47 protein-coding genes and 2 pseudogenes are annotated in these 53,284 nt (G+C 69.8%); 29 read left to right on the top strand and 20 right to left on the bottom strand.

The features are described from left to right. Positions 1–778: 778 nt before the first annotated feature. From ACWCQ1_RS43510 to ACWCQ1_RS43500, 3 genes are all read right to left on the bottom strand, one after another. Entirely contained in the window at positions 779–1,954 is a 1,176-nt protein-coding gene (locus ACWCQ1_RS43510; RefSeq protein ID WP_451029044.1) for a glutathione-independent formaldehyde dehydrogenase, read from the bottom strand. Positions 1,955–2,260: 306 nt separating this feature from the next. Continuing rightward, positions 2,261–3,370, bottom strand: a complete 1,110-nt coding sequence (locus ACWCQ1_RS43505) for a hypothetical protein (RefSeq protein ID WP_451029043.1) — start codon at positions 3,368–3,370, stop codon at positions 2,261–2,263. A gap of 436 nt (positions 3,371–3,806) precedes the next feature. Continuing rightward, positions 3,807–4,784 carry an AraC-like ligand-binding domain-containing protein gene (locus tag ACWCQ1_RS43500; RefSeq protein WP_133042333.1) on the bottom strand — a complete coding sequence of 326 codons (978 nt, stop codon included), beginning with the start codon at positions 4,782–4,784 and terminating at the stop codon, positions 3,807–3,809. A gap of 239 nt (positions 4,785–5,023) precedes the next feature. Here ACWCQ1_RS43500 and ACWCQ1_RS43495 point away from each other — a divergent pair, with 239 nt between their 5' ends. Further along, positions 5,024–5,422 carry a peptidase inhibitor family I36 protein gene (locus ACWCQ1_RS43495; protein WP_451029042.1) on the top strand — a complete coding sequence of 133 codons (399 nt, stop codon included), beginning with the start codon at positions 5,024–5,026 and terminating at the stop codon, positions 5,420–5,422. A gap of 314 nt (positions 5,423–5,736) precedes the next feature. Here the strand turns inward: ACWCQ1_RS43495 and ACWCQ1_RS43490 are convergent, their stop codons facing one another. Both ACWCQ1_RS43490 and ACWCQ1_RS43485 read right to left on the bottom strand, forming a co-directional pair. Further along, entirely contained in the window at positions 5,737–7,152 is a 1,416-nt protein-coding gene (locus ACWCQ1_RS43490) for a HAMP domain-containing sensor histidine kinase (protein ID WP_451029041.1), read from the bottom strand. Continuing rightward, a complete protein-coding gene (locus ACWCQ1_RS43485) occupies positions 7,142–7,840 on the bottom strand; it encodes a response regulator transcription factor (protein ID WP_451029040.1) in 699 nt (232 codons plus the stop codon). Before ACWCQ1_RS43485 ends, ACWCQ1_RS43490 begins: the two co-directional genes overlap by 11 nt. Before the next feature lie 314 nt (positions 7,841–8,154). Between ACWCQ1_RS43485 and ACWCQ1_RS43480 the strand changes: the two genes are divergently transcribed. Then, entirely contained in the window at positions 8,155–8,922 is a 768-nt protein-coding gene (locus ACWCQ1_RS43480; RefSeq protein WP_451029039.1) for a hypothetical protein, read from the top strand. 281 nt (positions 8,923–9,203) lie between these two features. Here ACWCQ1_RS43480 and ACWCQ1_RS43475 read toward each other — a convergent pair whose 3' ends face one another. The 3 genes and pseudogenes from ACWCQ1_RS43475 to ACWCQ1_RS43465 all read right to left on the bottom strand — a co-directional run bounded on the left by ACWCQ1_RS43475 (position 9,204) and on the right by ACWCQ1_RS43465 (position 10,575). Beyond that, a complete protein-coding gene (locus ACWCQ1_RS43475; RefSeq protein ID WP_451029038.1) occupies positions 9,204–9,512 on the bottom strand; it encodes a DNA-binding protein in 309 nt (102 codons plus the stop codon). After that, positions 9,509–9,724 (bottom strand): annotated as a pseudogene (locus ACWCQ1_RS43470) (IS256 family transposase); the annotation flags it as partial. The pseudogene ACWCQ1_RS43470 and the gene ACWCQ1_RS43475, both read right to left, overlap by 4 nt. A 272-nt stretch (positions 9,725–9,996) precedes the next feature. Next, the gene (locus ACWCQ1_RS43465; protein ID WP_451029037.1) at positions 9,997–10,575 is read right to left on the bottom strand and encodes a TetR/AcrR family transcriptional regulator; all 579 of its coding nucleotides are present in this window, start codon (positions 10,573–10,575) and stop codon (positions 9,997–9,999) included. 91 nt (positions 10,576–10,666) lie between these two features. Between ACWCQ1_RS43465 and ACWCQ1_RS43460 the strand changes: the two genes are divergently transcribed. Further along, positions 10,667–11,497 carry an oxidoreductase gene (locus tag ACWCQ1_RS43460; protein WP_451029036.1) on the top strand — a complete coding sequence of 277 codons (831 nt, stop codon included), beginning with the start codon at positions 10,667–10,669 and terminating at the stop codon, positions 11,495–11,497. Between the two features lie 393 nt (positions 11,498–11,890). Here the strand turns inward: ACWCQ1_RS43460 and ACWCQ1_RS43455 are convergent, their stop codons facing one another. Continuing rightward, a complete protein-coding gene (locus tag ACWCQ1_RS43455) occupies positions 11,891–12,076 on the bottom strand; it encodes a hypothetical protein (RefSeq protein ID WP_358610091.1) in 186 nt (61 codons plus the stop codon). Positions 12,077–12,742: 666 nt separating this feature from the next. Between ACWCQ1_RS43455 and ACWCQ1_RS43450 the strand changes: the two genes are divergently transcribed. Then, on the top strand, positions 12,743–14,536 hold the full coding sequence (locus tag ACWCQ1_RS43450) for a hypothetical protein (RefSeq protein WP_451029035.1): 1,794 nt from the start codon (positions 12,743–12,745) through the stop codon (positions 14,534–14,536). A gap of 153 nt (positions 14,537–14,689) precedes the next feature. Next, positions 14,690–14,902, top strand: coding sequence for a hypothetical protein (locus ACWCQ1_RS43445; RefSeq protein WP_451029034.1), 213 nt, complete (start codon positions 14,690–14,692; stop codon positions 14,900–14,902). Between the two features lie 234 nt (positions 14,903–15,136). Here the strand turns inward: ACWCQ1_RS43445 and ACWCQ1_RS43440 are convergent, their stop codons facing one another. Continuing rightward, a complete protein-coding gene (locus tag ACWCQ1_RS43440; protein ID WP_133042341.1) occupies positions 15,137–15,898 on the bottom strand; it encodes a FadR/GntR family transcriptional regulator in 762 nt (253 codons plus the stop codon). Between the two features lie 304 nt (positions 15,899–16,202). Between ACWCQ1_RS43440 and ACWCQ1_RS43435 the strand changes: the two genes are divergently transcribed. The 10 genes from ACWCQ1_RS43435 (at position 16,203) to ACWCQ1_RS43390 (ending at position 26,048) form a co-directional block, all read left to right on the top strand. Then, positions 16,203–17,567 (top strand): ABC transporter substrate-binding protein, encoded by a 1,365-nt coding sequence (locus ACWCQ1_RS43435; protein ID WP_451029033.1) that lies wholly within the window; start codon positions 16,203–16,205, stop codon positions 17,565–17,567. Next, the gene (locus tag ACWCQ1_RS43430) at positions 17,564–18,478 is read left to right on the top strand and encodes a carbohydrate ABC transporter permease (RefSeq protein WP_133042343.1); all 915 of its coding nucleotides are present in this window, start codon (positions 17,564–17,566) and stop codon (positions 18,476–18,478) included. The genes ACWCQ1_RS43435 and ACWCQ1_RS43430 overlap by 4 nt, the downstream gene beginning before the upstream one ends. A 103-nt stretch (positions 18,479–18,581) precedes the next feature. Continuing rightward, entirely contained in the window at positions 18,582–19,436 is an 855-nt protein-coding gene (locus ACWCQ1_RS43425; RefSeq protein WP_451029032.1) for a carbohydrate ABC transporter permease, read from the top strand. 7 nt (positions 19,437–19,443) lie between these two features. Further along, positions 19,444–21,462, top strand: a complete 2,019-nt coding sequence (locus tag ACWCQ1_RS43420; RefSeq protein ID WP_451029031.1) for a hypothetical protein — start codon at positions 19,444–19,446, stop codon at positions 21,460–21,462. Further along, the gene (locus ACWCQ1_RS43415) at positions 21,459–21,806 is read left to right on the top strand and encodes an L-rhamnose mutarotase (protein ID WP_451029030.1); all 348 of its coding nucleotides are present in this window, start codon (positions 21,459–21,461) and stop codon (positions 21,804–21,806) included. The genes ACWCQ1_RS43420 and ACWCQ1_RS43415 overlap by 4 nt, the downstream gene beginning before the upstream one ends. Positions 21,807–21,843: 37 nt before the next feature. Beyond that, on the top strand, positions 21,844–22,749 hold the full coding sequence (locus ACWCQ1_RS43410) for an amidohydrolase family protein (protein ID WP_451029029.1): 906 nt from the start codon (positions 21,844–21,846) through the stop codon (positions 22,747–22,749). Between the two features lie 104 nt (positions 22,750–22,853). Continuing rightward, positions 22,854–23,906, top strand: coding sequence for a zinc-dependent alcohol dehydrogenase (locus ACWCQ1_RS43405; protein ID WP_451029028.1), 1,053 nt, complete (start codon positions 22,854–22,856; stop codon positions 23,904–23,906). After that, entirely contained in the window at positions 23,903–24,664 is a 762-nt protein-coding gene (locus ACWCQ1_RS43400) for an SDR family oxidoreductase (protein ID WP_451029027.1), read from the top strand. Before ACWCQ1_RS43405 ends, ACWCQ1_RS43400 begins: the two co-directional genes overlap by 4 nt. Next, positions 24,661–24,951 carry a hypothetical protein gene (locus ACWCQ1_RS43395; protein ID WP_451029026.1) on the top strand — a complete coding sequence of 97 codons (291 nt, stop codon included), beginning with the start codon at positions 24,661–24,663 and terminating at the stop codon, positions 24,949–24,951. Before ACWCQ1_RS43400 ends, ACWCQ1_RS43395 begins: the two co-directional genes overlap by 4 nt. Before the next feature lie 68 nt (positions 24,952–25,019). Continuing rightward, positions 25,020–26,048: an aldo/keto reductase gene (locus ACWCQ1_RS43390; RefSeq protein WP_451029025.1), complete on the top strand. Its 1,029-nt coding sequence runs from the start codon at positions 25,020–25,022 to the stop codon at positions 26,046–26,048. A 379-nt stretch (positions 26,049–26,427) separates the two neighbouring features. Here the strand turns inward: ACWCQ1_RS43390 and ACWCQ1_RS43385 are convergent, their stop codons facing one another. Then, a complete protein-coding gene (locus tag ACWCQ1_RS43385) occupies positions 26,428–26,574 on the bottom strand; it encodes a hypothetical protein (protein ID WP_165954769.1) in 147 nt (48 codons plus the stop codon). 61 nt (positions 26,575–26,635) lie between these two features. Here ACWCQ1_RS43385 and ACWCQ1_RS43380 point away from each other — a divergent pair, with 61 nt between their 5' ends. Further along, the gene (locus tag ACWCQ1_RS43380; protein ID WP_133042351.1) at positions 26,636–26,836 is read left to right on the top strand and encodes a hypothetical protein; all 201 of its coding nucleotides are present in this window, start codon (positions 26,636–26,638) and stop codon (positions 26,834–26,836) included. Between the two features lie 73 nt (positions 26,837–26,909). Here the strand turns inward: ACWCQ1_RS43380 and ACWCQ1_RS43375 are convergent, their stop codons facing one another. From ACWCQ1_RS43375 to ACWCQ1_RS43365, 3 genes are all read right to left on the bottom strand, one after another. Beyond that, positions 26,910–27,071 carry a hypothetical protein gene (locus tag ACWCQ1_RS43375; protein WP_358599688.1) on the bottom strand — a complete coding sequence of 54 codons (162 nt, stop codon included), beginning with the start codon at positions 27,069–27,071 and terminating at the stop codon, positions 26,910–26,912. Between the two features lie 328 nt (positions 27,072–27,399). Beyond that, the gene (locus tag ACWCQ1_RS43370; protein ID WP_451029024.1) at positions 27,400–28,518 is read right to left on the bottom strand and encodes a fatty acid desaturase family protein; all 1,119 of its coding nucleotides are present in this window, start codon (positions 28,516–28,518) and stop codon (positions 27,400–27,402) included. Positions 28,519–28,525: 7 nt separating this feature from the next. Continuing rightward, positions 28,526–29,581, bottom strand: a complete 1,056-nt coding sequence (locus tag ACWCQ1_RS43365) for a ferredoxin reductase (RefSeq protein WP_358599686.1) — start codon at positions 29,579–29,581, stop codon at positions 28,526–28,528. Between the two features lie 87 nt (positions 29,582–29,668). Between ACWCQ1_RS43365 and ACWCQ1_RS43360 the strand changes: the two genes are divergently transcribed. Then, complete coding sequence (locus tag ACWCQ1_RS43360; RefSeq protein WP_133042355.1) at positions 29,669–30,808, top strand: PucR family transcriptional regulator; 1,140 nt, start codon at positions 29,669–29,671, stop codon at positions 30,806–30,808. An 85-nt stretch (positions 30,809–30,893) separates the two neighbouring features. Here the strand turns inward: ACWCQ1_RS43360 and ACWCQ1_RS43355 are convergent, their stop codons facing one another. Next, positions 30,894–32,129, bottom strand: coding sequence for a Gfo/Idh/MocA family protein (locus ACWCQ1_RS43355; protein WP_358599683.1), 1,236 nt, complete (start codon positions 32,127–32,129; stop codon positions 30,894–30,896). 911 nt (positions 32,130–33,040) lie between these two features. Here ACWCQ1_RS43355 and ACWCQ1_RS43350 point away from each other — a divergent pair. The 6 genes from ACWCQ1_RS43350 (at position 33,041) to melA (ending at position 40,104) form a co-directional block, all read left to right on the top strand. Beyond that, a complete protein-coding gene (locus tag ACWCQ1_RS43350) occupies positions 33,041–33,856 on the top strand; it encodes an endo alpha-1,4 polygalactosaminidase (protein WP_451029023.1) in 816 nt (271 codons plus the stop codon). 773 nt (positions 33,857–34,629) lie between these two features. Continuing rightward, positions 34,630–35,958: an ABC transporter substrate-binding protein gene (locus tag ACWCQ1_RS43345; protein ID WP_451029022.1), complete on the top strand. Its 1,329-nt coding sequence runs from the start codon at positions 34,630–34,632 to the stop codon at positions 35,956–35,958. 11 nt (positions 35,959–35,969) lie between these two features. Further along, complete coding sequence (locus tag ACWCQ1_RS43340; RefSeq protein ID WP_358599675.1) at positions 35,970–36,908, top strand: carbohydrate ABC transporter permease; 939 nt, start codon at positions 35,970–35,972, stop codon at positions 36,906–36,908. After that, the gene (locus ACWCQ1_RS43335) at positions 36,905–37,798 is read left to right on the top strand and encodes a carbohydrate ABC transporter permease (protein WP_358599672.1); all 894 of its coding nucleotides are present in this window, start codon (positions 36,905–36,907) and stop codon (positions 37,796–37,798) included. The genes ACWCQ1_RS43340 and ACWCQ1_RS43335 overlap by 4 nt, the downstream gene beginning before the upstream one ends. A 42-nt stretch (positions 37,799–37,840) precedes the next feature. Then, positions 37,841–38,797, top strand: coding sequence for a carbohydrate kinase family protein (locus ACWCQ1_RS43330; RefSeq protein ID WP_358599669.1), 957 nt, complete (start codon positions 37,841–37,843; stop codon positions 38,795–38,797). Continuing rightward, positions 38,794–40,104, top strand: a complete 1,311-nt coding sequence (gene melA, locus ACWCQ1_RS43325; RefSeq protein ID WP_451029021.1) for an alpha-galactosidase — start codon at positions 38,794–38,796, stop codon at positions 40,102–40,104. Before ACWCQ1_RS43330 ends, melA begins: the two co-directional genes overlap by 4 nt. A 607-nt stretch (positions 40,105–40,711) precedes the next feature. On the opposite strand, the gene ACWCQ1_RS43320 is transcribed toward melA, so the two are convergent. After that, on the bottom strand, positions 40,712–41,122 hold the full coding sequence (locus ACWCQ1_RS43320) for a hypothetical protein (protein ID WP_358599663.1): 411 nt from the start codon (positions 41,120–41,122) through the stop codon (positions 40,712–40,714). A 398-nt stretch (positions 41,123–41,520) separates the two neighbouring features. Here ACWCQ1_RS43320 and ACWCQ1_RS43315 point away from each other — a divergent pair, with 398 nt between their 5' ends. From ACWCQ1_RS43315 to ACWCQ1_RS43305, 3 genes are read left to right on the top strand one after another with little or no spacing between them, the layout of a single operon-like run. Then, positions 41,521–43,683 (top strand): MMPL family transporter, encoded by a 2,163-nt coding sequence (locus ACWCQ1_RS43315; RefSeq protein WP_451029020.1) that lies wholly within the window; start codon positions 41,521–41,523, stop codon positions 43,681–43,683. A gap of 3 nt (positions 43,684–43,686) precedes the next feature. Next, positions 43,687–44,364 (top strand): response regulator transcription factor, encoded by a 678-nt coding sequence (locus ACWCQ1_RS43310; protein WP_133042365.1) that lies wholly within the window; start codon positions 43,687–43,689, stop codon positions 44,362–44,364. Further along, positions 44,361–45,743: a sensor histidine kinase gene (locus ACWCQ1_RS43305; RefSeq protein WP_358599656.1), complete on the top strand. Its 1,383-nt coding sequence runs from the start codon at positions 44,361–44,363 to the stop codon at positions 45,741–45,743. Before ACWCQ1_RS43310 ends, ACWCQ1_RS43305 begins: the two co-directional genes overlap by 4 nt. A gap of 164 nt (positions 45,744–45,907) precedes the next feature. Here ACWCQ1_RS43305 and ACWCQ1_RS43300 read toward each other — a convergent pair whose 3' ends face one another. Together ACWCQ1_RS43300 and ACWCQ1_RS43295 are read right to left on the bottom strand one after the other, a co-directional pair. After that, a complete protein-coding gene (locus ACWCQ1_RS43300) occupies positions 45,908–46,054 on the bottom strand; it encodes a hypothetical protein (RefSeq protein WP_358599653.1) in 147 nt (48 codons plus the stop codon). Beyond that, positions 46,051–48,045 carry a heavy metal translocating P-type ATPase gene (locus ACWCQ1_RS43295; protein WP_451029019.1) on the bottom strand — a complete coding sequence of 665 codons (1,995 nt, stop codon included), beginning with the start codon at positions 48,043–48,045 and terminating at the stop codon, positions 46,051–46,053. Before ACWCQ1_RS43295 ends, ACWCQ1_RS43300 begins: the two co-directional genes overlap by 4 nt. Before the next feature lie 110 nt (positions 48,046–48,155). Here ACWCQ1_RS43295 and ACWCQ1_RS43290 point away from each other — a divergent pair, with 110 nt between their 5' ends. Continuing rightward, positions 48,156–48,548 (top strand): ArsR/SmtB family transcription factor, encoded by a 393-nt coding sequence (locus tag ACWCQ1_RS43290; protein WP_358599647.1) that lies wholly within the window; start codon positions 48,156–48,158, stop codon positions 48,546–48,548. 326 nt (positions 48,549–48,874) lie between these two features. Here the strand turns inward: ACWCQ1_RS43290 and ACWCQ1_RS43285 are convergent, their stop codons facing one another. Both ACWCQ1_RS43285 and ACWCQ1_RS43280 read right to left on the bottom strand, forming a co-directional pair. Further along, on the bottom strand, positions 48,875–49,075 hold the full coding sequence (locus tag ACWCQ1_RS43285) for a hypothetical protein (protein ID WP_358599644.1): 201 nt from the start codon (positions 49,073–49,075) through the stop codon (positions 48,875–48,877). Positions 49,076–49,267: 192 nt separating this feature from the next. Next, positions 49,268–50,796, bottom strand: a pseudogene (locus ACWCQ1_RS43280) (glycosyltransferase family 39 protein). A gap of 128 nt (positions 50,797–50,924) precedes the next feature. Between ACWCQ1_RS43280 and ACWCQ1_RS43275 the strand changes: the two are divergent. Next, positions 50,925–51,605 carry a response regulator transcription factor gene (locus ACWCQ1_RS43275; protein ID WP_133042371.1) on the top strand — a complete coding sequence of 227 codons (681 nt, stop codon included), beginning with the start codon at positions 50,925–50,927 and terminating at the stop codon, positions 51,603–51,605. Continuing rightward, positions 51,592–53,088: a sensor histidine kinase gene (locus ACWCQ1_RS43270; protein ID WP_451029018.1), complete on the top strand. Its 1,497-nt coding sequence runs from the start codon at positions 51,592–51,594 to the stop codon at positions 53,086–53,088. The genes ACWCQ1_RS43275 and ACWCQ1_RS43270 overlap by 14 nt, the downstream gene beginning before the upstream one ends. Positions 53,089–53,284: the final 196 nt, after the last annotated feature.

Genomic DNA, 53,284 nt, shown 5'->3' with positions numbered 1-53,284 from the left:
TCCTCCCGCGCGTGCCGTCACCACTGCACCGCCGCATCCGTACCATCGCCAAAACCCTGGCACACGAGCTGCACTGGCTGCCGGACTGACGCACAACAGGTCACGCGAGACGGACGCCGAAGGCGGCGAGGCCGACCCGCACCGCCAGGGCCAGGGCCTGCGCCGACGGCGTGAGCGGCGGCGCCCGGAACTGCTCGAGCGACGGCCGCCCCCGGCGTCATCGAAGCGGCCTCGGCCACCGAGGCCGACTGCGACGGCATCGGCGTCATCGGTGTCTTCAAAGCCGTCGAGTCAGGAGCTTCCTTCAACTTCAACGGCCGCCGCGTCGAGCTGCAAAACGAGTCGGTCCTCGACCGCTACAGCCGCGCGGAGATCAAGTCCGGCCGCAAGGCCGGAGACCGGCTCTGGGTCGACCGCAGCTACCACAAGTTCCCCGACACCAAGGGCATCGTCAGCGACCAGAAGGCCAAGAGCGAGGGCTGGAAAATGTGCGGCCCCTACACCGGCACCCGCACCCAGTCCGTCTTCAACGCCGACTACGCCGCACGCGCCTGCGCCGAAATCGACGGCACCACCCTGTGCGGCAAGTGGTACGTGGACTAACGTCCCATGGGCCACCGCCCCTCCCCCACAGACGGTCGGCGGCCTCGCAGGTACGCCTGCTGAGGGCTCTTGCCAGTCCCGCTGCAAGAGCCCTGTCTGGCAGGTGAACGCCCGCCGAGCGGGGCGTTCACACGTGACCGCAACGCGGCCCGTAACGTCCTGTTCGAAGGTCACGTCACCGCTTGTGGCCGTTGCCCTGTCCGTCGGGATGCAGGACCACCTTGGTCCAGCCCTCGTCACGGGCGTCGAAGTGCTCGTAGGCGGTGGGGGCCTCGTCCAGGGTGAGCTCGTGGGAGACGACGAAGCTCGGCTTCGCCTTCCCGCCGGCGATCAGGTCTCGCAGCGCCCGGTTGTACTTTTTCACCGGCGCCTGCCCGGTCCCCATGCGCTGGCCCTTGAACCACATCATGCCGAAGTCGATCGGGACCTTGCCCTGGGCCTCCAGCTCACCCTGGGCCTCCTCGCCGCCGGGGTCCTGGGGCAGGAACACGCCCACGACGCCGATGTCGCCCGTGAACCTGACCGAGTCGATCAGGCCGTTGAGGGTGAGGCTGGCGTCCTCTTTGCCTTGGTGGTCATGTGCCTGGTAGCCGACGCATTCGCAGCCGTTGTCGGCGCCCAGACCGAGGGTGGCCTCCTTGACGACCTCCGCCGGGTTCTGCTCGGCGGTGTTGATCGCGATGGCCCCGATCTCCTCCGCCTTGCGCAGCCGGTCGGGCTGATGGTCGGCCACCCAGACGCGGCCGGCGCCCTTGAGGAGGGCGGAGTAGGCCGCCATCAGCCCGACGGGACCGGCCCCGAAGACGATGGTCTGGTCTCCCGGTTTGACGTGGGCCATCTCGGTGGCGTGATAGCCGGTGGGGAAGATGTCGGCGAGCATCACGTAGTCGGTCTGCCGCTCGGCGGCGTCCTCGCCCAGCCGCAGCGCGTTGAAGTCGCCGTAGGGCACGCGCAGCAGCTCTGCCTGGCCGCCCTGGTAGGGGCCCATGTCGGCGAATCCGTAGGCGGCTCCCGCGAGGGCCGGTTCCGGCTGCATGGTCAGACAGTAGTTGGTCAGGCCCCGCTCGCACTGCTTGCAGAAGCCGCAGGCGATGTTGAAGGGCAGGACCACGTACTCGCCGACCTGGACCTTTCGGACGGCCGAGCCGACCTCCACCACCTGGCCCAGGTTCTCGTGACCAAAGGTACGGCCGGACTCGAACGAGGTACGGCCCTCGTACATGTGCAGGTCCGAACCGCAGATGTTGGTGGAGGTGATCTTGACGATGATGTCGCAGGGATGCTCGATCTTCGCGTCCGGTACGTCCTTCACTGTGACCGTTCGCGGTCCTTCATATACCGCTGCTTTCATGATGACTTCCCTCAGTGCCGCGGCAGGACCGCCGCACGGCGATGATGGGACGCGCAAAGAGCCTGACTCTCGGAAGTGCTGGGACGGGGGCGTGGCTCCGGCACGTCTCTGCGGGCCGTTCACCCGGATCAGGCGGAACGGTGGTTTGGACCGCCGGCCCGCCAGGCCGAGCTTCGGCGCTCCGACGGCGTTTGGCGCGGGTCCCCATCGTCCGCCGACACGAAACAACCCTTTTTACGATCGATCAGCCGATTTCTTGTACCGGACGGCGACCGACCAAGGATGCCTCTCCGACTCTGGTCGCAGCTATTCACCGTCGTCCTCGAGCATCCGTCGACGCTCCTGTTCGCGCTTGGAATAGGCGGCTGCCCGGATCGCCTCGTCGCTCTCCAAGCCTGATCCCAGCGCGCCGCCCACCGTGGCGATCGAAGCGACGAACCAGGACAGCGTCCAGTATTCCGTGGCGTGCAGCGGGGTTCGTGCCATGGAGGCGAAGACGCGGTCGTTGAGGATGAAGAGCGCCCACACAATGTTGATGACCATCAAACCCGCGTAGCAGACGAGCACTCCGATACCGACGGTCACGACCGTGGACGCGTTGTAGAGAGCAGCCCTCTTCCTCGCATCCGGCGAGGTTTCTGCTGGTCGATGCCACAGGTGTGCGTCCACGATCAGCCAGCCGATCATGAGCGCGACGGACCCGACCATGGCGATCACCAGGCGCGGCGTACTCAGAGCCTCGGACAGGCTCCAGACGGTGGAGTTCACGGTGGCGACCGCTCCCGTGGCGAGCGCGGCCGCCAGGGCTTTCGACAGACCCGGCACCAACCGCCACGGCTGGTTGGCGCGGACCATCCCGCCGAGCACCCTCAGGTAACCGCGCGGCCCGCTGACGACATACCGGAGGTCAGCGGTCTCCTCCTCATCGACCGGGCCCGGGTGAATCGGCGCAAGACGACTGGTGAAACGTCCCAGCGACTGGAGAGGCTCTTCAACCCCGGCGGCTCGTGGAGTCACCAAGCGGAGAACGACCTCTTCGACCGCCTGCAGAGCCCTTCGCACAAAACGCAGGCCCCCCAGCGACGGAAGCGACAGCAGCGCCAAGCCGTGTTCGTGACTGATATCGACCACGAGCTTGTGCCCGTGTGAGTGCAGCGGAAGGTCAGTGAGGGCCACGACGATGTCCCAGCTTTCCGCCCGCCCGCGGTCCACGATCCGACGCGTCAACGTGGACAGGTCCTCGGTCCCCGCGGTGAAGGGCTCACTGACCACCTCCACGTCGAACCGCCGCCCCTGCCCAGACGTGCCGGCGAGCCGAGCGGGGAGCACCCGGGCCACATGCTGCGCGATCTGCGTCGGCGCGTCCGGATCCGCCAGGAGAGTCACGACCGTAACGCCCTGCGACGACTCCCGCATGACCGGACCCTCCTCGTTGGCTGCCCCGGCGCTCACCAGTGCCCAGAATCTCCCCGCCATAACGCCGCCGCCGGTAACGGTTGCCCAATCGCCGACGGAGGTCCATGTCCTGTCTCGTTCCTGAATTGCGCAGGCTCGAGATACTGAATCTCAGGCAGTAGCCGACGAGACGAGCGAGGTTTTCGTCTGAGCAGTCACGGCGTCGCCCATGACGTAAGACCGGAGCAGGCGCCGGTGGAGCAGATGGCTTGGGATGTGCGGACGCCGCGGTTGGCGTCCGGTGGGCCTGCCCGCAGTGGGACGCCGATGAATCGGCCGGTTGGCGTCGTGTACGTCGCGAACCGCGCGGTACGCCACCTTCCGGCTGGACGTCGGTTCGTCCGGCTGTCCCATCCCCGGTCGGGGAATTGAGCGACGGTGGATGCGCGGCAGCTTCTCACATCCCTCGGAATGTGGCGCGGTACTCGCTCGGGGTCATCCCCATGGCCGTTCGGAAGGCCCGGGTGAAGTCGGACGGCCTGGAGAATCCCCAATGCGCTCCGATGGTATGGATGGGTACAGACTGCCGGGCGGGATCGGCGAGTTCCCGACGGCACTGAGCGAGGCGTTGCTGACGGACGAAGGCGGAGACCGTTGTGCCGTGCTCCTGGAAGATGCGGTGCAGGTAGCGCGTCGAGATGAAGTGCGCGGCGGCGATGTGGGCGGGTTTCAGGTGGGGATCGTGCAGGTGCGCGTTGACGAAGTCGGTGATCTGCTCGAACAGTGCTCGCTGCCGGGACTCGGGCGGTAGTGCGCGCTGCATCCCGGCGTGGTGGGCGAGCAGCGCCGCCACCAGGTCGACCGCGGTGGCGCCGATCCGGGAGCTGTCGTGGAGAGACAGGTCGGAGTGTGTCTCGGCGAGTCCGGGCAGCATCTGGCTCAACAGTCGCCCGATTCCTACCCGGCCGGAGAAGACTCTGCCGCACTGCGGCGCCACGGCCTGCTCCCGCAGGGGCAGCCGGTGCCGGGGGAACTGAAGGACGAGGGCCCGGGAACCCTCCTGGCCGAACTGCGGTCGCACCACGGCATCGAAGGGCCGCGAACTGTCGTAGAACACGAGGTCGCCTGGTGTGATCAACGCGCAGCGCCCGGCCTGTTCGATGCCCTGCGATCCCGAAACGATCAATGCGAGCTGGTACAGCTCGGGATCGCTTCTGCGGATGAGACTCGGCGTACGCCGGGAGACGAGAGGCGTGTAGGACAGGTTCGAGAGCTGCACGGGCCCGAAGGCCATGGTCTGCATCCGCGCCCTGAACTCGCTTGGATCCGCGGAGCTGATGCGGGTCGGCATGAGGGCGGTCTCCGCGGTCATCCTCCAGGCGGCCATCCGCTCCCTGGGCGGCAGTTGGGCTGTATCCAACACGGTGGCAGGCATGTGGGCTCCCCCATAGGTCGTGCGGTCGCCCCGATCATCATCGGTCCGCACATCGCGCAAAAGTGCGTTACCCGCCAAGCCAAGTGCGCTCCGCGCTAACGACCGGACGGCTCCCGGTCAGCACGATGGACGCACGACGACCGACGCGTTCAGCAGCAAAACTCCGCCCGACCAGCGAGTACACGGACACGTCGGTTCCGCAACAGACGTCGAAGCACACATCGAAAAGGAGCGAGTCAATGCGCGCGATACGAACGGGGATACTGGCGGCCTCTGCGGCCGTCGCGGCGGTCGTCCCAGGCACGGCCACCGCAGCTTCGGCGGCGGCTCCCAAGGTGAGCTGCCCCAGCGGCTACGTCTGCTTCTACACGGGGTTCAACTACACGGGCTCCAAGTGCCAGTGGGATGTGCAGGACCCGGACTGGACATCGGGCACGTACGCGTGTTCCTGGGCGACCACGAGCAACGTGAAGTCGGTCTGGAACGCCGGCACCGACTCTTCGCTCACCGGCGTCGCGTACTACCTGAACAAGAACTACAGCAACCGCGTCGGCTGCACCCGCCAGGGACACGGCGGCAACCTGCAAGGCACGTACAAGGTCCTCTCGCACAAGTGGATCGACAGCTCCTGCGGCTGACCGAACCGGCTGCACCACGTAACCCGAGTCAGGCTCCCGGCACCGCGCCGGGAAGGGCGGCTTCAGGCTTCGGCCTGGGTCATCCCCCGGGGCTTCAGGGAAGCGTGGTCGCGCGGCCGTGATCTGCGGCCGAAGGCTTGTTGGCCGCCCCTTGAGGCGCCAGGCTCCGTTGGCAGGATCCCGTCGACCGGCGGCCTGGCTGATTTCTTCGCTGTCCCGCACCACGGGCGGCTTGTCGGCGATGCGCCGCCCGCCTCAGGCAACCGTCCGCTGCCGTGCGAGTTTCAGCCCTCACGGCAGCACCCTTCCGGCAGTCACGCCCGTCCACGGCTCAACGCGCCCGAGCCGGCCTGCGATGCGGGACGAGTTGGTACAGGCAGCCTTACGGTGACGAGCGCCCCGCCCGAGGGGAGGTTGGCCAGGCTCATCTGGCCGCCGTGGGCCGCGGCGATCAACCGGACGATGGAGATGCCGAGGCCGTCGGTGTCCGTGCCGGACGGGGTATCGGTCAGCAGCGCGGGCGGGAATCCCCGGCCCTGGTCCTGGACCTGGAGGACGACGGCGTCGTCGGTGCGCTCCGCGCTCATCGTGATGACTCCGGGGCCTGCGGGGCCGCAGTGGCGCAAGGCGTTGTCGAGGAGGTTGTGCAGGATCTGGCGCAGGCGTACCGGATCGAGATCGGCGGTGGTCTGCGCCGCCCCCGGAGTCCGTACGGTGATCGTTGCCGCGTCGGCCTCGGCGCGGGCGTAAAACGCCGCGGCGGCCTCGGTGAGCAGCCGCGGCAGCAACACCGGTTCGCGGTGCAGCGGAAGGCGGCCCTGCCGGGTGCGGGCCAGGACCAGGAGGTCCTCGGCGAGTCCGACGAGGCGATCGGTCTCGGCGACGGCGCAGCGCACGGCGGCCTCGAGTTCGTCGCGCCCGCGTGGCCGGGCCGTGGCGAGTTCGAGTTGCGCGCGCAGCAGTGCCAGCGGGGTGCGCAGTTCGTGTCCGGCGGTGTCGACAAAACGCTGCTCGCGTTCCAGCGCCTCCTGCAGGCGGGTGAGCATGGCGTTGAGGGTGCGCGCGAGACGGGCCAGTTCGTCCCCGGTCGGCGGGACGGTCAGCCGCCGGCCTGGCTCGGCCTCACAGATCGCGGCGGCCTCCCGGCGGATGCGCTCCACCGGCCGCAGGGCAGCACCCGCCAGCAGCCAGCCGGCGAAGGAGGACGCTGCGAGCGCGGCCGGACCGCCGACGAACAGCAGGAGCAGCAGCCGGTGCAAGGCCTCCGCGCGATCGCCGAGGGGCGCGCCCACGACCAGAACGCCGGAACGGGGGACCGTGCCCGGCAGACGGACGGGCACGGCGAGCAGGCGGGCCGGGTCATCGACGCCCGCGACGCGTCGGACGGAGAAGACCGGCCTGGTGACGGTCTGGGTGGCGGCGGGCGACAGCATCGGGGCCGCGGCGACGGCAGGGGTCGTCTCGACGACCTCCCCGCGCGGCAGGAGGATCTGAGCGAAGGACTCGTCAGGGTCGATGAGTCCGCGGCCCGCCTCCAGCGGCGCCCGCCCGCGCTCCGCCAGGGCACCGGCGGTGGCCGCGGCCCGCGCCCGCAGGTCGAGATCGACGGCGCGCATGAGTTCCCCGCCCATCCGGACGTACACAAAGGCGCCCAGCGCGGCCAGCACCACAGCCATCGCCGCGCAGAACGCGAGGGTCAGCCGCACCCTGACCGGCAGCCTAGCCAACATGATCCACACGGTCCTTGCCGTCGTCCGCCAGCCAGTAACCGGCGCCGCGGCAGGTGCGCAGGCACTGCCGCCCGAACGGCCGGTCGATCTTCTGCCGCAGGTAGCCCACGTACACCTCGACGACGTTGGAGTCCGCATCGAAAGTGAAGTCCCAGACGCGCTCGATGAGTTCGGCCTTCGACAGCACCTCGCCGGGCCGCCGCATCAGACACTCCAGGAGAGCGAACTCCTTGGCCGTCAAGGAAATCGGCGTCCCGCCCCGGGCCACCCGGCGGGCCGCCGGATCCAGCGTGAGGTCACCGACCGCCAGCACGGCGGGCCGCTCCCGCGCACCCCGGCGCATCAACGCCCTCAGCCGGGACAGCAGTTCGGCGAGCGCGAACGGCTTGACCAGGTAGTCATCCGCGCCCAGATCCAAGCCGCGCACCCGGTCCTCCACCGCATCCCGCGCGGTCAGCAGCAGCACCGGCGCCCACCGGCCCGCCGCCCGGACGGAGCGCAGCACGCCGAAACCGTCCGTCCCCGGCAGCATCACATCCAGCACGATCACGTCATAGTCGATCTCCCCGGCGTACCACAGGCCCTCCTCGCCGGTGGCGGCCAGATCGACCGCGAAGCCGTTCTCCGCCAGGCAGCGCCGCAACAGCTGCGCCATCGGCGTTTCGTCCTCGACCACGAGAATCCGCATCACGCCTCCTCGCCCAGGCCGGCGCCTCCAGCACGGCGCCTCCTGGCACAGGCCCGTCGCAACCAGCGTAGAGCCGGCTGCCTAAGGGGACACTGAGCACGCCCGTACACGGAGACCGGGGGTCGATGGATCTGAACGGTGCTCCGGCGAGAACCCGCCTGGGCGTGTGGTGGTCCTGGGAGGGGGTACCGCGCGGGTTCGCCTTCGCCGTCTGGGACAAGAGGCACGGCACGGCACCTGAGCGTGTCCGTTTCAGGATCTCCTTAGCCGGCGCGGAGCAGGCTGGCGCCCTACCACCGACTCGGGGAGTTCTCATGACACGCACCCCCATGCACCGCGCCGGCCCGTCCCGCACAGCGCCGGCCCTCACCCTCGCGGCCGCCTGCGCGGCAACACTGTTGATGATGGCCTGTTCACCAAGCGCGAACCCGAGCCATCGGTCCGTGACAGCCACCTCGACGAGCCCGGCCCCGCGTAACTTCTCGGCGACCGTTGACAACCCCTGGTTCCCCCTGCCTCCCGGCCGGACGCTCATCTACAGCGGCATCAAGGACGGCGCGAAAACCACCGAGTACCTCACCGCCACCCACGACACCCAGAACATCACCGGCATCCCCTGCCGCGTCGTCACCGACCGCCTCTACTCCGGCCGCACCCTCCACGAGTCCACCCGCGACTACTACGCCCAGGACAACGCGGGCAACGTCTGGTACTTCGGCGAGGACACCGCCGAACTCGACGACCACGGCAACATGATCTCCACCGAGGGGACCTGGCGCGCAGGGCGTGACGGCGCCCGCCCCGGCGTCTACCTGCCCGCCCACCCCAACCCCGGCGCGAGCGGACAGCAGGAGTACTACCCCGGCCAGGCCGAGGATCACTTCCAGATACTCGACCTCAGCTCCCGCGTCTCCGTGCCCTACAAAACCTTCAACAAAAGCCTCCGCACGAAAGAATGGACACCGCTCGAACCCGGCACCGTAGACAACAAGTACTACGCCAAAGGCATCGGCACGGTGAAGGAAGTCACCGTCAAGGGCAGCCCCTTCGAAGAAAACACACTCATCGCCATCAGAGGCTAAGGTCCCCGCGATCCTGCCCTCCGCGGGCGGCGCCAGGCTCTCGGTGACACTCTGACCCGCATGACCGCACTCTTTCCCGATGACAGGAGTCGCGACCGGGCGCCGCGCGGCACCTGCCGCGTAAATGATTGATCCGGGTGTCGGCTGACCGCGATGGCCAACGGCAGTGTCGCGCTGACCGAGCAACTTCTGGCCGGCGCACCACCACTTCGAGCCCCTTTCCGACGGGAGCGGTCCACGCGCTGGAAACCGAGCCATCGTCAGGACCTGTAGATCACCGATCAGATCCAGTTGATCGTGTCCTTGAGGAGGCGGGCGCACTTCGCGGGGATCGTCGCGTTCGCTCGCCAGGTCTTCTCGGCCTGCACGCTGGTAGTTGTCACTCCGGCGTGCCCGTTCGGGTTGTGCGCCGGTGTCAGGTGGCCGTTGGCGATCAGCATCCCGACGCGGATCAGCGCGATCCCCAGGTGGCGGGCGGCTTCCTGCTGGGACATCCAGGCGTGGTCCTCGACGCGGTCCGCTCTCAGCAGGAAGTAGCCGCGCTCGCCTCTCCGCCTCAGCCGCTCCTGCCGACGTTTTTGGTCCGTCATGCGGCCGTCGCCTTCGATCGCCCGGCCGGTAGGCCGCGTTCGAAGCCGGCGCCGGCGCGCACGAGGTGAACGAGATGAGGTGCGTTCACGGCCCGCCACCGCTGCTGGGCGGACTCGACGAGCTTGCACTCCATGGCCAGGGCGGCGGTGCGGGAACGAGCGCCCCGGGTGCACGGACGGACGGTGGCGACCGTGGACTCGATGGGGCCCGTGGCCTCGTGGACTCGTTTGTCGTTCGTGCGCAAAGCCTGACCCTCCTGGCCCGGAGGCCGAAGTCGACGCGTACATAGCTGAGTTGACCGATCAGCGGGACGAGTCCGGTCGGCGGCTCTCTGTCGGACTGCCAAGGGACTACACCCGGGGTTCGCCTGATTGTGGGGGTGACTGCCTCGCTTTCGCCACGGAAGATGCCGCCGCCCCACGCTGTCATCAGCGCTGAAGAACCTCCCCCACAGACGCGGGCAGCAAGGCTGGGCAGCCGTCGCTACCGGACGGGAGTCGCTCCCCGGGCGGTGGTCAGGCCCGTTGTGACGAGCGTGAGCCAGCGGGCGCGGGCCTCAGGCGGCTGGTCGGTGGGAGCGGTGGAGAACAGCAGGTAGATGTCGTCGACGGTGACGTCGGGATGGATGTCGCCGTCGGCCTGGCCCGCGTGGATGAGGGCCGTGACGGCTGCCCCGGCACGGTCTTCGTCGGTGCGGTCGCCGGGCTCCGCTCCCAGGGCCTGTGCGGCGGCCTTGATCGCCCGGTCGGCCACGGACGCCTCGACGACGCGTCCGAGGAACGCGGTCAGCTCGTCCAGTGCACGTGCACCGGCGGCGACCCGTGCGCGGGTGGCTACCGCGTCGTCGGCCACCCGCGTGACGTACTCGGCGACGACGGCCGCGACCAGGTCCGTCTTGGTGGGGAAGTGCCGGTACAGCGTGCCGACCGCCACGCCCGCCGCCGCGGCGATCTCGTCCATCCCGGCCTCGGGCCCATGCGTGGCGATCTGGTCGCCGGCCGCGGCCAGGATCTTCTTTCGGTTGCGGACCGCGTCGGCACGCGGCGCCCTGGCCTGGGGCACGGGCTCGCCTCCCTCTCGACTTGCATCAACGTGAACCACGGTTCAGGATAGATAATGAACCGGAGTTCATCTTACTTGCGGAGGAACCGCCATGCCCGCGAAAACCGCCCTCGTCACCGGTGCCTCCTCAGGCATCGGTGAAGCCACGGCCCTCAAGCTCCAGGACCTCGGCTACACCGTCTACGGAGCCGCCCGCCGCACCGACCGGCTGCACACGCTCGCCGACCACGGCATCCGCCCCGTGGCCATGGACGTCACCGACGACGCCTCCATGAAGGCCGGCATCGAGAAGATCATCAGCGAGACCGGGCGCATCGATGTGCTCGTCAACAACGCCGGTTACGGCTCCTACGGTGCACTGGAGGACGTCCCGCTCGACGAAGCCCGTTACCAGTTCGAGGTCAACGTCTTCGGCGCGATCCGCCTGGTCCAGCTGGCCCTCCCCCATATGCGCGCCCAGCACTCCGGCACGGTCGTGAACATCACCTCGATGGGCGGCAAGATCTACACCCCACTCGGCGGCTGGTACCACGGCACCAAGTTCGCCCTCGAAGCCCTGAGCGACTGCCTGCGCGTGGAGGCCAAGCCCTTCGGTATCGACGTCGTCGTCATCGAGCCCGGCGGCATTGCCACCGAATGGGGCGCCATCGCCGCCGACAAGCTGGAGAAGTCCTCCACCGACGGCGCCTATGCCGCCCAGGCCACTGCTGTCGCCTCCTCGCTGCGCTCCGAGGCCAACGCCAAACGTAATTCCCCGCCCTCCGTCATCGCCGACGCCATCGGCAAGGCGGTCACTGCCCGCCGCCCCAAGACCCGCTACGTCAAGGGCTTCGGCGCCCGCCCCCTGATCACCCTGCGCCGGATCCTGCCCGACCGCGCCTTCGACACGGTCATCTCCCGAGCGATCGACCTCGCCCGCTGACGGCACCGCACCGGAGACTGACGGTGAACCACGAGAGCCGGGAGCGAGTTTCGCCCCCGACTGTCCCACTTCAACGACCGCTTTGAACCTCTTCGCCGTCCAGTACGACGGCCAGGGCGCCCCCGCCGACACGCGCGTCTCGGCCCCCGCCAACGACATCGCCGTACCGCCGACGGATCCTTTGTCTGCCTGTCCACCGGCGGGTTGGCGAGCGACCTTGGGAGAGGGGTGTACTGGTCGGCGGCCATGACGAACACCAGGTCGGCGCTGAGGTCAGCCGCCGCGCTGCCCTCCACAAGCCATGTCGTCCCAGACCAATCGACCTCGGCCAGTGCCGCGGGCCGGTTGCAACGGGTCATGGTCGTGCCGGACAGCTACCGGCCGCGCACGTGGTCAGATGGCGGGTTGGGGAAGCTCGCCAACATGTACCTTCACGACCTTCACGTGCGTGCATCCGGCGGCTTTGAGGGCTCGTCGGCGCCGGATGGCCGCCTGCTTGTCGAAAACACCGGCGGACGCCTGTGCGGCACCGTCGGGATCAGTCCACGTCAAGCCGTAGCGTCGCACTGCGGTCGTCATGAACTCGGTCCTCTCCACTCACAGCAGATCTCGAACACCATACGGACGGTCGCCGGTCCATACGCGTCAGCAGCTTTCCATGAGCGAGTCGACGCGTCGAGAGGACCGCAGCCCGACCGCCTAGTACGAGTGGCTGGAGGCTCGCCGAGCGCCCCCGGACCGTCAACTGCGATGACCGGAGCAGACCCAAGAGCGTGCGGCGCAGATCATCCGGCGCCGCGTGCTGCGGATGTCTCCCCTGAGCCACCTTGGCCACATGCTGCGTCAGCACGCCGCAGCGTTCCGGGTCCGCGCTCATCCGCAGTGAGGTGACCACCTCCGCAGGTCCGTGGCGACCGGCTGCTGGCGGGCCGGCAGCGCGATCGCCCGCTCCTCCAACTCCCGCTGCAGCGCTTCGACCTGCTCCGCGGTGGAGGTGACCCTCTGCGCCTGCTGAATGCCGGCGGCCAGCTGGGTGCCGGTGGCTCCTGCCCATGGCCGAACCGACCAGGTTCGCCTGTCACCGGCTGCCAGCCTCGCCCACCACTCCCCCGAAAATCGCCCACAACGTACAACGCGTCCTGGACCTCGATGGTCAGACAGTACGACCGTCACCGCCCGGGCCCATTCGGGTGGCCGAACGTACTCGATCCCGCCTAATGGGGGCAGGGCAGAGGAGGCAGTGTGTTGGCCGACACCGACCGGGTTGGAACGAGCGTCGGGCTCCGTCGCCGTACCGCCACGCAGCCGGCGACACCACCCACGGCCCCCGCCGCGGCACAAGACGCCGAGGACCCCGCACCCCAGCAACTGCACCGCGGCATCACCCTGCTCGCGACGATCAGCCTCTTCATCGGCACCCGCTCTGCCTGGACCACCGCGATAAGCTCGCGCCCGGCCGTCGCCGCCGTCATCTCCCTGTGCTACGCCTCGATCCTCATCTGCGGCGCCCTCGGCCTGCTCATACGTACCCGGCGGGCACTGACCCGCATCGACGCCGCCGTCCTGATCACCGCCCTCGCCCTGGCGGCCTGCGGCTACCTCCTGCATCACACCGGCGCCGACGAAGCCGCGCTGACCGCCCAGGCCGCCGACCAGATCCGGCACGGCCACCCCGTCTACGGCCAGCCATGGCCCTGGCTGTTCGACCTGCCGCACGTCGGACTCACCAAGACCATGTCGGGCGGCGCCGACTACACCTACGGCTATCCGCCGTTGACCGCCCTGCTCGCCTCACCGGTCCACGCCGTCATCCCCACGACGGCAGCCGCCACCCTGGTCACCACCGGTGCCCTTTTCGCCTCCACCGTCCTGCTGTGGTTCCTGCTGCCTGCGCCCTGGCGCTCCGCCGCCACGGCCGTCTGCCTCGGCTTCGGGTTCCTGCCCCACTACGCGGCCTACGGCTACCCGGCCATCATCGCCCTCGCCCTCCTCATCCCCGTCGTCGTCCGCTGGCCCCAAACCGGCCAGGGCGGACGCCTGGGATCACGCGGCACCCTGCGGGCGATCTCCCTGGGCGCAGCCTGCGCGGCCCAGCAACTCGCCTGGTTCTTCACCCCGTTCCTGCTGATCGGCCTGTACGCCGTCCGGCGCGGTGAACTCGGCCCCCGCCGTGCCCTGGCCCTCACCGCCCGCTACACCGCCACCGCCGCACTTACCTGGTCCGCCGTCAACGCCTATTTCGCCGCCCAGGACTTCTCCGCCTGGCTGGACGGCATCTTCCTGCCGCTCAACCAGAAGGCGATCCTGCACGGCCAGGGCGCGATGGGCATCTCCTACTACTTCACCGCCGGCAGCAGCCACCTCGACTACTACACCTACGCCAGCCAACTCCTCCTGCTCGGCCTGCTGGCCGCCACGCTGCTGTTCTTACGGCGGCTGGGACCCGCCATCACCGTCCTGCCCTGGATCGCCTTCTACCTGGCACCCCGCTCCCAGGACGGCTATTTCCTGCTGATGACGCCACTGTGGCTGGCGGCCGCCGCCACCGTCCCGGCCGCCGCGCTCGCCACCGCCTGGCAACCGCGCCTGCCCCGCCTCACCAGCCGACGCGCGAAAGCAGCCCTGGCCGCCGGACTGCTCGCCCCCGCCTTCGCCTGCGTCGCCATCGCTGCCTCAAGCCGGCCACCACTGCAGTTGACCCTCACGCCCCGCTACGCCACCCACGGCTCACAAGCCGGCGTCACCGCCATCACGTTACGGGCCGTCAACACCACCGGCTCCCCCCTCACACCGCACTTCGCCAGCCGCCAGGGCCACGGCGCCTCCAACTGGTGGACCATCCAGTCCGGCCCTGCCACCCTCGCACCGCACACCACCGCCAACTACACCATCAAACCCCCCGGCGGCTTCCGCCCCGTGCCAGGCGGCCATTCACCGACCTACCTGATCGCCGTCACGGCAACCCCCATGACGATCACAACCGCCCCCATCGCGGCCCCCGCGGCTGAGGCGCCAGCCTCTGCTGACGGCGGCGATTGAGCACCTCGAGGATCAACGACTCTTCTTGTGGCCTCCGCCCACCTGACCAGACACATCAGCCCCGTAATTCGGTGCCGCGCGGCCTGGACAGCGGGGCGGTTGCGCCTGCCGGCGGGCAGGTGGTGGACCACTTCCATGGGCCAGGAGGCGACGGTGCCGATCTTCAGCTGGGGGCAGGCGGGAGTGGATCTGGGTTGCCGCGCTGAGCAGGGCGAGCGTTGCTCCGACAGCGCAGCCCGCCCGCGTGCCGTATTCGTCGACGACGATGCCACCGATGAACGCCCCTACGGCGAGCGCGATCTGGCATACGCCGACCAGGAACGCCATGCCTCTCTCGGGGGTTACGCGCAGGATCCATGTCTGTAGCGCCAGGGGTACTGCACCGAAGGCGGCGCCGCCCTGGACGCCGCCCACCGCATGTGCACCAGCATCACCGCGCTGGCGGACGCGGCCTGGCCCCGCAGTCCTCGTCGGCGCCTCGGCTCAAACGTCGCCCGATTCAGCGATAGCGTCCCCCCGGCGCTGAACTGCCCTGAGTCGCTGAACTCTGGCTGGCGCCAATTTCGTGCCCTGGAGCAGCCCCTGTGCATGGCGGGAGGATCAGCCGAACAGGCGCCGCTGGATCTCCCGCCGGTAGTCCTCCAGGGTCCTGTCGAGGTGTACGGCCGTGGCCTCGGCGGCTTCGTCGGGACGGCCGTCGCGGATGGCGCGGTAGATGGCCTCGTGCTCCTCGACCGCGGCCGCGGTGCCCTCACCGAGCGTGTCGTGAATACCGATGGCGCTGGACTGCCGCTGCAGCCGACGGGCGTCGCGCACCGCGCTGCCGAGGAACGTGTTGTGCGAGGCGACCGCCACCGCCGCGTGGAAGTCGTCGTCGCCCTGGTTGAAGACGGCGACCTCACCCTGAAGGTACCCGTGCCGGCACTGCTGCATGGCGACCTCGATGGTGCGCAGTTCGGCCGGCGTGGCGCGGGTGGCCGCGAGTCTGACGGCGGCCATCTCCTGGACCCGGCGGAACTCGAAGAGCATGAGGACGTGGTCGAGGTCCACGGGCCGGAAGAAGCCGCCCCAGCGACTGGCGATCAGCATGCCGTCGTCGTCCGCCACGAACAGTCCGCGTCCCTTGTGCGCCCGCACCCGGCCGAGCGCGGAGAGGATCTTCACGGCTTCCCGGACCACCGCCCGGCTGGTGTCCAGCTGCTGGGCGAGGTCGTTCTCCGTGGGCATCCGGTCGCCGGGTACCAGGCGCGCCTCGGCGATGAACTCGAGGATCCGCTCCGCCACGAGCTCGTATCCGGGGCGGTAGTCGCGCCGCTCGTCCGCGCCGTTCACCGCTGCCGCCACGGCGGGCGTGTCTTTCATGGGTGCTGCCTCCGGGTGACTGCGACGACAGGGACTGATCGGCCTTGAAGCCGAACTCAGGGTACCCCAGTCCTAGATAAGTCGTACTCATTTTCAGCATCGCAGATCGCGAGAGCATGGGTTATTTGCGTAAGTTATAGCTATTTAGGCAGATCATAGGGCTGAAAGAAGCGTCCTCATACCGTACCGAGCCCAGGAAAAGGACGTACACACCTCTTGACGAGTTCCGCGATATGGCGGCTAATTTCTTCCGCAACGGTGAAGACAGAGCCGTCAGCCTCACGCAAACCCAGTGGAGTCGCTCATGTCCGTCTACAAGCCTTCGGCCCACCAGGAGACAGGGACCAGCCGGAGACGTGCCGCGTTGCTGGCCGCGTGTGCCGCCGGTGTGATGCTCACAGCGGCCGCCTGTGGCAGCGGCGGCACCGCCGGCACGACCACCAAGGACGGCTTCGCCCAGGCACCGCAGAAGGACGGGGCGTTGACCGTCTGGGTGGACGCGACCCGCATGGACGCCGCGAAGCTTTACCAGGCGTCGCACCCGAACGTGAAGATGGACATCGTCAGCTACGACGGTGACGCCAACGGCTCCAACTACCTCCAGACGAAGGTGCAGTTGTTCAACCGCACGGGCAAGGGCTGGCCGGACGTCGTCTTCAGTTCCCAGAACAACGAGGCGAGCTGGGCCGTTCAGGCGGGCTTCGCGGCGCCGCTCAACAAGGGTCTGATCCCGGATGCGACCCTGGGCGGGTTCGCGAAGGGCGCCAACGACGTCTGCACGGTGGACGGCACCCTGTACTGCCTGCGCAACGACCTCTCCCAGGCGGTGCTGTGGTATAACGCGCCGCTGCTGAAGAAGTTCGGCTACACCGTCCCCACGACCTGGGAGGAGTACCAGGCGCTCGGCGAGAAGGTCGCCAAGGAGCACCCCGGCTACCTCGTGGGCGACGCGGGCGACACCTTCACCCCCGAGATCTATCTGTGGGCGAGCAAGTGCGGCGCCAACCACATCACCGGCCCCAAGTCCGTGTCGGTCAACACCACCAGCGAGGCCTGCACCAAGATGGCCAAGCTGCTGGACGTGCTGATCAAGAACAAGTCGATGTCGATCAGCGGCGTCTTCAGCACCGACTTCGGCAAGAACGAGGCCGACAAGGTCCTGCTGATGCCCGGCCCGGCGTGGTACGGCGGCGCGGTCTTCAAGGACGGCCTCAAGACGCCGGCCAAGCAGATCGCGGTGGCGCCCATGCCGCAGTGGCAGGGCGACACCTCGCCGGCCACCGGCAACGTCGGCGGCGGCACCTGGCTGCTGTCCAAGCACTCCACTCACATCAAGGCGGCCACCGACTTCCTGAAGTGGGTCACCACCGACAACGCCTACCAGGGCGAGAAGGCCCCCGGCTTCCCGGCGTACGCGCCGGCGGCCGAGAACTGGCTGAAGGCGCAGGCCGCCTCCGGCTACTTCGCCGGTGACCTCACCGCCCTCAAGGACGCCTCCTCCCAGGTGTGGTCCGACTGGGGCTCGGGCCAGTTCAGCCAGGAGGCCATCTGGGCGGCCACCGTCAAGCCCGGCCTGACGCAGGGCAAGACCATCGAATCGCTGCTGCCCGCCTGGCAGGACTCGATCGTCAAGTACGCCCAGGCCGACGGATACAAGGTCTCCCAGTGACCCTCACGCCCTCATCGGCCGGCTCCGTCCGGGGGCGCCCTCGCGGCACCTCCCGGCAGAGCCGGGCCGGCGTGGCATTCGTCGCCGGCTACGTACTGCTGCTGATCGCCTTCGGCGTCCTTCCCACCTGCTACGCCATCTACTTCGCGTTCACCAACGCCGGAGGTGCCTTCACCGGCATCTCCAACTTCGTCACCACGGCACAGGACTTCCGCTTCGTCGACTCCCTGGGCCACGTGGCCCTCTATCTGGTCTTCTGGCTCCTGTCCCTCGTGGTGTTCGTGGTGGTCCTGGCGCTGCTCCTGCACCGGCTGTCCTCGGGGCCGCTCAGCCAGGCACTGCGCTTCCTCTACTACATCCCCGGCGCGCTCGCGGGCGCCGCGAGCGTCCTGGTGTGGCTGTTCATGCTCGACCCGACGGTCAGCCCCGTCAGCTCCCTGCTGGAGACACTGGGTTTTCACACCTTCGGCGAGGTCATCGCCCCCGGCAATCTGGCGCTGCTGTTCACGATCATCGCGTTCTGGACCGGCGCGGGCGGCTGGATCGTCGTCATGTACGGGGCACTGAACAACATCCCCAGGGACGTCATGGAGGCCGCCCGCATCGACGGCGCGAACGGCTGGCAGACCGCCTGGCGGGTGCAGATCCCCATGCTCCGCAAATGGATCGTCTACATGGTGATCCTGGCCTTCGCGGGCGGCGCGCAGCTCTTCGTCGAGCCGCAACTGCTCTCCCTCGCCAGCGTGGGGGTGGCCGGCCGCGACTATTCGCTCAACCAGCTGACGTACGACTTCGCCTTCCAGATGAACAACATCAACGGTGCCGCCGCGGTCTCGGTGGAACTCCTGGTCGTCAGCGTGTCGGTCGCCGGTGTCTTCGTCGCACGATCGGGGTTCTTCGATGCCGACTGACACACGATCCACCCCTCTTGCCGCCGCTCCTCGCGCGAAACGGGATCGGAGCCCCGGAAGCCGGCACGGGCAACCACGGCCGCGCCACCGTCCACCCGGCCAGGTGACGTCCCGTCTGCTGGCCGGCTCGGTGCTCACCGTGTTCGTGGTCTTCTTCGTTCTGCCCGTGCTGTGGCTGCTCCTCGCGGCCACCAAGACCGACCAGCAGCTCGTCCACGACAACCCGCTGTCCTTCGGGTCCTGGCACGCGCTGTCGGCCAACTGGCACGCGCTTACCGCCTTCCAGGACGACGCCATCCTGCTGTGGCTGCGCAACTCCGCGCTCTACGCCACGATCTCGCTGGTCATCACGCTCTGCCTGGCCATCCCCGCCGGCTACGCGCTGGCGATGACCGAGTTCCGCGGCCGGCACACGCTGCTGATCGCGACCCTGGTCGTGATGCTGATGCCGAACGCCACGCTGGTGGTCCCGCTGTTCCTGGAGATCAACGCGGTGCATTTGATCGGCACGATGTGGTCGATCGTCCTGCCGTACTCGTTCTACCCGTTCGGGGTGTACCTGACGTACATCTACTTCACCACCGCCGTACCCAAGGACCTCCTGGCCGCCGCACGTATCGACGGCTGCTCCGAGTTCGGCGTCTTCCGCCATGTGGCCCTGCCGCTGGCGACCCCCGTCATCGCGCTGGTCGGGTTCTTCAGCTTCGTCGCCAACTGGACGAACTACTTCCTGCCCTACGTGATGCTCCCCGAGAGCAACCAGATGCCGATCCAGGTGGGCGTCGGCAGTCTGCTCAGCAATGTGCCCTCGTTCAACCCGACCGTCGGCAACCTCGCGATCCAACGCCCGCAACTGGCACTGGCGACGCTGGTGGCCATCACACCGGTCCTTGTCGTGTTCCTGTTCGCCCAGCGCTTCCTGGTCAGCGGAATGCTCGCCGGCGCCACCAAGGAGTAACAGCTTCATGCCCTTCAGCCCTCACCCCCACGTCCCCGGGGACGACACCCCGGCCGCCGACCAGGCATCCCCCGCACCCGACGTCCAGGCTGCGGTCCCGCTGCTCGAACCCCCAGGCTGGGCCGTCGCCCAACGCGCGCTGTTCGACCTGCTCGACCACGCCTGGCGCCGCTTCGCCCGCGACTTCACCGGCCCCGACGGGCGGCTGAACTACACCGGCCCGCTGACCACCCGCGACGGCGTGGACGACTTCTACGAAGTGTTCTTCAACTGGCCCCAGCTCTACCTCCTCGGCGGCGCCGACGACCTGCTGCCCGCCAGCGAGAAGCACTGGGAGGGCGTCACCACGCAGCTGACCGAACTGAACATGCTGCGCGACGAGTTCGAGCGCGGCTACGACTGGTTCCACCAGGGCGAGAGCCTGCTCCTGCTGTACTTCCTCTGCATGGCCGCCCCCGACCGCTGGCGTGAGCGCGCGCTGCGCTTCGCCGAGTTGTACGTGGACCCCGCCAAGGGCAACTACGACCCCGAACACCGCATCATCACCCGCCCCCACAACGGCAGCGACCCGGAGCGCACCGGCCTCTTCGACGGCGCCGTGTATCCCTGGCTGCCGAAGGAGGCGGAGACCTACGGCTACCCCCTCGACTGGATCCCCGAGGCCGCGGACGGCCCCTTCCCCCTGTCGGCGGACCCGCGCCTCGGCGACCAGATGCGGGACCGGATGGGCGTCGGCGACACCGCGGTCAACCTCGCCGCGGCCGGACTGGTCCTCAACGCCTGGATCCTGTCCGGCGAGGAGCGCTACCGGGACTGGATCGTCGAGTACGTGGGAGCCTGGCGCGAGCGCACGCGGGAACACGGCGGCCTGATCCCCGACAACGTCGGCCCGGACGGCCTCGTCGGCAGCCTGCTGGAGGGACGCTGGTACGGCGGCCACTACGGCTGGTCCTGGCCGCACGGCTGGCACAGCGTCGGTCACGCGGCCTGCGTGGCGGCACTCGCGGCGGCGACGGTCACCGGGGACGACGACTACCTCTCCATGGTCGCGACCTCACTCGACACCCTCATCGGCCACGCCAAGGTCATGCCCCACACGGAGGCCGACTCCAGCCTGCCCTCCAAGTGGGCGGTCGAACTCGGTCGGGACCGTCACACGCCCACACCGCACCTGCCGTTCCGTCACAACGACTCCGGCTGGTTCGACTACAACCCGGCCACGCCCCCCGTGCCGGTGGCCCTGTGGCACCACACCTCCGCGGAGGCCGACCGCGCACGGCTGGAACGGCTGCGCGAGGCGGACGCCATCGACTGGCGCACCGTGCGGCCGTTCCGGTCCAAGGAGGACTCCGGGCACGAGAAGGCGTGGTTCGCCTTCCTCGCCGGCGACGACCCCGGCTATCCGGAGCGGATCCTCGCCGCCGCCCAGGCCCAGGTCCGCCACCGGCTGCGGCGCATCGACCGCTACCGCGACCTGGACGTGCCCGAGGCCGACATCCATGTGTGGCAGCTGTGCAACCCGGTGGTCACCGAGGCCCTGGTACAGCTGACCTGGGGCGGCCCCCAGGTGCTGTACCAGGGCGGTCTGCAGCAGGCGCGGCTGCGCTACCACGACGCCGACGCCCGCCGAGCCGGCCTGCCCGCCGGCGTCGCCGCTTTGGTCACCTCCATCGACCCCGAGGCGACCACCGTCGAACTGGTCAACCTGGCCCCCGAGACGGACCGCACAGTGATCGTCCAGGCGGGCGCCTTCGCCGAGCACACCATCACCGGCGTCCGCTACACGACCTGCACGGACGACGGCTGGATCGGAGACATGTACGACTACGGCCACACCGAGCCAGTCGTCACCGAGGCCGAAGTCCCCTGCGACGGACCGTACCTGACGGTCCGTCTGCCCGCCTCCACCCGTATCCGGCTCACCCTGCGGCTCGGGCTGCGCACCCGTACTCCCAGCTACCGCACGCCGTTCGACACCACGGCCGAGCAGGCCAACTCCACCGACACGACAGGGGACTCGGCGTGAAGCGCATCGCCCAGACCATCCGGCTCCGCCCCGAGCACCGCGAGGAGTACCTGCGGCTCCACTCGGCCGTGTGGCCCAGGGTCGAGGCCGCCCTGCTCCGGGCGAACATCCGCAACTACAGCATCTTCCTCCACGGTGACGTGCTGTTCGCCTACATGGAGTACCACGGCGAGGACTTCGAGGCGGACATGGCGTCCATCGAGGCAGACCCCGAGACCCAGCGCTGGTGGAAGCTCACCGACCCTTGCCAGGAACCCTTCCCCGACCGGGGCGAGGGCCGCCAGTGGAGCGAGCTCCCGGAGATCTGGCACCTGAGCCCGCCCGGGGACGACGCCACCGCCTGACTCGGCCCGCCCAGCCCGACCCGACTTGGATCAGCCCGTGAACGCACCCGTGCTCATCGACGCACACCACCATCTGTGGGACCTCGCCCGCCGTCCGCAACCCTGGCTGGACGACCCCGGCGTGGCGTCGATCCGCCGCACCTTCACCCCGGACGACCTGCGCTCCACCGCCACCCACCCCGTCGCGGGCCGGCGACTGCACGGCACGGTGGTCGTCCAGTGCATCGCGGAGGTCGCCGAGACCGAGGACCTTCTCGCGCTCGCCGAGCGGGAGCCTTTGATCCAGGCCGTGGTCGGCTGGGCCGACCTGACCTCCCCGGCCATCGGTGACGTGCTCGACCAGATGATCGCCGGTCCGGGCGGCCGGTACCTGCGCTCCCTGCGGCACCTCGTCCAGGGGGAGACCGACCCGAACTGGCTGCAACGCCCCGACGTGGAACGGGGGTTGCGGGCGGTGCGGGACCGCGGACTGCGCTACGACGTGCTGGTGCGCGACCACCAGCTCGATCAGGCGATCCGGCTCGCGGAACGCTTCCCCGACCTGCTCCAGGTCCTCAACCACGCGGGCAAGCCGGACATCGCCCGGCAGGACTTCGCGAACTGGGAAGGCCGGATTCAGCAACTGGCCGCACACCCGCACGTGGTGTGCAAGGTCTCCGGGCTGATCACGGAGGCCGACCACTCCCGCTGGACCACCGCCGACATCCGGCCCGTCTGGGACGTACTGGTCTGCGCCTTCGGCCCCGAGCGGCTGATGTTCGGCTCGGACTGGCCGGTCGCCAACCTGGCGGGGGGCTGGAACCGGTGGGCCGCCACCGTGGACGAGTTGCTCACCGGCTGGAGCGACAGCGACGTCGACGCGCTCCTCGCCGGGACCGCCACCGCGTTCTACGGCCTTGCGCCCGTCGCCGGAGAGAAGGACGCGACGGCCCGAACGAGCTGAACACACCCCACCGAACATCGCGCCGAACCCGCGCGGAACACATCACCACGGATGCCGAGCCCCCGGCATCCGCCCCCGGTCTGCGCCGAAGGGACCCTCCCCCCGTGACACTCGCAACCCGTTATCTGTCCGCCCGCACCCTCGACACCGCACCGGTCCCCAGCACACCACCGGGTCCCGGCGAGGTGGAGCTGGCCCCCGCCTACGTCGGCATCTGCGGCACCGACCTGCACATCTTCCACGGAGACATGGACGCGCGGGTCACCGTGCCCGCCGTCCTCGGGCACGAGATGGCCGGCCGTGTCGTCCGAGTGGGCCCTGACGTCGAGGACTGGGCACCCGGTGACGCGGTCACCGTGATGCCGCTGCGCTGGGACGACACCTGCCCGGCCTGCCGCAACGGCCACCAACACATCTGCCAGCACCTCGACTTCATCGGCATCGACTCCCCCGGCGCCATGCAGCAACGCTGGACCGTGCCCGCCTCCACCCTCATACGGCTGCCCGCCACCCTCCCGCTGGACCACGCCGCCCTCGTCGAGCCCACCGCGGTCGCGGTGCACGACGTCGGCCGGGCCGGGGTGCACGACGGCGAGCGGGTCGTCGTGGTCGGCGGCGGTCCGGTCGGAGTACTCATCGCACTGGTGGCCCGGGCCGCCGGGGCGGACGTCCGGGTGGTGGAGCTGAGCGCCCACCGGCGGCTGCTCGCCGAGGAGTTGGGGCTTACCGTGTGGGACCCGGCCGCCGAGGACCTGGCCGAACTGGTCCGGCAGTGGACCGGGGACGCGGGTGCGGACGTCGCCTTCGAGGTCTCCGGCGCGGCGGGCGGAGTGGACACCGCGGTCGACGTACTCGGCGTCCGCGGCCGGCTGTGCTTGGTCGCGATCCACTCCCGCCCCCGCGAGGTGAACCTGCACCGCTTCTTCTGGCGCGAACTCACCCTCATCGGCGCCCGGTTGTACGACCGCTCCGACTTCGAGAAGGCGGTCGCGCTGGTGGCCGACGGCACCATTCCCGCCGACCGCCTGATCAGCAAGGTCGTCCCGCTCACCCAGGCACCGGCCGCGTTCGAGGCGCTGGAGGGCGGCGGAGCCGTGATGAAGATCCTGGTGGACTGCACCGACGACAGCGACGACGCCCGGGGAGCCGCCGTATGACCGCCTTCGACCTCACCGGAAGACTTGCCGTCGTCACCGGAGCCCGGCGCGGCATCGGCCGGGCCATGGCCCGCGCGCTCGCCGAGGCCGGCGCGGACGTCATCGGAGTGAGTGCCTCGCTGGAGGAGTCCGGCAGCGCGGTGGAGAAGGACGTCACCGCCACCGGCCGCGCCTTCGAGGCGATCCGCACCGACTTCGCCGACCCGGCGGCCGTCCGGGCACTGGGCGCCGACCTCGCGGGCCGGGAGCGCCCGGTGGACATCCTGGTCAACAACGCGGGCACGATCCGGCGCGCTCCGGCGGCGGAACACACCGACGAGGACTGGGAGTTGGTTCTGCAGGTCAATCTGAGCGCGCAGTTCGCGCTGGCCCGCGCGGTCGGGGCGTCGATGGTGGCGCGCGGCCTGGGGAAGGTCATCTTCACTGCCTCCCTCCTGAGCTTCCAGGGCGGCATCACCGTCCCCGGTTACACCGCCGCCAAGCACGGCATCGCCGGTCTCACCAAGGCACTGGCCAACGAGTGGGCGCCGCACGGCGTCAACGTCAACGCCGTCGCCCCCGGCTACATCGCCACCGACAACACCCAGGCGCTGCAGGACGATCCGGCCCGCAGCAGGGCGATCCTGGAGCGCATCCCGGCCGCCCGCTGGGGCAGCGCCGACGACCTCGCGGGCGCCACCGTCTTCCTCGCCTCGGACGCCGCCTCCTACGTGCACGGCACCGTCCTGCCGGTCGACGGCGGATGGCTGGGCCGGTGAGCCCCGCCCTCACCGGCATCCTCGCCGAGGCGCGGATCGCGCCGGTCATGACGGTGCCCGGCCCCATCACGGCCGTCCCGCTGGCGCGTGCCCGGGCCGCGGGCGGCACCCGGTGCGCGGAGGTCACCCTGCGCACCCCGGACGCCGGGCAGGTGGTGAAGGCGATGGCGGCGCACGGCGCTCTGACGGTCGGCGCCGGCACGGTCCACGGAGGAATCCCGATGACCGACGTGATCGCCGTCGGCGAGGCGATGCCCTTCGACCCCGGTCATGGTCTCCCTCGCTGACGTCGAGGCGCTCCTCGCGGGCGCCACGGCCCACGTCCGACGCTGAACGACCCCGTCAGGAGCACCCCTTGCGCCACCGTAAGATCCCCAGCACCACCGTCGAGGTCACCGAACTCGGCTTCGGCGCCTCCGTCATCGGCAACCTCTACCGCACCACCACCGCCAAGGACGCCGCCGACGCCCTCGACACCGCCTGGGAAGCGGGCATCCGCTACTACGACACCGCCCCCCACTACGGCCTCGGCCTCTCCGAACACCGCCTCGGCGCCGCCCTGCGCGACCGGCCCCGCCAGCAGTACGTCATCTCCTCCAAGGCCGGCCGCCTCCTCGTCCCCAACGACCACCCCACGGGCATCGACACCGAGGGCTTCGTCGTCCGCGACGACCTGCGCCGCCACTGGGACTTCAGCCGCGACGGCGTCCTGCGCTCCCTCGAGGACACACTGAAGCGCACCGGCCTGGACCGCCTCGACATCGTCTACCTCCACGACCCCGACGACCACTGGCCCCAGGCCGCCGACGAAGCCATGCCCGCCCTCGCCGAACTCCGCGACCAGGGCGTCATCAAAGCCATCGGCGCCGGCATGAACCAGTCCGCCCTGCTCGCCCGCTTCCTGCGCGAGACCGCCGCCGACGTCGTGATGCTCGCCGGCCGCTACACCCTCCTCGACCAGTCCGCCCTCGACGACGTCCTGCCCGCCGCCCAGGAACACGGCAAGAGCGTCGTCGCCGTCGGCGTCTTCAACTCCGGCCTGCTCGCCCGCGACCGCCCCACCGAAGGCATGAAGTACGACTACCAGGCCGCCCCACCCGAACTCGTCGACCGCGCCCGCGCCATCGCCCACGTCTGCGAGACCCACGGCACCACCCTGCCCGCCGCCGCCATCGCCTTCCCCCTCACACACCCCAGCATCATCAACGTCACGCTCGGCATGCGCGACCCCGCACAGGTCCGGCGCAACGTGGAGCTCCACGCCCGGCGCGTCCCCGACGGCCTCTGGGACGAACTGCGAACGCGGGGCCTGATCAGGGCCGATGCGCCCACCGCGAGCGGTGCCGACCGCCCACCCTCGCGACCGTCGACGCCGACGCGCTGAGTTGCCGCACCGTCCGTACCGGCAACCTCCCGCAACGCGTCAACGGCACCCCCTGGAGCCGCCCGATGTGCACCAGTCCCCCCACGTCAACCACCAGGAGCGGCAGACCTCCGGCGTCTGTCCGCCGGCTCCTGCCAACAGCAGCCTCAGACCAGCACTGGACACTGGTCGCCACCGGAAACGGCTACTCCAAGATCAAGAACGTGAACAGCGCCAAGCTGCCGGCGCTGCCCCGCGCGAGGTGCCGCAGGCGGTCTCGGGGGGCTGCTCTGGGTGCGGCGGATCGACGGGATCGTTGAACTCGGCATCGACACCGGACGGTCTCCCGTCCAGATGCACGCCGGTGACTGCCACATGGCGGGCAAGCGGCGCCAGGGCATTACTCGTACGAGATCCGCCGCCTGCTCGCCATCGGCCTGCGGGCCTGCACCCACTGCGCCCCCGACGAACAGCTGAAGATCCTCGGCATGCCCGCGAGACGCCCGCGCCCGGAGACCTCTGCCCGGCGGTCGAACAGTCGTGCCATGCCGCCCGTTATCCTGCTGACTGGGCGATGTGTACTGATCGCCTAGAACAGGACCTCCCCGATGACGACTCCACCGCCCCCGATCAGCGAGCCCGACCCCTCAGCCCTGGTCTGCCCCGGCGACAAGGTCGGCCCCTGCGCCGTCTGTCAGCGCAAGACCCACAAGTACGGCTCCGGCGGCAGCCCCCTGTGTCAGTGGTGCATGGCACCCGTGCAAGCGCAGTGGGGAGCTGGCGTGCGGCACAACAGCACCCGCTCCTGACCCGTCGCATGCCCGGCCGGGTGACGAGCACACCGGACTGGCACCGGGCACGGGTGCGCGTGAAGCGGTCGTCCTACTGGTAGCAGCCGGCGGCACACAGCACGGTGACCAAGCCGGTCGCGCCGGCCGCTGCGGAGGCGCTGTGGGAGACAGCCGTGGGAGTCTTGCTGGTCTCCCACGGCATGGGCGCGGCCACGGCCTGCGCTCCGAACGCGGTGACGGCTGCGGCAGTCATGAACACCACCGCCAGCGCACGCTTGCACCGATGCATCTCACAACCCCTTGACGGTTGGTCGGCGTTCGGCCGCCGGCGCCCGATGCGCGAAAGCTCTAACGGCCGGCTGCCAGTCTCACCACGCGCGTCACCCCGGGCCAAGATGCCCGGCTGGGGGTGGGACAGATCTCCTTACGATCACTGCAACCGACGGGCCACGTTCCGCACGAACGGGTGGAGCCTGTCCGACCGCAGGCCCTCCACCGGCGTCGACGCCACCGCTTTCGCCGGCCAGCAGCTGCTCGCCGCGCGGTGCAATGCAGGATCTCAGCCGGACTGATGCCGGGAATCAGGCCGCGACGAGTTCCCGCTCGCGTTCCGGCGTCTTGACCTCGTGCTCCTTGTTCGGCAGGGAGAGCCGGAAGACCTTGCGCCAGGCGGAGAACACCTGCTTGGGCAGCGGGCCGGTGACGTACTCCAGCTGGTACTTCTCGAACAGCGCGCGCACCTTCACGGCGACCTCGGCGTACCGGTTGCTCGGCAGGTCCGGGAACAGGTGGTGCTCGATCTGGTGGGAGAGGTTGCCGGTCATGAAGTGCATGGCTTTGCTGCCGCTGATGTTCGCCGAGCCCATCATCTGGCGCAGGTACCACTGTCCGCGGGTCTCGCCCTTGATCGACCGGCGCTCGAAGACCTGTACGCCCTCGGGGAAGTGCCCGCACATGATCACCGAGTGGGACCAGAGGTTGCGGACCAGGTTCGCGGTGAACGTGGCGGCGAGCGTGGGGAGGAAGGACGGGCCCGACAGCAGCGGGTGGATCACGTAGTCCTTGAGCACCTGCTTGCGGATCTTGCGGCCTACGGCCCTGGCACGCGCGCGGAACTCCGGGTCCTTGCGGCGGCGCTTGTTCAGGTTCTTGCCGAGCTCCAGGTCGTAGGCGGCAATGCCGTACTCGAAGAAGCAGGCGTTGATGAAGTTCCACAGCGGCTGGCCGAGGTGGAACGGGTACCACTTCTGGTCCTCGTCGACGCGCATGATGCCGTAGCCGAGGTCGTTGTCCTTGCCGATCACGTTGGTGTATGTGTGGTGCAGCTCGTTGTGGGAGTGCTTCCACTGGTCGGCCGGCGAGACGTGGTCCCACTCCCAGGTGGTGGAGTGGATCTTCGGGTCTCGCATCCAGTCCCACTGGCCGTGCAGGATGTTGTGGCCGATCTCCATGTTGTCCATGATCTTCGCCACGGACAGACCGGCGGTGCCGAGCAGCCATGCGGGCGGGAAGATCGAGAACAGCAGCACTCCCCTGCTGACCAGCTCGAGCGTGCGTTGCGCAGAGATGACCTTGCGGATGTAGGCGGCGTCCTTCTCGCCGCGGCCGGCGATCACCTCGTCGCGGATCGCGTCCAGCTCGCGGCCGAGCTCCTCGATCTGCTCCGCGGTCAGGTGGGCGGTGGGGTCGATGGCGGTCAAGGTGCTCCTACCGTTCGATGTCGCAGGGGCCCGCCGCGGCGGACACGCAAGTTTGGATGAGGACGCCCGGCTCTGCCTCGGTGATCTCACCGGTGCGCAGGTCGCGGACGGCGCCCGCCTTGAGCGGCGTGACGCAGCCGAAGCAGATACCCATGCGGCACCCGGACGGCATGAGGACGCCGGCCTCCTCGCCGACGTCCAGCAACGGCGTGGCGCCGTCCGCGTCGACGGTCTTGCCGGTGGTGCTGAACGTGACCTCGCCGCCGTCGCCGGTGGCGACGACGCTGGGGCGGAAGCGTTCGGTGTGCAGGCGCTCTGGGACGCCGTGCTCGCTCCAGTGCTTCTCGGCGGCATCCAGCAGGCCGGTGGGCCCGCAGGCCCAGGTCTCGCGCTCGGCCCAGTCGGGCACGAGTTCATCGAGACGGGCGATGTCGAGCATGCCGTCCGTGTCGGTGTGCAGCTCGATCAGGTGCAGCTTCTTGTCCGCGACCAGGTCGTGCAGTTCGTTGCGGAAGATCACATCATGCGGCTGCGGCGCGGAGTGGACCATGACGACGTCGTCGAACTCGGTGTCGCGGAGCATGCCCATGACGGGCGTGATGCCGCTGCCGGCCGTCAGGTAGAGCACCTTGGCGGGCTTGGCCGGCGGCAGCACGAAGTCACCGCTCGCCTGGTCGAGCTGGACCAGTGTGCCGGGTTTCACCCTGCGGACCAGGTGGTTGCTGACCTTGCCGTCCGGCATCGCCTTCACGGTGATCGTGACGCGGCCGTCCCGGCGGTGGGTCGGCGAGGTGATGGAGTAGGCGCGCCACAGGCGCACCCCGTCGACATCGACGCCGATCCGCACGTACTGACCGGCTGTGTGGCCGCGCCAGCTCCGCCCCGGCCTGATCACGATGGTCGCGGCGTCAGGCGTCTCAGGGTGCACCGCCTCGATGCGCCCCCGCAGGTCAGCGCCCGCACGCAGGGGGCTGACCAGGTCGAGGTAGTCCGACGGCAGCAGCGGCGTCGTGACCATCTCCAGCATTTTCCACGCCCTGCTGCGGAGGGCTGCACTCGTCATGACTCCAGCTTGCTGCGCCTTGAGGCGTAAAGTCCTGACCACAGGACGTGAATCTGGTCGACTGAATTGTTCGCAGGGAATAAAAACGTGAGCCATGCCATGCGGAGGGTCAGCGAACTGGCCCTGGATGAGACGACGGTCACCGCACTTCGGGCCGAGCTGAAGACCACCGCGGACGAGGTCGTACAGGCGATCATCGACGAGGTCCCTCCCTACGCCAACGCCCTGACGGGCCACATGGGCGCCACCATCCGCCGAGCCGTCCGCACCGCCCTGGGACACTACCTGGACCTCGCAAGCGGGAAGGCCGCAGGCGGTGACGCCAGTGACGCGGCCTACGAGCTGGGCCGCGGCGAGGTCCGCGACGGCCGTTCGATGGACGCCCTGCTCAGCGCCTATCGCGTCGGCGCCCGCGTGGCCTGGCGATGCCTGGCAGCGGGTGCCGTACCCGCGGGTCTGCCCGCCGCCGAGGTCGCCAAGTTCGCTGAGCTGACCTTCGCCTACATCGACGAGCTCTCCGCCGCGAGCGCCGCCGGCCACGCCGACGAACTGGCCGCCCGGGGCAGGGCCCACGAGCGCCACCTGGAACACCTGGCCCGCGACCTCCTCGCCGGCGCCGCCCCGGACGTCCTGCTGGCCTCCGCTCAACGGGCCGGGTGGCAGCCTCCCGTCTCGCTGACCGCGGTCCTGCTGCCGGCCGCCCAGGCCCGGCCTGCCTACCGCACGCTGGACCCGAGCACCCTCGTCCTCGACGATCTGCCGGACGCCACCGGTGTGCTGCTCGTCCCCGATGCCGACCGGTCACATCTCCTGCGGCAGCTGACCGAGCGCACCGCCGTGGTCGGCCCGGCCCGGCCATGGACGCGCGCGTCCGCCTCGTACGCTCGAGCCGTACGCGCGCGATCCGTATCCCCAGACATTCGCGACACCGAGGACCACCTGCCCGAGCTGGTGCTGAGCGCCGACGCGGACGCGTTCGCGGACCTGCGTGCCCGAGCCCTCGCACCGTTGCAGACCCTGCCTGCCGCGACCGCACTGCGGCTGGAGGAGACGCTGCGGGCGTGGCTGCTGCACCAGGGCAGGCGCGACGAGGCAGCGGCGGCGTTGTTCGTCCATCCCCAGACAGTCCGGTACCGGATGGCACAGCTGCGAGAGCTGTTTCCGGACCTCGCATCGCCCCATCGGGTCCTTGAACTGACGCTGGCGGTCGGTCTCCGGACCAGCTGACGCATACGTCGACCGTCCGTCCCTTCGCCAAGGCCATAGAGGATCACATGGGCACCAGCATGGGCCGGTGGATTGCGGCCGGGGCTCAGTCGCTCCGGAACGCGGGGGCACGGGAGCCGGGCTGGTGGCGCTCGAAGTAGTCGGCGAGGTGCGGGTCGATGGCGGGGACCTCCACCGGAGTGCCGCCCGAACGCAGCGACATCGTGGCCGCGATGCCGGTCGCGACGGCTTCGCGGGCGGCGACGGGCGACGTCTCGGTTGCGCCGCCGTACGCGACGAAACGCAGGAACTCGTCGACGAGGGACTGATCAGCGCCTCCGTGCGGGCCGCCGGCGGCTTCGGCGGGGGGCAGGGTCAGATCTGCCCCGGGGCGGTAGCCGGACCGCCGCCGGTTCCACACCTTGATCACCGGGTCGTCGCCCTCGACGCCGTCCCCGAGGTTCTCGATCCGGCCCTCGTCGCCGATGACGGTGTAGTTGCGCCAGTAGTCGGGGGTGAAGTGACATTGCTGGTAGCTCGTGAGCACCCCGTTGTCGAGGCGGGCAAGCACCATGCTGATGTCCTCCACGTCGATGACGGGGTTGAGATCGCGCAGCGCGGAGGGCGGCCAGACGCCCTTGTCGAACCAGTCCTGTACCCGAGCCGAACCCTGTGGCTGAGTACGGCGGTGCGGATTGGCACCGTAGACGGACAGGTCGCCCAGTGCGGTCACCGTGCGGGCGCTGCCGCCCGCCAGCCAATGGATCGCGTCCAGGTCGTGGGCGCCTTTCTGGAGCAACAGGCCCGTGGTCCGGGCTCGTTCGGCGTGCCAGTCCTTGAAGTAGTAGTCGCCGCCGTGGCCAACGAAGTGCCGGCACCACACGGCTCGCACGGTTCCGATCGCCCCCTCGTCGACGAGTCTGCGCATGGTGCGCAGGACCGGCAGATGGCGGAGGTTGTGCCCGACGTACAGCCGGGTGCCGGTGCGGGCCGCGGTGGCCAGGATCCGGTCGCAGTCGTCGAGGTCGATGGCGAGAGGCTTTTCGACGAACACAGCGACACCCGCTTCGAGGAAGTAGAGGGCCGGAGCGGTGTGAATGTCGTCCGGGGTGAGGACGAAAACTGCGTCCAGATCGTCCGCGAGCATGTCTTCGTAGTGCTCGTGGACCTGAACATCGCTCCCGAAGATCCTCCGGGCGTCGGCCCGGCCACGCTCCGACGTATCGGCGCAGGAGACCACGCGGGCCCGACCGGGCCGCTCCGCCCGGACGGCCAGCGGGGCCCGTTGGCCTGTGCCGACGACACCGACGCGCAGTTCCGGCTCGACCGGATGACTGGTCATGGAACACCCCTTCATCGGAGACGGGGAGACACGGCTGACGCCTGGACGCCGGTGGCCGGTGGCCGGTGGGACGGTCGGCCTGCGTAGCAGGGGCACTGTGACAACGCAGCCCGCACGAGGGCACGGCAGACATGCAGCACGACAACGCAGCCCGTGCCGACGGCGACACCACGACCATAGATGCTCGATCATGCAGTATCAACGCCTATATCGAGCATCTTCAAGCATTTCTTGGCCACTTGGGGATCCCGAACGACCCACAGCTGAACCGCACAGACTCAACAGCACATTCGACGTCACCGATCGGATCGAGCAACTCCTCTCCAACTCGTCCCGACCCAGGACGAGAAGCGTTGCACCGTCGCCGTCGTGGACGACCGGGGCGCCACGATCCTCCCGAGGCCCGGCACGTCGGTGACCAGGCGGCCCCTGACGGCGTCAAGCCGGACGTTGCCGAGTCAACGGTCACCGGCGGCGGCGAATCCGAGGCCGTGCGGCCGTGATGACAGCCGCAGGTGTCCGCGCAGTGGTCGCGTCCTCCGCCCCGGTCGGTCCTGGCCGGGGCGGCTCGTCGAGGTCTCGGCGCTCCGTCGGCCGCAACCCTGGCCGCCGCGCTCGCCGGGGACTTCGGCCCCGGGGTGTGCCGCGATCTGCTCGACACGGTGACGTTGCGCCGGCTGTCGCGCCCTCGTGCGGGCCCCGACTGGCCGCCTGACAGGGGGAGTTCGGCAGCGCGTTGACATCCTCACAGGTGGTCGCTTTACTCCTGGGCAAACGCCGGAGCCACGCTCCGCGTGCAGAGGCACGCCCAGCCGGTATGCAGGCCCTCGCGCCGCGAGCCCGGCCCAAGTCGCCAGGACGCCCCACGTGTCCGAGGCGGGGACGTGCCCGCTTCCTCTGGAGCTCACCACATGAGCAACCTGAACACCGCCGCCCGCAAACTCACCGGCGCGGCCATCGGCGCTGCGGCCCTGACCGGCTCTCTGCTCGTCCAGGCGCCGTCGACGCAGGCCGCGACCGTAACCCCGCCGCCCACCCATGCCGCCTTCGACTACCAGATCGGCGGCGCCTACACCCCGCCGAGGGGTGTCAAGGTCGTCACTCGTGACCACACCGCCTCCCCGGCGGCGGGCCTGTACAACATCTGCTACGTCAACGCCTTCCAGGCGCAGCCCGGCGCCGAGAATGACTGGGACTCGGACCTGTTGCTGCGCGACTCCGCCGGCAAGGTCGTCTACGACGAGGACTGGGGCGAGGCCCTCCTCGACGTCAGCACGAACGCCAAGCGGCAGCGGATCGCCGGCACGATCGGAGCCCAGATCGACGGCTGCCAAAGCAAGGGCTTCCAGGCGGTCGAGCCCGACAACTACGACAGTTACACCCGCTCGGGGAACCGCCTGACGGCGAACAACGCACAGGCATTCATCAAGCTGCTCTCCGCCCGCGCCCACGCGGACGGCCTGGCCATCGCCCAGAAGAACACCTCCGAGCTGGCCGGCAATCGCAAGGCCAACGGCCTCGACTTCGCCGTGGCCGAGGAGTGCGGCCAGTACGACGAGTGCGGCGACTACACCAGTGCTTTCGGTAACAACGTGATCGTGATCGAGTACACCGACGCCGGCAGGTCGAAGGCGTGCCGGGGGTGGGGCGGCACGCTGAGCATCGTCCAGCGCGACGTGGACGTCTCACCGGTCGGCGCCGGCGGGTACGTCCGCAAGACCTGCTGAGCGCTCCGCGGGGAGTGCCGGGAGGTGTCGTTGATCGTCCGTGGCGCGGTCGTGGCTGGTCGCACCCTCCCCGCCCCCCTTCAGGGCGCTGTCGAACCGCAGTTGACGTCGCCCGACAGTGGTAAGAGTGTGCGTCGGCCTGTAACGGCTCGGTGAGGCGTCACAGGCCGACGCTCACGCTCCGACCAGTGCTCAATCATGCATATTTCATCGGCGTTTCGCGCAGATTCGCACACAACCGCCTCTTGACAGCCGCCCACCACCGTCGTTTAACTCCTGGCCAACGCCACAGTCGAAGCACTCGGCGGCAGAGGTACGCCCAGCCGGTAGCTGGCCATGCGCCAGAAGCCCGGACTGAGTCGCCAGGACCCCATCGGGGTCCGAGGCGGGGCCGTGCCCACCAGGATCTGGGGCCCAGACATGATCCTCATCTGCGCGACTCCCCCCAGCCGCCGTGACACGACGGCCGCGCCCGGACGCGCTCCCCGTGCTGACCGACCCGTTCGGTTCCGCGAGGCCCGCACCCGACCCGCCTCGCCTCACCCGAGGCGCGCGGTGCCGACGACAGCGGCACGAGCACCGTCCGGCTCCCAACGCCCGCGGCGCTGAGCGCCGCCCGCCTCGACGCCACGACCGACGCAGGCCGGCCGCACACCCGCCCCGCCGGGACCGCCGACCTTGGCCGCGGCCGAAACGGCGTAGACCCAACGCGTACATCGAACGCGCACCTTGTGCGACCACACCTGTCCCACCGCTCCACACCGGAGGTACCCATGCATGCAGCCACCCGCAGCGCGCCGCCCGCACGCCGCGAGGTGCTGCGCACCGGCGCGGCCTGGGCCACCGCGGCGGCCACGGGCCTGTCGGCCGCCGGCTGCGCGGCGGGCGGCGACAACGGCGTCAGCGCCGACGGCACCGTGACCATCGAGATGTGGCACGGTCAGACCGACACCGGCAAGAAGGCCCTGGAATCCCTGGTCGCCGCCTTCATGCGCAGCCACCCCCACATCCGGGTCGAGCTGGGCGGCGGAGTCCTCGCCGACTCGATGCTCCAGAAGGTGACAGCCGCCCTCGCCGCCGGCTCCTACCCGGACATCGCCTACATCTTCGGTTCCGACCTCGCCAGCGTCGCCCGCAGCCCGCAGGTCGTCGACCTCACCGACATGGTCGGACACGCCCCCACTCCCTGGGGGACCTACTGGGAACCGGCCCGCGCGGCCGTGACCGTCAACGGCCAGGTGCGCGCCGCGCCCGCGCTGCTGGACTCGCTCGCCGTGGTCTGCAACAAGAAGCTCTTCCGGCAGGCCGGCCTGCCGCTGCCGGAAGCCGGCTGGCGGTGGGACGACTTCGTCGCCACCGCCAAGGCGCTCACCGACACCGGCGGCGGCCGCTTCGGCACCGGCTGGCCCGGCGTCGGCGACGAGGACACCGTCTGGCGCCTGTGGCCCATGATCTGGGATCTCGGCGGGGATGTCGTCGCCGACGACGGCAGGCACATCGGCTTCGCCGACGCCGGGACCCGCGCCCTGGAGGTCGTGGCCGCCCTCGCTCGGGACAAAAGCGTCTACATCGACCCGAAGCCGGGCAGTGAGCAGATGTACCAGGTCTTCGAGTCCGACCGCATGGGCATGGTCGTCACCGGTCCCTGGCAGCTGCCCGACATCCACCAAGCGAAGATCGACTACCACGTCGTGCCGCTGCCCAGCTTCTCCGGCCGGCCGGTGACCATCAGCGGACCCGACACCTGGACCGTGTTCGACAACGGCGGCGCCCGCAGACGAGCCGCCAAAACCTTCGTGACCTGGCTCATGCAGCCCACCCAGGACGTGCACTGGGACATCGACGCAGGCAGCCTGCCCCTCAGCCGCCGAACCCGCGATCTGCCTGCCTGGCAGCACAAGGAAAGCGGCACCGAGGGACTGGGGGTGTTCACCAAGGCCCTCGATACGGCAAGGGCACGCCCCGTCCACGCCGCCTATCCGCAGATCTCGCAGGCTCTCGGGCAGGCCATCGTCGCCGTGCTGCTGGGACAGAGCAGCCCCACCAAGGCACTGCGCGCCTGCGCCGCCGACGCCAATGCCGCACTGCTCATCCCGCGCTGAGGAGCCCCGTCATGTCGCGACTGCCCACCCCGATCACCGTGTCCCGGCCACCGACCAACCGGCGAGCCCTGCGCCGCAGACGAGCCGGTGAAGCCGCCATGGCCTGGACCTTCGTCTCCCCCGCCGTCCTGATCATCATCGGCCTGAGCGTGGTACCCATCATCTGGTCGCTGCTGCTGTCCTTCCAGGCCGACGACCTCGTCACGCCCAGCCGTTGGGTGGGCCTGGACAACTACCGCGCCCTCGCCCAGGACCCGCACTTCAGCCAGGCTCTGCGCAACACCCTGCTCTACACCGCGCTGTACGTGCCGGCCAGCATGGTGCTCGGCCTGCTCCTCGCCCTGGCCCTCAACCGGCGCATCCGCTTCGTCGGGCTCTACCGCACCCTGTACTTCGTCCCGTTCGTCGTCTCCGCGACCGCGCAGGGCGTGCTGTTCTCGTTCATCCTGGACCCCGAGTTCGGCGCCGCCAACGCCGTCCTGCACCACCTCGGCATCCCCTCCCAGGGCTTCCTCACCGACCCCTCCCAGGCACTTCCCGTCCTCGTCGCGATCAGCCTGTGGAGTGGTACGGGCTTCTGCCTGGTGATCTACCTCGCGGCGCTCCAGGACGTGCCGGCCTCGTTGATCGAGGCGGCCCGGCTGGACGGCGCCGACCGCCTCCAGCTCCTGCGCCACGTCACACTGCCCGCGCTCAAGCCCGTCACGGTGTTCCTGCTGCTGTGGCAGACCATCGAATCCCTCCAGGCGTTCGACCTCGTGTACGTCACCACCAAGGGGGGCCCGCTCGGCTCCACCACCGTGATCGTCTACTTCATCTGGCAGCAGGCCTTCCAGAACGCCACCGCCGGATACGGAGCCGCCTCGGCCTACGTCCTGGCCGCATCCCTGGGCCTGATCGGCCTGATCCTCCAGCTCCTCCGCCGCCGCATGCAGGGGGCCTCCGCATGACCACCGTCTCCGCCCCGCCCGACGCCGCGCAGGCGGCTTCCGCCGCCCCCAGCCGTGAGGCACGACGCCGCCACCCGCGACTGCCCTTCAGCCCCTGGCACTTGCTGCTCGCTCCCATGGCCCTGCTCTTCGCCGTCCCCTTCATCTGGCTGGCGCTCAGCTCGGTGATGAGCAACGCCGAGATCAACCGTTTCCCGCCCGCGCTGTGGCCTTCTCATCTGGACCTGAGCGGATACCGCTATGTGCTGGGCAACGCGATGTTCCCCCGCTGGTTCGCCAACTCGTTCCTCGTCAGCCTCGTCACGGTCACCGCGAACCTCGTGCTCGGCACCCTCGGCGGCTACGCGTTCGCCCGGATGCGGTTCGCCGGCTCCCGGCTGCTGCTGGGCCTGATGCTGGCCACGATGGCGATCCCGTTCCAACTCACCATGATCCCCACGTTCCTGGTAATGAAGCAGCTCGGCCTCATCGACACCCTCGGCGCGCTGATCGTGCCGTCCCTGGTCACGCCCTTCTCGGTGTTCCTGCTGCGCCAGTTCTTCCTCTCGCTGCCCCGCGAGCTGGAGGAGGCCGCCTGGATCGACGGCTGCTCACGGCTCCACGTGCTGTGGCGGATCGTGCTGCCCCTGTCCCGGCCGGCGCTCAGCACGGTGGCCGTCCTGACGTTTCTCAGCACCTGGAACGACCTGACCTGGCCCCTGATCGCCATCAATCACGACACCCAGTACACGCTCCAGCTCGGCCTCACGACCTTCCAGGGACAACACCACACCCAGTGGGCCGCCGTGATGGCCGGCAACGTCATCACCGTGGTGCCGGTCCTGCTCGCCTTCCTCGGCGCGCAGAAGGCGTTCATCCAGTCCATCACCTCCACCGGTCTCAAGGGCTGACCCCGTTCGCCCCCCGACACACCCTCAGGCAGGAACACCTCAATGCCGCACTCATTCGACCTGCTGGTCATCGGTGACGCCAACCCCGACGTCGTCGTCGGCCCGCTCGACGGCCCGCTCGCCTTCGGCCAGCGCGAACAGCTGGTGCCCACCGGCACCCTCACCGTCGGAGGATCCGGCGCGATCGTCGCCTGCGGGGCCGCCCGCCTCGGGCTCAACGTCGCCTTCGCCGGCCGGGTGGGCGACGACGACGCAGGCCGCTACATGCGCGACCAACTCGACGCCCACGGCGTCAACACCGAAGCGCTGCGGCTCGACCCTCGCCGCCCCACCCCCATGACGGTCGTGCTCACCCGCGGAGACGACCGGGCCGTCATCACCGCCCCCGGCACCCTGACCGCGACCACGGCCGACGACGTACCCGCGGCACTGCTGGGAGCCGCGCGGCATGTGCACGCGGCCTCCTACTTCCTGATGCCGCAACTCGCCGTCGCACTCCCGGACCTTCTGCGCACCGCACGCCGGCACGGCGCCAGCACCTCCCTGGACACCAACGACGACCCGGCGGGCCGATGGGAGGCCTCAGGTCTGGACGCGGTCCTGGCCCACACCGACTTCCTGCTGCCCAACGCCGCCGAAGCCCGGCGCCTGGCCCGCCTCGACACCGACGACCCCGCCGAAGCCGCCGCACGGCTCGCCCTCCGTGGCCCGGTCACCGCGGTCAAGAACGGCGCCGACGGCGCCCTGTGCCACGACGGCGAACGGCTCTTCACCACCCGGGGCATCCGGGTCCAGCCGATCGACGCGGTCGGTGCCGGGGACAGCTTCGACGCCGGATTCATCGCCGCCCTGCTCGACAAGAGGCCCCTGCCAGAGGCCCTCCGCTTCGCAGCGGTCTGCGGAGCCCTGTCCACCCGTGCTCACGGCGGCACCACCGCACAGCCCACGCGGGACGAAGTCCTCGCCCGCCTTTCCGAGACCGAGGAAACCCCCGTATGACCACCCCCAAGATCGCCTTCGTCGGAGCGGGCAGCATCGTCTTCACCCAGGGACTGCTCGCCGACCTCCTGGCGTTCCCCGAACTGAAGTCGGCGCACATCGCGTTGCACGACATCGACACCGAGCGTCTGGCCACCGCACACGCCGCCGCCGGCCGGATCGCGGACACCCTCGGCGCCCACCCCACCGTCACCGCGGACACCGACCGCCGCACAGTCCTCGCGGACGCCGACTTCGTGATCAACATCGTGCAGATCGGAATGGGCGAGGCCACCCGGACCGACTTCGAGGTACCGGCCCGCTATGGCGTACGCCAGACCATCGGCGACACCCTCGGCATCGGAGGCATCTTCCGTGCCCTGCGCACCTTCCCGTTCCTGAGGCAACTGGGGCGGGACATCGCCGAAGTCTGCCCCCAGGCCTGGCTGCTGAACTACACCAACCCCATGGCCATGAACGTCCAGTACCTGACGCAGGCCACCGGCCTGACCCGGGTGGTGGGACTGTGCCATTCGGTGTACTGGACGATGCGCGACCTCGCCGATCTGGTCAAGGTCCCCTACGAGGAGATCAGTTACCACGCAGCGGGCGTCAACCACCAGGCATGGGTCCTGCGCTTCGAACACCAGGGCAGGAGCCTCTACCCGAAGCTGGACGAACTGATCGCCTCCGACGGCCAGTTGCGCCGGAGGGTCCGGGTCGACATGTACCGCCGGCTCGGCTACTACCCGACGGAGACCAGCGAGCACTCCTCCGAGTACGTTCCCTGGTACCTGCACCACAGCAGCGAGGTCGAACGGCTGCGGCTGCCGATCGGCGAGTACCTCAAGATCGTCGACGAGAACGTCGCCACCTACGAGAAGACCCGCGAAGCGCTGGCCGCGGGAACACCCGTCGCCGTCGAGGGGACCATGGAGTACGCGCCCCAGATCATCCACAGCATGGTCACCGGCACCCCGCGCACGGTCTACGGCAACATTCCCAACCGGACCCTGATCGACAACCTGCCCGCGCACGGTGTCGTCGAGGTGCCGTGTCTGGTGGACTCCCTGGGCGTCCAGCCGACCCGGGTCGGCTCCCTCCCGCCCCAGCTGGCTGCGCTCAACCGCACTTACCTCAGCGCGAACGACCTGGTGGTGCAGGCGGCGATCGAGGACGAACCGCGGCACATCAGGCACGCGGCGATGACCGACCCCGCCACGGCCGCGGCCCTGCCGGTCGAGGACATCTGGCGCCTGTGCGACGACATGGTCACCGCCCACGGCGACCTCCTCCAGCCGGGGCTGCGCATCCGCCTCGCCCCGTAGGCGCCGCGATCGGCGGGCCCCCCGTGCCGGCCCGCCGACCGGACCACATCCAGGACTGTCCGGCTTCTGATCTTGGACTTGGCGCTTCAAAACGTAGACGTACTCGACGCAGACCCGGACCTTACCGTGGAAGGTGCTGTGCTCCTCCTTCCAAGCAGGCAACTCAGTCTCACCGCGTTCGCGGTGTCCATGCCGGTGGCGTCCTCTCGGCCTCTGTGTGCCGCAACTGGGCTGCTGCCCAGGCGATTTGACCGTCGCTGGGGCGGGGTGACCGCCCACCGGCACGATCGGTGCCACTGCAAGACGTCCCGCTGTCGTCCCGACGGAGATCTCATCCATGCGCGCGAGGCGCTCGCTGGTCGGCATCATCGGCATGGCGGTCTGCATGCTGATGGGCCGTCTTCGCCACCGGACCGGCACAGGCGGCCACCGTCTCCGGACCGCGTCAGACGGGGACCCAGAACTGGGACCCCGTCTGGTCGGTCCGCAACTGCCGACTCACACGTCCGGCGCCGGCGGCCGGCTGTGGCCGGCGCCGCGACCCCTCACCTGCGGCGGTCCTACGCGCGGCCGGTGAGGTACGTACCTCGCCGACCCGCCGAGGCGGTCACGCGGAGCAGTCCGGGATGGGGTCGGTCTCGCTCGAGATCGCTGTGTCCTTCATGAAGCCGAGTTGGCCGTTGTCCGCGACCGTCATCTCCCAGCGGGTGGAATGCGGCCCGCCCACCCAGGCCTGGCCGTCCTCCTTGCACCAGAACCAGCTCGGGTTGGAGTACATGTAGCCGACGACGTTGTTGGGGTCGGGGTAGATGTGATTGTTGCCGACCGTGCCGTACACCCGTGCGCCGGAGACGTTGTTGCACCACCAGCGGTTGCTGCCGCCGTACCAGCATGGATTGGCCGCAGCCGCGGAGGGTGCGGTCGCCACCGCGACACCTACGGTGAGGGCCGTGGCCGCCAGCAGCGCGCCGGCCTTCCTGACGTTCGTGCCGCCGCCTGACCGGTTTTCCTTGCGCATGTGCTTCCCCTCGGTTGCACTGGCTGACTCTGCTCACCGAGTCTGGAGCGGACGGCGGGCACCAGTCACACACTTCGACCACCGTCGAAAGGGTCTCTGTGAACAGCTCCGGGTAGTACGGCCCCGCGCTGCCGCAGCGCGACCGCGTCACCCTGGGCCGGGGTTCCTGGACGTGGCGTCCGGCCTGGCGGCGACGGTGGCGGCCGAGCGGCGGCGATCGCGGCGCGGAAGGCGGTTGCACGTTCGTCGATCAGCCGCAGCACATCGGGACGCGGCACCCCACGAGCGTGTGCCGGTCCGTGCCGGGCGCTGAAAGCGTCCGGTAAGGAAGCTCTCCCTACCGTCCGTGAGTGAGGTGAGCAGCGGCTGCCGCCGCTGCCGGTCGCTGGGAGGGAATCGTGGAGAAGCTGAGCGGATGGGTGATCCGCCATCGGTTGGTGGTGGGTCTCAGCTGGCTGGTGATCACGGTGGTGGGCATGCTGGTGGCGCCGTCGCTCTCGGGCCGGCTGCAACCAGGCGCCCATGTCACCGGCCCCGGTTACACCGCCAACGTGCGGATCGCCCGGAGCTACGGAGGCGCGACCCAGGACCCCGCTGTCGTGGTCCTGGACCTTCCGACCGGGCAGACCGTCCATTCGCCGCAGGCGCTGGCGAAACTGCGGGCGGTGGACAGGGGCATCGCCACGGCGGCGCCGAGCCTGCGCCTGGTCTCCTACGCCTCGACCGGCAGCCGGACGCTGGTCGGGAACGGTGGGACGAGCACGATCGTCCTGGCCTATCCGCCGAAGCCCGGTGACGACATGGCCACCGATCAGGTCGACGCCCTCACCAGGGCTGCCACAGCCGCGGCGCCAGGTCTGACCGTGCACGGCACCAGTCTGCGGGCCCTGGAGGCCGGCAACACCACCGGCGGCGGCAACTCCAGCGTCACCAGTGAGCTGATCATCGGAGCGATCGGCGCACTGGTGATCCTGGCCTGGGTGTTCGGGTCGTTGCTGGCGCTGTTGCCGCTGGTCATGGCCCTGATCTCGGTGCTGACGATGCAACTGCTCGTCTACGGGCTGACGTTCCTGATGCCGTCGTCCTCGCCGATCCACCCGGCCGTGCAGTACATCGTGGCGCTGCTGGGCCTGGGCCTGTCGATCGACTACTCGCTGCTGGTGGTCACCCGCTGGCGCGAGGAGCGCGCGGCCGGCAAGAGCAACGACGAAGCGGTGCGCGCGGCCGTGCAGCGGGCCGGGCACAGCGTCTGGTTCAGCGGCATGGTGGCCTCGCTCGGCCTGTTCGCGCTGACCGTCATCCCCAACTCGATGGTCCGCGGCATCGGTGTGTCCGGGCTGTTCATCCCCTCCACCGCGACCCTGGTCGCGCTGACGCTGCTCCCCGCGGCGCTGTCCAGGATCGGGCCGCGGGTGGACTGGCCGCGGCGGGCGTCGCGACGGCAGGCGGACAGCCGGTTCTGGACCGGCTGGTCGAAGTTCGTGATCAAGCACCGCGTGGCTTCGGCGGTCGCGGGCCTGGGCATCCTGGCCGCGCTGACCGCCACCGCCGCGACCATCGACATCAGCACGCCGAGCAGCCACGCACTGACCACCGCCGGTGCCTACACCGACGGCTTGCACACCCTGGAAACCGACGGATTCCCGTCCGGGACGTTGACCGCGGTGCCGGTGTACGTCCCGAACGCCGTCGGCGCGGAGAACACCGTGAACGCCCTGGCCACCCTTTCCAGCCTGCGTGGCGCCGTAGCCCCGGCCGGACCGGCCTGGCACACCGGGGACAGCGCGATGGTCATCGCGATCCCGTACCACGAGGTCGGCACCGCCGGCGGCGGCACCTCGCCGGCCGACATCCGCGGCAGCGTCCCACCCGGTGTGCTGGCCGGTGGCGAGGGCGCACAGAAGATCGACGAGACCAGCGCCACCTACGGCTCGTTCCCACTGCTGTTCGCCGTGGTCGCGGTGGTCACCTTCCTGCTGCTGACCCGCGGAATGCGGTCGGTCCTGCTACCTGCCAAGGCCGTGCTGCTCAACATGCTCTCCGTGGCGGCTTCCTACGGCCTGCTGGTGATCGTCTTCCAGCACGGCATCGGCATGAAGGCGCTGTGGGGCGCGTCCACCTACGGCGCGATCGACAGCCTCGCCCCGGTGCTGATCTTCGGTTTCCTGTTCGGTGTGTCCATGGACTATGAGGTGTTCATCCTGGCCAGGGTCCGCGAGGGATACGACCGCACCGGATCCACGCGGGAGGGCATCATCGAGGGTGTGTCGCGCACCGGCCGCCTGGTGACCTCCGCCGCGTTGATCCTGTTCTTCGCGCTCGCCTCGCTGGCCACGGCGAACGACGTCACCGTGCGCGAGATCGCCATGGGCCTGGCGTTCGGGGTGGTGCTGGACGCTATGGTGGTCCGGATGCTGCTGCTGCCCGCACTGGTCTCGCTGTTCGGCGACTGGAGCTGGTGGCTGCCGGACCGGGCCGCGCGGCTGCTCCGGCTCCCGGTGACGCGGTCAGCCGACGAGGCCCGTCCGAAGCCGGTGCCGCAGCGGATCGGGGAGGCATAGGCCGTGCGGGTGCTGGTGGTCGAGGACGAGCCGGACGTCGCCGAGGCCCTGGTCTGGGGCCTGCGGGCCGAGGGATACGTCGTCGACGCGACGGACAACGGCACGGACGGACTGTGGATGGCGACGGAGAACGCCTACGACGTCATCGTGCTGGACGTCATGCTGCCCGGCCTGGACGGGTACCAGGTGGCCAAGCGCCTGCGCGAGCGCGAGCGCTGGACGCCCATCCTGATGCTCACCGCAATGGACGACGACCTCGACCACGCGGAGGGGCTGGACTCCGGCGCGGACGACTACCTCTCCAAGCCGTTCTCCTACCCGGTCCTCCTCGCACACCTGCGTTCCCTGACCCGACGCACCCTCGGTGCCAGGCCGGCGGTGCTCGTCGCCGCCGGCCTGGCACTGGACCCCGCCGGGCGCACCGTCACCCTCGACGGTGCGCCCCTGGAGGTGACCGGCCGGGAGGCCGCCGTGCTGGAGTACCTGCTGCGGCGCAAGGGCTCCGTCATCTCCAAGGCCGAACTGCTGGAACACTGCTGGGACGCCCACTCCACCGGCGACCCGGCGATCGTCGAGGTCCTCGTGCACCGGCTGCGGCGCAAGATCGAGAGGCCGAGCGGGCCGACCGTCATCGAGACCGTGCGCGGCAAGGGATACGTCATCAGAGGCGAGAACCCATGACCGGGCTTGCGCGCGCCTGGCGCCGTCTGGCACACGGCGCGCGCCCTCGCACCGTGCGGACCCGCGTCACGGTCATCGCCGGCCTCGCGCTCACCGCGGCCGTCATCATCGGACTCCTCGTGATGTACCTGCTGCAGGTCGGCCAGGCCAAGCGCACCATCGCCGGGCAGCTGCGCACCTACGCGGTCCAGATCGAGCAGTCGGCCACCGGCGGGGCGTTCCCGCGGCCACTGCCGCCGTCGGTGCTCGACGCGCAGGCCCAGTCCCAGGTCCTCGCGCCGGACGGAACCGTCATCGCCTCGACACGCGATCTGGCCGGCAGGCCGGCTGTGTTCGCGCTTGCGGCGGATGCCACGACCCCGGTTCGGCAGAAGGCCGCCGACGGCGTCCTTCCCGGCGAGCTCTCCGTCCTCGGCGAGCACACCAAGGTCGGCGGCCGACCGGTCACCGTCATCACCCTGACTGCGACCAACCAACGCGACCAGGTCGACGAGACCTTCGCCCGGCTGCTCGTCATCGGCGTGCCGGGCACGCTGCTGGTGGCATGCGGCACCGTGTGGTGGGTGGTCGGTCGCGCGCTGCGGCCGGTGGAGCAGATCCGGCGCACCGCAACCGCCATCACTGCCACCGAGTTGTCCCAGCGTGTCCCCGAGCCCGGCACCGACGACGAGATCGGCCACCTGGCCCGCACCATGAACGACATGCTCGCCCGGCTGGACGACTCCGCCGCACGGCAGCGCCGCTTCGTCGCCGACGCCAGCCACGAACTCCGCAGCCCCCTGACGGCCATCCGCACCGGCCTCGAGGTCGGGCTCGCCCACCCCGACCGCGCGCCCTGGCCGGACATCGCCTCACGGGCCGCCCGGCAGACCGAACGCCTCGAAGCGCTGATCTCCCAACTCCTCGCCCTGGCCAGGGCCGACGCCGGGAAGCTGGCCGCGCGCCGGCAAAGCGTCGACCTGTCCGCGTTGCTGGCCGAGATCCGGGCAACCACCGCGGCGCCGCACCTGGAGATCGAGTTCGCGGTTCCGGCGCCCACCACGGTGACCGGCAACCCGGAGGACCTGGCCCGGCTGTTCCGCAACCTCATCGACAACGCCGCCCGGTACGCGCGGACGAGGGTGTCCGTCACGGCGGGGGTCGAGCCGGACGGCATCCGGGTCGAGATCGGCGATGACGGACCGGGGATCCCGGTCGAGGAACGCGAGCGGGTCTTCGACCGCTTCGTCCGCCTCGACGCCGACCGGGAACACGGCACCCGCTCCACCGGGCTCGGGCTGCCCATCGCCCGGGAGATCGCCACGGCGCACGGCGGCACGATCACGCTCACCGAGACCGACGGCGGCGGAACGCTCGCCGTGGTGGCCCTGCCGCGCTGACCCGAAGCGTGGGGTTCGAAGGCACGGGTGACATGAATCTGTCGCCCCTTTCGGGTCGGTGCGGACCTGGCCGAGCACACGCCAGTTCTTCAGGTGGGCGAAGCCGTTCTCGAGCGGAGCCCGGACGGCCGCGAGCGCTTTGTCGGAGAGCTACGGGCCTCGCGTCAGGGGCCGGTTCCGGGCGGGCCGTAGCCGGTGATCACCGCGGGATCGGCGTCGGGATCTGTGTCGTCGGGTCCGCGGCAGACGGTGACGGTGCAGCGGACTGCTGCTGTGCCGGGTGCGGCGGCTGTGCGGGTGCGGTGGTTCATCGGGGGTCTCCGGTGGCGTCGTGGCTCTCGGCGCGGGCCCGGCGCCAGGCGCCGTCGGCGAGCAGCCGCAGCCCGTTCAGGCCGACGATGACCGTGGAGCCCTCGTGTCCGGCGACCCCCAGCGGCAGGGGCAGGGTGGCTGCCAGGTCCCAGATGACCAGGCCGGTGATGAACACCGCGGCGATGATCAGGTTCTGCCCGACCAGGCGGCGTGCTCGGCGGGAAAGGCGGACGACGGCGGGGATGGTGGCCAGTTCGTCGCGGACCACGACCGCGTCGGCGGTCTCCAGGGCGAGGTCGGATCCGGCGCGGCCCATGGCGATGCCGGTGTGGGCGGCGGCCAGGGCAGGGGCGTCGTTGACACCGTCGCCGACGACGAGCACCTTCCGCCCGGTCCGTTCCAGGTCCCGTACGGCGGTGACCTTGTCTTGTGGCAGCAGGCCGGCGCGGATGTCGGTGATGCCGACCTCGGCGGCGAGTCTGCCCGCGGCGCGGGGGTTGTCGCCGGTGACCAGTAGCGGGGTGGTGCCGGTCAGGGTGGCCAGGGCGGTGACGGTGGCGGCGGCTTCCTCGCGCAGGCGGTCGGCGATGCCCAGCACGCCCGCTGCCGTGCCGCCGAGGGTGACCAGCACGGCGGTGCGGCCCTCCTCCTCCAGGCCCGCGGCCAGGGTGACGGCCGGGTGCCCGTTGTGGTCGTCGACGAGTCGGGCGGGGCTGCCGACGGCGACGGCGCGGCCTTCCACCTGTGCGCTCACGCCGACGCCCGGGGCGGAAGCGAAGCCGTCCGCCAGCGGGATGTCCAGGTCGCGGGCGCGGGCGGCATCCACGATGGCGCGGGCCAGCGGGTGCTCGCTGGGGTACTCGGCTGCGGCGGCGAGCTGCAGCAGTTCGTCCTCGCTCAAGCCGGTTCCGGGCAGCACACGGATTTCGGTCACGTGCGGGGTGCCCTCGGTCAGCGTGCCGGTCTTGTCCAGGGCGACCGCGTCCACCTGGCCGAGGCGTTCCATGACGACGGCGGACTTGACCAGCACGCCGTGGCGTCCGGCGTTGGCGATGGCGGACAGCAGCGGCGGCATGGTGGCCAGCACGACCGCGCACGGCGAAGCGACGATCATGAAGGTCATGGCGCGCAGCAGGGTGGACTGCAGATCGGCGCCGAAGACCAGCGGCAGGATGAACAGGGCGAGGGTGGCGGCGACCATTCCTAGGCTGTAACGCTGCTCGACCTTCTCGATGAACAACTGGGTCGGCGCCTTGGTCTCCGAGGCTTCCTCGACCATGGCCACGATCCGTGCGATCACAGAATCCGACGGGTCCCGCTCGATCTTCACCCGCAGGACGCCGGTGCCGTTCAGGGTGGCGGCGAACACGTCGTCGCCCTCTTGCTTGGCCACCGGCAACGGTTCGCCGGTGATGGTGGCCTGGTCGACCTCGCTGGCTCCGTCCAGCACCCTGCCGTCGGCACCGATCCGCTCACCGGGCCGCACCACGATGACCTCGCCCACCGCGAGCTGTTCGGTCGGCACCGTTTCCTCACTGCCGCCGTCGGTGAGCCGCGTGGCGGTGGTGGGGGCGAGGTCGAGCAGGCCGCGCACGGAGTCGGCGGTGCGGGCGGTGGCGATGGCCTCCAAGGCGCCGGAGGTCGCGAAGATGACGATCAACAGCGCCCCGTCCAGCACCTGCCCGATCGCCGCCGCCCCCAGGGCGCCGACCACCATCAGCAGGTCGACGTCCAGGGTCTTCTCACGCAACGCCTGTAGTCCGGCCCAGCCCGGCTCCCAGCCACCCGTGACGTAGGTGAGGGCGAACAGCGGACCCCACATCCAGGCAGACGCCTCCGTCAGATACAGCGGTAGCGCGATGAGGAACAACGCCAGCGCTGCAGCCGCCCACCGCGCCTCGGGCAGCGCGAGGATCCGGGTGCGGCGCCGGGGCGCTGTCGCCTCGCTGGCGGTGCCGGCTGGGGCCGGGCGGGTCAGGGTGGACGACATCGAAAGGATTTCCCTTGAGGTGCGCGAGGGCGGACAGCTCCAGCACCACCACCGTAACAGGAACGAATGAACATTGATTCATGCGTTCATGGCGCGCGTACCATGAGGTCATGGGTCACGGAGCCGCACCACCCGACAGCGTCCCGCGCGCACGCCTGGACGCGACCAACGCTGCCAGGGTCGCCACCACCCTCCAGGCCCTGGCCACCCCGTCCCGGCTGCTCATCCTCGCCCGCCTGCGCGAAGGCCCCCTACCGGCCACCGAGTTGGCGAGCGAGGTCGGCATGGAACAGTCCGCCTGCTCCCACCAGCTGCGCCTGTTGCGCAACCTCGGCCTGGTCGTCGGCACCCGCAAGGGCCGTTCCGTGGTGTATTCGCTGTACGACGACCACGTCGCCGAACTCCTCGACCAGGCCCTCTACCACGTCGAACACCTCCGCCTCGGCCTGAGCGACACCGCAGCCGATGCAGAGACCGAGCCCGCCGCACTACCTGGCGCCTGATCGCCTCAACCGCAGGCCAGGACCGCCGGTTTCACGAACACCACGAATGCGGGGACCTGCGCGGAGGCAGTCACGGCGAGCGTGTCCGTCGGCCCTACACCGACGCGGAAGTCGACGCCCAGACATGCAAGGCCCCGGATCCGCAGGACCTCCCCCAGGCGGCTGCCGGTCTCCCCATGCGTCTCACCCGGGCCAAGGCGACCGGCCGGGGCAGGGCAAGTCTCCCTGCGCTCACCGCAACCGCGCTCCGGGGGATGGCCTTTCAAGGAACAAAGGCCGGCCTCAGGACGGCCGGGACGCGGGCCGGAGGTCGTCCATCAGCAGGTTCAGCAGCCGGTCGGCCTGGGCTTCCCGCTCAGGCCGGGGGCCACGGTGAAGGTTCCGATGAGGGCGGCGGCGACGTCTTCGGCCGTGATGTCGGTGCGGAGGTCGCCCGCCGTACGGCCTGCATCGAGAATCGTGGAGATGGCCGTCAGCAGCTCGGTAGCGACGTGAAGGCCGTCGCCGGCGAGCATGCCAGCGCGCATCACCCTGACCGGCGCGTCCCCGCACTGACCGAATTCCGGGAACTCCGAACTCGCGAATCAGGGCGCCTGGCAGACGTTTCTCGAAGGGGGAATCGGCGTGATCGCCGCGATCCCCGACGTCCCGGCTCCTCCTCCGAGTTGTTCCCGGTCAGCCTGGGTCCGGGAGGCTGCCGAGCCGACTGATCCTGTCGGTCACCTCGTCACCCCACCACTCGCTCCCGGGCTGTTGGCTCGAGGGCCGGTCTGCGGAGACGGGACGTCGTCCCGGACATAGACGGTGATGCGCGCCCCGTGGACATGGGTTGTTCCGTACTCATGGAAGTAACGCCGCAGGGTGCTCGTTTTCGCTTCCTCCTGCGCGTTGGTCGGCGCGTTCACACCCCCCGCGCGGACGGCGACGATCCGGTCGAATTCCAGCATGCGTGCCGCTATGTCCCGGGCGGGAAGCTCGGTACCTGCAAGCGTGTTCGACGAAACGGGATCCTGTGCCAGGGCGAGATCTGTCAGGAAACGGGTGTCCTCGGGGTTGGCCGCGGTCAAGGTCCGGTGCCGGCCGGGGAGGTAGAGCAGTCCGTCGCCCGGGCCGCCTTCCTCGCGTACCGCGGCGCCGATGGCGATGGTGTCATTGCTTCTGCTCTGGGGGGTCCTCAGTGACAGACTCGGCTGGACGAGCGCGGCCAGTACGGCGACCGCCGCGATCCACGCGGTGCGGGAGGACCGCTGCCGTCGGTGGAAGTAGTCCATCCAGGCGCCCAGCAGCAAGGCGATGCCGATATTGCTGTAGAGCACGTATCGGTCGACGAAAAGGGGCTTGACCAGTGAGGTGATCAGCAGCAGAAGGCCCGGAAGCACAAGGATCGGCACCGCCAGCGCGGAGAGCCGTACGGGCCCCCTCACGGCCAGGGGCGCTCGGGCACACGCCACGCCCATGACCGCCACCACCAGGAAATATTGAAGCCGCACCGGTCCGCCGATCCAGGACACCTGCTCGGACTGCGCCGCGCTGCGGATCGCCAGTGGCAACAGCCCGGCCACAATGCCCGCGGCGGCCACACTCCACGCCCTCAGCACCGGTCGTGGAAGACGGGAGACGACCAGGGTGACGCCTGTGCGACCAGGGCGAGGACCGCGAACTCATGGAGGAGACAGGCCAGCAGCATGGTGGAGCCGTAGACCGCCCACCGCCACCGGGCGCGATGCGGGACGCTGACCAGGAGCGCGTAGGTTGCCCAGGTGACCAGGGCACAGACCATGGCATACGAGCGGCCTTCCTGCGCGTACTTCTGCACCTGGGGAAGGAGCGGGAACACCAGCCCGGCCAGCAGCCCGGCACGGGGTCCCGCCAGGCGTAGCGCCAGAAGCCCGACTCCACTCGCCGCCACGGACATCGCCAGCACGGACGGCAGCCGCAACGTCAGCAGCCCTCCGCCGACGAGACCGAAGATCTCATGCATCACGGCGTAGTAGAGGGCATGGACCAGATCGACATGCCGGGCGGTGAGCCATATCTGCGAAAGATCGCGGTGCGCAAGCTGATAGGTGACGGACTCGTCCCCCCACATGGTGTTCTGCCTGCGGATACCCCAGAGCCCTAGAGCGATGGTCAGCGACAAGGGCGCGATGACGACAACGGCTTTGGCCGGGCCCGGTGATGGTCGACGGGCGGGTACGGGAGGGGAAACCGTTGTGGCCACGGCGGGGCCACGTTGAGCAACGGACATGGGCGACAGGGCCTTTCAGCAGGGGCGAAGACACCGCGCCACCGTGCCCGGACCTCGTTGACCGGATGCTGACCCAACCTGATCGGCCGATCAGGAAGGCGGGCCGGCGCTGTGCGAGGCTGCACCCCATGCGCATCCTGGTGGTCGAAGACGAGGTGGACCTTGCCCACACCCTGCACACCGGGCTGACCGCCGAGGGCTACAGCGTCGACCTCGCCCATGACGGCCGGCAGGGACTGTGGATGGCCCGGACCGGCGAATACGCCCTTGTCGTACTGGACTTGATGCTGCCCGGACTCAACGGCTACAAGGTCTGCGCCCAACTGCGCCGGGAGGGCAACGCGACCCCCATCCTGGTACTCACCGCCAAGGACGGGGACTGGGATCAGGCAGAGGCCCTGGACACGGGAGCCGACGACTACCTGGCCAAACCCTTCTCCTACACAGTGCTCGTCGCACGGCTGCGGGCCCTGGTCAGACGAGCCGCCGCGGTCGCCCCACCCGTCCTTGCCGTGGGCGACCTCTCGTTGGATGTCGCCGGCCGGGTCTGCCGCCGGGCCGGGGTCCGGGTGGAACTCACGCCCAGGGAGTTCGCGGTACTGGAACTGCTGGCCCGCCGGGCGGGCCAGGCGGTCTCCAAAGCGGATCTGCTCTATCACGCGTGGCCCGATGAAGCATGGGATCCCAACCTGGTGGAGGCGCGCGTCAGCGCCCTCCGCAAGAAGGTGGACGCCGCGTTCCGCCGGCAGTCCCTGCAGACCGTACGGGGTACCGGCTACAGACTGGTGGACGACCGTGAACGCGACTGAGCCGCGACGCCGCTGGTGGCCGCGTTCGGTACGAGCCCGTACGGCCCTGGCCGCCGCCCTGGCCGCGGCCGTTGTCCTGGTCGGCATCGGCTGGTGGGTGCACCAGGAGGTCTACCGCGAGAGCATGACCATCGCCGAAAAACGTGCCGAGCGGAATCTCGCCGCTCTCGTGGATCGGCTGAGGGATGGTTCGGTTCCCGGTCCCGCAAGCGGCGCGCCGTACGAGGTCGTCGCGACCGGCCGGCGCACCGCTGTCGCCTCCGGCGGAGCCATGCAGGACTTCGATCCCCGCGCCCCTCATGTGCTGCCCGCCCCACCTGCGCTCTCCGCCCCGACACCGGATGACGCTGACGGCTGGGGCTATACGATGCGGCCCCTGCGCATACCGGAGCGCCGCGACTACAACCCCGTGCACGCATACGACTTGGCCGGCAAGACCTACTTGGTCTTGTACAAGGACATCTGGGCCGGTGAACTGGGCAGGGACAAGGCTGCCGCCCTGGGCGTCACCGCCGGCGCCACGCTGCGGGCCTATGTGGTGGTGCTCCCGGACACAGCCGAGGAGATCGCCGGCACCACTGACGACCTGCTGCTGCGGGCCGGTCTCGTCGGCCTTGTGCTGATCGCCGCCGTCGCCTACTTCGCCGTCCGTATCGCGCTGCGGCCGGTCGAAGCCATCCGTGTCCTCACCGCCTCGGTCACCCCGAGCGACCCCCGCGAACGCGTCACCGTCCCGGCCACGGGGCACGAGATCACCGCCCTGGCCACCACCATCAACTCCACCCTCCAACGCCTCGACGCCGCCGCCGCGCAGCAACGCCGCTTCGTCGCGGACGCCGCCCACGAACTGCGCAGCCCCCTCACCACGCTGCTGGCCAGCCTGGAAGTCGCGCTCGCCTACCCGGAACGCACCGACTGGCCCGCCGCGGCCACCACCGCCGCACGACAGACCCGCCGCCTCCAGGCGCTCGCCGAAGACCTGCTGCTCCTCGCGCGCCTCGACACCCGCACCCCCGCAGCCGGCCCCGAAACCGTCGACCTGACAGCCCTCGCCTCCCGGCTGACCGAGCAATACCCCACCAACGAACGGCCATTGGCCCTCAGCTGCGACAGCGCCGCCCCCGTATACGTGCACGGAAACCCCGACGAATACGAACGGCTGCTGCGCAACCTCCTCGACAACGCCGCCCGCCACGCCGCGCACCGCATCCAGATCACCGTCCGCAACCAGGACGACTGGGTCGTCCTGACGGTGCACGACGACGGACCGGGCGTGCCCACCAAAGACGCCGAGCGCATCTTCGAACGCTTCGTCCGACTCGACGACGCCCGCTCCCGCGACCACGGCGGCACCGGCCTGGGCCTCGCCATCGCCCGCGACCTGGCCCACCGCCACCAAGGCACCCTCACTCTCACCCCCCGCACCCTCGGAGCATGCTTCCAGCTACGCCTCCCCCAAGCCCCCACCCCGGCCGAGAAATGACGCGCTTCACCACGGCATCCCAGGGGCAACCGACGTCGTGCCGCAGCAGTCGTCTTCGACGGTGCACGACCAAGGGGGACAGGCTGACCAAGCTCGACGGTTGGGTGTGTCAACTTAACGGCTGATCTTGGTTGTTGAGTTATCGCTGGTTGGTGGGGGTCAGGCGGCCGTCGAAGGCGATCTGGAAGGCGTTGAG

This window comes from Streptomyces sp. NPDC002144, from assembly GCF_053593695.1.
The sequence above is the reverse complement of the archived record's forward strand: the minus strand, read 5'-3'. Positions and strand labels throughout refer to the sequence as shown.

Coding starts and splice junctions, on each gene's coding strand:
- ACWCQ1_RS43500 (WP_133042333.1), bottom strand. CDS start 4,784: ATGCCTGCCACCGTGTTGGATACAGCCCAACTGCCGCCCAGGGAGCGG.
- ACWCQ1_RS43475 (WP_451029038.1), bottom strand. CDS start 9,512: ATGACGGACCAAAAACGTCGGCAGGAGCGGCTGAGGCGGAGAGGCGAG.
- ACWCQ1_RS43330 (WP_358599669.1), top strand. CDS start 37,841: ATGCCGCACTCATTCGACCTGCTGGTCATCGGTGACGCCAACCCCGAC.
- ACWCQ1_RS43320 (WP_358599663.1), bottom strand. CDS start 41,122: ATGCGCAAGGAAAACCGGTCAGGCGGCGGCACGAACGTCAGGAAGGCC.
- ACWCQ1_RS43275 (WP_133042371.1), top strand. CDS start 50,925: ATGCGCATCCTGGTGGTCGAAGACGAGGTGGACCTTGCCCACACCCTG.
- ACWCQ1_RS43490 (WP_451029041.1), bottom strand. CDS start 7,152: ATGTTGGCTAGGCTGCCGGTCAGGGTGCGGCTGACCCTCGCGTTCTGC.
- ACWCQ1_RS43420 (WP_451029031.1), top strand. CDS start 19,444: ATGCCCTTCAGCCCTCACCCCCACGTCCCCGGGGACGACACCCCGGCC.
- ACWCQ1_RS43350 (WP_451029023.1), top strand. CDS start 33,041: ATGAGCAACCTGAACACCGCCGCCCGCAAACTCACCGGCGCGGCCATC.
- ACWCQ1_RS43495 (WP_451029042.1), top strand. CDS start 5,024: ATGCGCGCGATACGAACGGGGATACTGGCGGCCTCTGCGGCCGTCGCG.
- ACWCQ1_RS43505 (WP_451029043.1), bottom strand. CDS start 3,370: ATGCGGGAGTCGTCGCAGGGCGTTACGGTCGTGACTCTCCTGGCGGAT.
- ACWCQ1_RS43355 (WP_358599683.1), bottom strand. CDS start 32,129: ATGACCAGTCATCCGGTCGAGCCGGAACTGCGCGTCGGTGTCGTCGGC.
- ACWCQ1_RS43510 (WP_451029044.1), bottom strand. CDS start 1,954: ATGAAAGCAGCGGTATATGAAGGACCGCGAACGGTCACAGTGAAGGAC.
- ACWCQ1_RS43480 (WP_451029039.1), top strand. CDS start 8,155: ATGACACGCACCCCCATGCACCGCGCCGGCCCGTCCCGCACAGCGCCG.
- ACWCQ1_RS43485 (WP_451029040.1), bottom strand. CDS start 7,840: ATGCGGATTCTCGTGGTCGAGGACGAAACGCCGATGGCGCAGCTGTTG.
- ACWCQ1_RS43365 (WP_358599686.1), bottom strand. CDS start 29,581: ATGACGAGTGCAGCCCTCCGCAGCAGGGCGTGGAAAATGCTGGAGATG.
- ACWCQ1_RS43440 (WP_133042341.1), bottom strand. CDS start 15,898: ATGAAAGACACGCCCGCCGTGGCGGCAGCGGTGAACGGCGCGGACGAG.
- ACWCQ1_RS43340 (WP_358599675.1), top strand. CDS start 35,970: ATGTCGCGACTGCCCACCCCGATCACCGTGTCCCGGCCACCGACCAAC.
- ACWCQ1_RS43335 (WP_358599672.1), top strand. CDS start 36,905: ATGACCACCGTCTCCGCCCCGCCCGACGCCGCGCAGGCGGCTTCCGCC.
- ACWCQ1_RS43400 (WP_451029027.1), top strand. CDS start 23,903: ATGACCGCCTTCGACCTCACCGGAAGACTTGCCGTCGTCACCGGAGCC.
- ACWCQ1_RS43375 (WP_358599688.1), bottom strand. CDS start 27,071: ATGACTGCCGCAGCCGTCACCGCGTTCGGAGCGCAGGCCGTGGCCGCG.
- ACWCQ1_RS43290 (WP_358599647.1), top strand. CDS start 48,156: ATGGGTCACGGAGCCGCACCACCCGACAGCGTCCCGCGCGCACGCCTG.
- ACWCQ1_RS43385 (WP_165954769.1), bottom strand. CDS start 26,574: ATGGCACGACTGTTCGACCGCCGGGCAGAGGTCTCCGGGCGCGGGCGT.
- ACWCQ1_RS43285 (WP_358599644.1), bottom strand. CDS start 49,075: ATGCGCGCTGGCATGCTCGCCGGCGACGGCCTTCACGTCGCTACCGAG.
- ACWCQ1_RS43300 (WP_358599653.1), bottom strand. CDS start 46,054: ATGAACCACCGCACCCGCACAGCCGCCGCACCCGGCACAGCAGCAGTC.
- ACWCQ1_RS43435 (WP_451029033.1), top strand. CDS start 16,203: ATGTCCGTCTACAAGCCTTCGGCCCACCAGGAGACAGGGACCAGCCGG.
- melA (WP_451029021.1), top strand. CDS start 38,794: ATGACCACCCCCAAGATCGCCTTCGTCGGAGCGGGCAGCATCGTCTTC.
- ACWCQ1_RS43305 (WP_358599656.1), top strand. CDS start 44,361: ATGACCGGGCTTGCGCGCGCCTGGCGCCGTCTGGCACACGGCGCGCGC.
- ACWCQ1_RS43345 (WP_451029022.1), top strand. CDS start 34,630: ATGCATGCAGCCACCCGCAGCGCGCCGCCCGCACGCCGCGAGGTGCTG.
- ACWCQ1_RS43295 (WP_451029019.1), bottom strand. CDS start 48,045: ATGTCGTCCACCCTGACCCGCCCGGCCCCAGCCGGCACCGCCAGCGAG.
- ACWCQ1_RS43460 (WP_451029036.1), top strand. CDS start 10,667: ATGCCCGCGAAAACCGCCCTCGTCACCGGTGCCTCCTCAGGCATCGGT.
- ACWCQ1_RS43380 (WP_133042351.1), top strand. CDS start 26,636: ATGACGACTCCACCGCCCCCGATCAGCGAGCCCGACCCCTCAGCCCTG.
- ACWCQ1_RS43455 (WP_358610091.1), bottom strand. CDS start 12,076: ATGACGACCGCAGTGCGACGCTACGGCTTGACGTGGACTGATCCCGAC.